Source organism: Oligoflexus sp. (assembly GCF_035712445.1).
In the GTDB taxonomy this organism is placed as follows: Bacteria; Bdellovibrionota_B; Oligoflexia; order Oligoflexales; family Oligoflexaceae; genus Oligoflexus.
Genome location: NZ_DASTAT010000010.1, coordinates 1 through 57,671, shown reverse-complemented (window position 1 = coordinate 57,671; position 57,671 = coordinate 1). Strand labels below are relative to the sequence as shown.

General features: G+C 54.6%; 47 protein-coding genes (1 of these 47 running past the window's edge). 27 read left to right on the top strand and 20 right to left on the bottom strand.

Features of this window, described 5'->3' with window-relative positions:
* The 3 genes from VFO10_RS01360 to VFO10_RS01350 all read left to right on the top strand — a co-directional run.
* On the top strand, nucleotides 1–13 hold the end of the coding sequence (locus VFO10_RS01360; protein ID WP_325136867.1) for a hypothetical protein. Its footprint begins 1,259 nt before the window's first position; 13 of the gene's 1,272 nt are visible here — the last part of the coding sequence; the start codon falls outside the window, past its left edge; the stop codon is at nucleotides 11–13.
* A gap of 84 nt (nucleotides 14–97) precedes the next feature.
* Nucleotides 98–979 (top strand): hypothetical protein, encoded by an 882-nt coding sequence (locus tag VFO10_RS01355; RefSeq protein WP_325136866.1) that lies wholly within the window; start codon nucleotides 98–100, stop codon nucleotides 977–979.
* A 239-nt stretch (nucleotides 980–1,218) separates the two neighbouring features.
* The gene (locus VFO10_RS01350) at nucleotides 1,219–1,737 is read left to right on the top strand and encodes a hypothetical protein (protein ID WP_325136865.1); all 519 of its coding nucleotides are present in this window, start codon (nucleotides 1,219–1,221) and stop codon (nucleotides 1,735–1,737) included.
* Nucleotides 1,738–1,754: 17 nt separating this feature from the next.
* Here the strand turns inward: VFO10_RS01350 and VFO10_RS01345 are convergent, their stop codons facing one another.
* The 3 genes from VFO10_RS01345 to VFO10_RS01335 are packed head-to-tail and all read right to left on the bottom strand — an operon-like array spanning nucleotide 1,755 to nucleotide 5,256.
* Nucleotides 1,755–2,939, bottom strand: a complete 1,185-nt coding sequence (locus VFO10_RS01345) for an ABC transporter permease (protein ID WP_325136864.1) — start codon at nucleotides 2,937–2,939, stop codon at nucleotides 1,755–1,757.
* A complete protein-coding gene (locus VFO10_RS01340; protein WP_325136863.1) occupies nucleotides 2,936–3,895 on the bottom strand; it encodes an HlyD family secretion protein in 960 nt (319 codons plus the stop codon). Before VFO10_RS01340 ends, VFO10_RS01345 begins: the two co-directional genes overlap by 4 nt.
* A gap of 8 nt (nucleotides 3,896–3,903) precedes the next feature.
* Nucleotides 3,904–5,256: a TolC family protein gene (locus VFO10_RS01335; protein ID WP_325136862.1), complete on the bottom strand. Its 1,353-nt coding sequence runs from the start codon at nucleotides 5,254–5,256 to the stop codon at nucleotides 3,904–3,906.
* 186 nt (nucleotides 5,257–5,442) lie between these two features.
* Between VFO10_RS01335 and VFO10_RS01330 the strand changes: the two genes are divergently transcribed.
* Complete coding sequence (locus tag VFO10_RS01330; RefSeq protein ID WP_325136861.1) at nucleotides 5,443–6,078, top strand: TetR/AcrR family transcriptional regulator; 636 nt, start codon at nucleotides 5,443–5,445, stop codon at nucleotides 6,076–6,078.
* 47 nt (nucleotides 6,079–6,125) lie between these two features.
* Here VFO10_RS01330 and VFO10_RS01325 read toward each other — a convergent pair whose 3' ends face one another.
* From VFO10_RS01325 to VFO10_RS01300, 6 genes are all read right to left on the bottom strand, one after another.
* Nucleotides 6,126–6,848 (bottom strand): leucine-rich repeat domain-containing protein, encoded by a 723-nt coding sequence (locus VFO10_RS01325; protein WP_325136860.1) that lies wholly within the window; start codon nucleotides 6,846–6,848, stop codon nucleotides 6,126–6,128.
* Nucleotides 6,849–6,913: 65 nt separating this feature from the next.
* Complete coding sequence (locus VFO10_RS01320; protein WP_325136859.1) at nucleotides 6,914–7,366, bottom strand: hypothetical protein; 453 nt, start codon at nucleotides 7,364–7,366, stop codon at nucleotides 6,914–6,916.
* 112 nt (nucleotides 7,367–7,478) lie between these two features.
* Nucleotides 7,479–8,267: a hypothetical protein gene (locus VFO10_RS01315; protein WP_325136858.1), complete on the bottom strand. Its 789-nt coding sequence runs from the start codon at nucleotides 8,265–8,267 to the stop codon at nucleotides 7,479–7,481.
* Entirely contained in the window at nucleotides 8,264–8,974 is a 711-nt protein-coding gene (locus VFO10_RS01310; protein WP_325136857.1) for a leucine-rich repeat domain-containing protein, read from the bottom strand. The genes VFO10_RS01315 and VFO10_RS01310 overlap by 4 nt, the downstream gene beginning before the upstream one ends.
* Before the next feature lie 23 nt (nucleotides 8,975–8,997).
* The gene (locus tag VFO10_RS01305) at nucleotides 8,998–9,486 is read right to left on the bottom strand and encodes a hypothetical protein (RefSeq protein WP_325136856.1); all 489 of its coding nucleotides are present in this window, start codon (nucleotides 9,484–9,486) and stop codon (nucleotides 8,998–9,000) included.
* 207 nt (nucleotides 9,487–9,693) lie between these two features.
* On the bottom strand, nucleotides 9,694–10,110 hold the full coding sequence (locus tag VFO10_RS01300) for a thioesterase family protein (RefSeq protein ID WP_325136855.1): 417 nt from the start codon (nucleotides 10,108–10,110) through the stop codon (nucleotides 9,694–9,696).
* 116 nt (nucleotides 10,111–10,226) lie between these two features.
* Between VFO10_RS01300 and VFO10_RS01295 the strand changes: the two genes are divergently transcribed.
* Together VFO10_RS01295 and VFO10_RS01290 are read left to right on the top strand one after the other, a co-directional pair.
* Complete coding sequence (locus tag VFO10_RS01295; protein WP_325136854.1) at nucleotides 10,227–12,353, top strand: hypothetical protein; 2,127 nt, start codon at nucleotides 10,227–10,229, stop codon at nucleotides 12,351–12,353.
* Between the two features lie 10 nt (nucleotides 12,354–12,363).
* Nucleotides 12,364–14,181, top strand: coding sequence for a hypothetical protein (locus VFO10_RS01290; RefSeq protein ID WP_325136853.1), 1,818 nt, complete (start codon nucleotides 12,364–12,366; stop codon nucleotides 14,179–14,181).
* Nucleotides 14,182–14,237: 56 nt separating this feature from the next.
* On the opposite strand, the gene VFO10_RS01285 is transcribed toward VFO10_RS01290, so the two are convergent.
* Entirely contained in the window at nucleotides 14,238–15,956 is a 1,719-nt protein-coding gene (locus VFO10_RS01285; protein ID WP_325136852.1) for a hypothetical protein, read from the bottom strand.
* 687 nt (nucleotides 15,957–16,643) lie between these two features.
* Between VFO10_RS01285 and azu the strand changes: the two genes are divergently transcribed.
* Nucleotides 16,644–17,168, top strand: coding sequence for an azurin (gene azu, locus VFO10_RS01280; protein WP_325136851.1), 525 nt, complete (start codon nucleotides 16,644–16,646; stop codon nucleotides 17,166–17,168).
* A gap of 24 nt (nucleotides 17,169–17,192) precedes the next feature.
* Nucleotides 17,193–17,735 carry a DJ-1 family glyoxalase III gene (locus VFO10_RS01275; RefSeq protein ID WP_325136850.1) on the top strand — a complete coding sequence of 181 codons (543 nt, stop codon included), beginning with the start codon at nucleotides 17,193–17,195 and terminating at the stop codon, nucleotides 17,733–17,735.
* 71 nt (nucleotides 17,736–17,806) lie between these two features.
* On the opposite strand, the gene VFO10_RS01270 is transcribed toward VFO10_RS01275, so the two are convergent.
* On the bottom strand, nucleotides 17,807–19,195 hold the full coding sequence (locus VFO10_RS01270; protein ID WP_325136849.1) for an ammonium transporter: 1,389 nt from the start codon (nucleotides 19,193–19,195) through the stop codon (nucleotides 17,807–17,809).
* A gap of 231 nt (nucleotides 19,196–19,426) precedes the next feature.
* Nucleotides 19,427–20,113 carry a DedA family protein gene (locus VFO10_RS01265; RefSeq protein WP_325136848.1) on the bottom strand — a complete coding sequence of 229 codons (687 nt, stop codon included), beginning with the start codon at nucleotides 20,111–20,113 and terminating at the stop codon, nucleotides 19,427–19,429.
* A gap of 181 nt (nucleotides 20,114–20,294) precedes the next feature.
* Here VFO10_RS01265 and VFO10_RS01260 point away from each other — a divergent pair, with 181 nt between their 5' ends.
* A complete protein-coding gene (locus VFO10_RS01260) occupies nucleotides 20,295–20,756 on the top strand; it encodes a hypothetical protein (RefSeq protein ID WP_325136847.1) in 462 nt (153 codons plus the stop codon).
* Between the two features lie 84 nt (nucleotides 20,757–20,840).
* Nucleotides 20,841–22,022: an aminotransferase class I/II-fold pyridoxal phosphate-dependent enzyme gene (locus VFO10_RS01255; RefSeq protein WP_325136846.1), complete on the top strand. Its 1,182-nt coding sequence runs from the start codon at nucleotides 20,841–20,843 to the stop codon at nucleotides 22,020–22,022.
* On the opposite strand, the gene lspA is transcribed toward VFO10_RS01255, so the two are convergent.
* Nucleotides 22,019–22,669 carry a signal peptidase II gene (lspA, locus tag VFO10_RS01250; protein WP_325136845.1) on the bottom strand — a complete coding sequence of 217 codons (651 nt, stop codon included), beginning with the start codon at nucleotides 22,667–22,669 and terminating at the stop codon, nucleotides 22,019–22,021. The genes VFO10_RS01255 and lspA overlap by 4 nt on opposite strands.
* 68 nt (nucleotides 22,670–22,737) lie before the next feature.
* Nucleotides 22,738–24,075: a histidine--tRNA ligase gene (gene hisS / locus VFO10_RS01245; RefSeq protein ID WP_325136844.1), complete on the bottom strand. Its 1,338-nt coding sequence runs from the start codon at nucleotides 24,073–24,075 to the stop codon at nucleotides 22,738–22,740.
* 131 nt (nucleotides 24,076–24,206) lie between these two features.
* On the opposite strand from hisS, the gene VFO10_RS01240 reads away from it, so the two are divergent.
* From VFO10_RS01240 to VFO10_RS01215, 6 genes are all read left to right on the top strand, one after another.
* Nucleotides 24,207–25,091: a hypothetical protein gene (locus VFO10_RS01240; protein ID WP_325136843.1), complete on the top strand. Its 885-nt coding sequence runs from the start codon at nucleotides 24,207–24,209 to the stop codon at nucleotides 25,089–25,091.
* A gap of 57 nt (nucleotides 25,092–25,148) precedes the next feature.
* On the top strand, nucleotides 25,149–25,445 hold the full coding sequence (gene yhbY / locus VFO10_RS01235) for a ribosome assembly RNA-binding protein YhbY (protein ID WP_325136842.1): 297 nt from the start codon (nucleotides 25,149–25,151) through the stop codon (nucleotides 25,443–25,445).
* Between the two features lie 9 nt (nucleotides 25,446–25,454).
* A complete protein-coding gene (locus VFO10_RS01230; protein ID WP_325136841.1) occupies nucleotides 25,455–25,772 on the top strand; it encodes a hypothetical protein in 318 nt (105 codons plus the stop codon).
* A 121-nt stretch (nucleotides 25,773–25,893) separates the two neighbouring features.
* Nucleotides 25,894–29,316, top strand: coding sequence for an ATP-binding protein (locus tag VFO10_RS01225; RefSeq protein WP_325136840.1), 3,423 nt, complete (start codon nucleotides 25,894–25,896; stop codon nucleotides 29,314–29,316).
* Nucleotides 29,317–29,469: 153 nt separating this feature from the next.
* Complete coding sequence (locus VFO10_RS01220) at nucleotides 29,470–30,168, top strand: hypothetical protein (RefSeq protein ID WP_325136839.1); 699 nt, start codon at nucleotides 29,470–29,472, stop codon at nucleotides 30,166–30,168.
* 118 nt (nucleotides 30,169–30,286) lie between these two features.
* Nucleotides 30,287–33,373 (top strand): FG-GAP-like repeat-containing protein, encoded by a 3,087-nt coding sequence (locus VFO10_RS01215; RefSeq protein ID WP_325136838.1) that lies wholly within the window; start codon nucleotides 30,287–30,289, stop codon nucleotides 33,371–33,373.
* A gap of 30 nt (nucleotides 33,374–33,403) precedes the next feature.
* On the opposite strand, the gene VFO10_RS01210 is transcribed toward VFO10_RS01215, so the two are convergent.
* The 3 genes from VFO10_RS01210 to VFO10_RS01200 form a co-directional block, all read right to left on the bottom strand.
* Entirely contained in the window at nucleotides 33,404–34,987 is a 1,584-nt protein-coding gene (locus VFO10_RS01210) for a DUF4105 domain-containing protein (protein ID WP_325136837.1), read from the bottom strand.
* Between the two features lie 208 nt (nucleotides 34,988–35,195).
* Nucleotides 35,196–35,678, bottom strand: a complete 483-nt coding sequence (locus VFO10_RS01205; RefSeq protein WP_325136836.1) for a DUF3015 family protein — start codon at nucleotides 35,676–35,678, stop codon at nucleotides 35,196–35,198.
* A 57-nt stretch (nucleotides 35,679–35,735) separates the two neighbouring features.
* Complete coding sequence (locus VFO10_RS01200) at nucleotides 35,736–36,356, bottom strand: exopolysaccharide biosynthesis protein (RefSeq protein WP_325136835.1); 621 nt, start codon at nucleotides 36,354–36,356, stop codon at nucleotides 35,736–35,738.
* A gap of 245 nt (nucleotides 36,357–36,601) precedes the next feature.
* Here VFO10_RS01200 and htpX point away from each other — a divergent pair, with 245 nt between their 5' ends.
* From htpX to VFO10_RS01175, 5 genes are all read left to right on the top strand, one after another.
* Nucleotides 36,602–37,516: a protease HtpX gene (htpX, locus tag VFO10_RS01195; RefSeq protein WP_325136834.1), complete on the top strand. Its 915-nt coding sequence runs from the start codon at nucleotides 36,602–36,604 to the stop codon at nucleotides 37,514–37,516.
* Nucleotides 37,517–37,536: 20 nt separating this feature from the next.
* Complete coding sequence (locus VFO10_RS01190; protein WP_325136833.1) at nucleotides 37,537–38,562, top strand: TerC family protein; 1,026 nt, start codon at nucleotides 37,537–37,539, stop codon at nucleotides 38,560–38,562.
* A gap of 250 nt (nucleotides 38,563–38,812) precedes the next feature.
* Complete coding sequence (locus tag VFO10_RS01185; RefSeq protein ID WP_325136832.1) at nucleotides 38,813–39,409, top strand: hypothetical protein; 597 nt, start codon at nucleotides 38,813–38,815, stop codon at nucleotides 39,407–39,409.
* Between the two features lie 105 nt (nucleotides 39,410–39,514).
* Nucleotides 39,515–39,883 carry a phage holin family protein gene (locus VFO10_RS01180; RefSeq protein WP_325136831.1) on the top strand — a complete coding sequence of 123 codons (369 nt, stop codon included), beginning with the start codon at nucleotides 39,515–39,517 and terminating at the stop codon, nucleotides 39,881–39,883.
* Between the two features lie 20 nt (nucleotides 39,884–39,903).
* Nucleotides 39,904–40,563: a Pr6Pr family membrane protein gene (locus tag VFO10_RS01175; RefSeq protein ID WP_325136830.1), complete on the top strand. Its 660-nt coding sequence runs from the start codon at nucleotides 39,904–39,906 to the stop codon at nucleotides 40,561–40,563.
* Here the strand turns inward: VFO10_RS01175 and VFO10_RS01170 are convergent.
* Nucleotides 40,508–41,374 (bottom strand): S1 family peptidase, encoded by an 867-nt coding sequence (locus VFO10_RS01170; protein WP_325136829.1) that lies wholly within the window; start codon nucleotides 41,372–41,374, stop codon nucleotides 40,508–40,510. The genes VFO10_RS01175 and VFO10_RS01170 overlap by 56 nt on opposite strands.
* 55 nt (nucleotides 41,375–41,429) lie before the next feature.
* On the opposite strand from VFO10_RS01170, the gene VFO10_RS01165 reads away from it, so the two are divergent.
* Nucleotides 41,430–41,759: a DUF962 domain-containing protein gene (locus VFO10_RS01165; protein ID WP_325136828.1), complete on the top strand. Its 330-nt coding sequence runs from the start codon at nucleotides 41,430–41,432 to the stop codon at nucleotides 41,757–41,759.
* Here the strand turns inward: VFO10_RS01165 and VFO10_RS01160 are convergent.
* Nucleotides 41,679–43,202 (bottom strand): serine protease, encoded by a 1,524-nt coding sequence (locus tag VFO10_RS01160; protein ID WP_325136827.1) that lies wholly within the window; start codon nucleotides 43,200–43,202, stop codon nucleotides 41,679–41,681. The genes VFO10_RS01165 and VFO10_RS01160 overlap by 81 nt on opposite strands.
* 157 nt (nucleotides 43,203–43,359) lie before the next feature.
* On the opposite strand from VFO10_RS01160, the gene acs reads away from it, so the two are divergent.
* From acs to VFO10_RS01135, 5 genes are all read left to right on the top strand, one after another.
* Nucleotides 43,360–45,339, top strand: a complete 1,980-nt coding sequence (acs, locus tag VFO10_RS01155) for an acetate--CoA ligase (protein WP_325136826.1) — start codon at nucleotides 43,360–43,362, stop codon at nucleotides 45,337–45,339.
* A gap of 117 nt (nucleotides 45,340–45,456) precedes the next feature.
* The gene (locus tag VFO10_RS01150) at nucleotides 45,457–47,079 is read left to right on the top strand and encodes a GMC oxidoreductase (protein ID WP_325136825.1); all 1,623 of its coding nucleotides are present in this window, start codon (nucleotides 45,457–45,459) and stop codon (nucleotides 47,077–47,079) included.
* Between the two features lie 256 nt (nucleotides 47,080–47,335).
* Nucleotides 47,336–51,664 (top strand): hypothetical protein, encoded by a 4,329-nt coding sequence (locus tag VFO10_RS01145; RefSeq protein WP_325136824.1) that lies wholly within the window; start codon nucleotides 47,336–47,338, stop codon nucleotides 51,662–51,664.
* Entirely contained in the window at nucleotides 51,658–55,518 is a 3,861-nt protein-coding gene (locus VFO10_RS01140) for a hypothetical protein (protein ID WP_325136823.1), read from the top strand. Before VFO10_RS01145 ends, VFO10_RS01140 begins: the two co-directional genes overlap by 7 nt.
* Nucleotides 55,519–55,592: 74 nt before the next feature.
* On the top strand, nucleotides 55,593–56,768 hold the full coding sequence (locus tag VFO10_RS01135) for a type IV pilus twitching motility protein PilT (protein WP_325136822.1): 1,176 nt from the start codon (nucleotides 55,593–55,595) through the stop codon (nucleotides 56,766–56,768).
* Nucleotides 56,769–56,772: 4 nt separating this feature from the next.
* Here VFO10_RS01135 and VFO10_RS01130 read toward each other — a convergent pair.
* Nucleotides 56,773–57,671: hypothetical protein (locus VFO10_RS01130; RefSeq protein WP_325136821.1), on the bottom strand; the 899-nt coding region annotated here is incomplete at its 5' end.

The window sequence follows — 57,671 nt, the reverse complement described above, 5'->3', positions numbered from 1 at the left end:
GCAAACCCAGTAACCGAACGATAGATCCTGCCGTCACAGGGCAGGATCTCACCTAAGGTGGCTTAGCTTGTCAATGTATAAGGGATCAAAACGAACAATGGGAAGCGCAAGGTGCAACCTGAGTTGTGCCCTTCTGCTTTTCTTTCTATTTTGCTCCCTCACTCCTCGATCAGTCCTGGCCGCCACCTACAGTGAGGCGCTGGCCGCCTATTCCGACCAAAAGTTCGCGAAATGTTACCGCATAGCCATGGACCTTGCCGACCGTCATGCAGGTGAAAATGATAAGCGGGAGGCGAAGTCACTCATACTGGCTGCCGCCTCAGCGTTGGAACTGAACAAAGAGCAGAAGGCCATTAAACTCTATCATCTCGCCAGGGAATCGGATTCCAGAGTGGATCTACCCAAGGTTGTGAAGAGCAAAAGGGTCATCAGCTTCTTCGAAGACGTCAGGCATGGGAAGACCAGCCACGCGAAAGGCAAAGGCACCATTGTCGAAGTCGTCAGCAAAAGCGCCTTCGATCACACCGATGTGGAAACGTATTATCCGCTGGGAATCAACCAGTTCCAGCAAGGCAAAACCCTATCCGGCCTTGCGTTTGGTGGTCTTCAGGTCTTTGGCCTTTACTACGCCTACCAGCAAAGCGATAAAGCGAGGCGTACCGATCGCGCCTTGATGGCGAAGACCGCGCAGGTCATCCAAACGGGAGACTACGAGACCAGTGCCTTCAGGGATTTCCGCGACGCGAGTAAAAAAGCTTCCGCAAGGTTTCGAACAGAAAGCAACCTGGCGCTTGCGACTACGCTTCTGGCCTATGGAGCCAGCATAGTGGAGATTCTCTCGAATCCCCCGACAAGGCTCAAGGTTGTTGACAATGTGGGATCGTCCGCAATGTCTCCACGCCAGCTCTTCAGCCATATCAGCCTTGGCGCGCGAGCCGACGGTCAGATGCTTCTCGGCTTGAATCTCACACTGCCTTGAATGATTCCATGTCCTGGCTTAAACAGGAAATTTAGCTCTCCATCCCGCGCATCTCCATGAACGACAGTTTTTGTCCAGGGCGCTGACACGACTCGTGCTGACCCATCCAGATATCATTTCAACTGCATGATATTACAGAACAATATTCCACAAACGAACGAGAGCACTCATGGACCATTCCCTGCAAACTTCATCACTGTCCCGACCAATCAAGGCTCACACGGAAAGGAATATAGTCGATGCACAGCATGAAATTGAGCATGATATCTCTTCTGACTTTGGCTCTGATCTCCTGTCAGGAAAGTGGAAAATCAAGCCTGGCCATGGAAAGCGCGGCAGGAAGTTTTGAATTCGTCTGTGGCAAAACCGATGTGGCTGCGCGAAGCGATGGATTCTTCGTGCGGATGGTGGCTTACACGCCGACTCCCAGCAGCAACGAAGATGATGCCGTCAGCAGCGACGTCTGTACAATCAGGGCAAATTCATCCCTTCAGGGGCTCCGCTTCACGAAGATCAACTACGGAGGCGGCATGCTGCTTCCGACCCAGGACCCCGTTCTTGAGGTGAAGCTTGATTCTCAGGAATTTCGTGAGATCCTGCCCAAGTCCATTCTCGAAATCGATAGACGGATCTATATCCAGCCTCTTGAACTTGGCTGTCCAGGACAGGCTCGCTCGGCGCAATTTTCCTTCACGTTGAAAGGCAGCGCCTCGCTCGATGAGATTGCCATCATGGGTGATGTCGTGCCCTGCAGCTGAGGGTTTGAAACCCAGCCTCACGCCCTTGAGGCTGGTTCAGCTCGCATCATACGCCTCACGGTCCACCAGGACGCGAGAATGTGCAGTACAACGAAAGCCCCAAGGATCGTCAATTCCCGAGGAAACGCTGTAATCTCCAGCCCCAGCCCATAAATCTTCCGAATCATCACAGCCGAGTGAGTCAGGGGCAGGATCTGGCTGATCACCTGCAAAGGCAGCGGCAGCGACGCAGAAGGCCATGTATATCCCGACAGTATGAAACTGGGAACCGAGAGAAACATGAGCGCCTGCGTAGCACCCAGACGATCACCGATCGCAAGGCTCACCCATGTGCCCCAGCCCAGCATCACCAGCACAAACAGCATGGAGAATAGAACAAGACTTCCAAACTGGGCCTCACTGGACACTGAACTTAAAGGAAGCACGACGCTTAAGAAAATGAAGAGCCAGAAAGAATGAATCACAAAATGCGGCAGATTCTTGCCAAGCAGGATCACCCAGAAGCGCTGGGAAAGCGACCGAAGTTCGGCCAAGGTCATCGACTCCCGCTCACCGGCCCAGCTCAGAGCCAAAGCCAAAAGAATCACCTGCTGCAAAACTGTCAAAAGCATCCCAGGCAGCATAAAATCCGCATAACTAAAACTCGGATTCCCCAAAGGCCTTATCTCCGCGCGAATAGGGCTGGCAAGAGCCTGCGCCTGCTCTTTAAACGCTCCGAGTTTACGGGCCTTATTCATCGAAAGGCCTGCGCTGAACGTCTGAACCACGCCCTGCGTCGCAGCGCTGATGGTATTGGCCACCACCATGTTGGTGGCATCACAGAAGAGAAGAACCCGGGCATCCTCGTTCCGTTTCAGGCGCTGCGAAAAATCCTTCTCAAAGACGACATAAGCGGCAATCGCTCCCGCCTTTAAAAGGGCATCAGCCTCCGACACATCGGAAAGGGTCTGCGTCACACGAACCTTTTGATGCTGATCCAGCCAGCGAATCATCCGCTGGGACAAAGCCGACTGGTCCTGCTGCACGACCGCGATCGGAACGTCCGTGACATAAGAAGGCGCATAGACTCCGCACACGATCAAGGCGTTTAAAAGAGGCGCAAGCAACATCAGGCTGCGCAGCTTTCTATTCCCAAGAATCAACCGCCACTCGCGCTGAGCGAGCGCCGCGATTTCTGTAAAAATTTCCCGCAGAGCCTTCATTTCCGCTCTCCCGGAACAAGGACCGCAGACATTCCCGGTTGAAGGGGTACCGCTGCATCCAAAGGCTTGAACGTCAGCTCAAAACTGCGAATATCCCGCGCCGCCCGATCCTCGGTCACGACTTGCGTCAGCACAGCCGGCAAAACCTGGATCCGAACCAGCTCGACTTTCAAAGCCATATCCTGAAGCGCCGGGATCACAGCCGTATAGGTCTCACCCTGGCGAAAAAGGGCGAGCCTGTCCTCGGTCACGTAAAAACTCAGGCGCGGATGCTTCTGATCCAAAAGAGTAACAAGAGGGAAACCCTGAGGCACAAGCTCCCCCGGCCTTGCGTGGATGGCATGCACTGTCCCTTCTGCCGCCGCCGACAGCTGAAGATCCTTATGATAAGCCGAAACCTCAGCCAGCCCGGTCTCCGCCTGCACGAGATTCGCTGCGGCAATCGCCTTCTGCTCGTCACGCGCTCCATTACGTCCGGCTTCCCATCGCGCCTTCGCCATTTCATACTGGGCGCGGGCGCCTTTTTCCTTGGCTATGATCTCTTCCCACTGCTGACGGGCAATGGCATCTTTTTCAAAAAGAATACCGGCCCGCTTCAGACTCTGCCTGGCGAAGTCCCACTGACTCCGGGCCATCGCTTCAGCTGCTGCGAGCTGCGATAACTCTTCTTTGCGCGTGGCATCATCAGTCATCTTCTTCTGCAGGGATGCCTGCTCCAAAGTCGCCTGGGCTCGTTCATTCCGAATCGCAATCAGATCATCATCCAGAATAACCAGGACCTGATCCGCGCTCACCCTGTCACCCAGCTCAACCTTGACCTCCTTCACGCGACTCGACAGCCGCGATGCCAGGTCGATTTCATCAAACTCCACCTGACCCTGGAGGGGTTTTTCCCTGGATTCAGGACATCCTGTCAAAAGCAAACTGACAAAGAGGGTAAGCGAAAAATATTTCATAGCGAACCTCATAAGGACGATTGATAGTGCTGGATATACAGCGCCGCGTTGCCGGTCGCCGCAAACAAACTGATAAGATAGCGGTTATAGCTTTCCAAAAGTTCAAGCCGTCTGAGCGAAAGCTTTTCCACATCGCTATAAGCATTCAGGACATCAAGCTGCGAACCATCCCCCGCACCATAACGCAGCTCGCTGATCTCCAGGGTTTCCTGCGCCGCGAGCAGGGCTTTTTCAGTCGCCTGCAGCGCGGCACGCTCGCCAGCGGCCTGGGCCCAGTATTGCTGAATCTGCAGGGGAATATCCCGCTCCGCCTGCCCTCGAATTATCTCGGCCTTCTGTTTCAAAGCCTCGGCTTTATGCCTTTCGGGAAAACCTTTCAATCCAGCGGTCAGCGTCCATTCCACGCCCACACCAATCACCCATTTGGGTTCCAGCAGAGTCAGCTGCTCCTGCAAAAGTTCATAACGACCAAAAGCATAAATGCTCGGCAAAAGACTGCCCGTCGCGGCCTGATGCAGGGCCTCGGCTTTTTCCTTCTGATGCTGAATGATTTTCCACTCGGGCCTTTGATCCCGTGCGAGGCTTTGCAGCGCTCCCGCAGCGGCCGGCATGGGCAAAAGCCTGAGCGCGTTCGTGAACTGACAGTCACCCGTGGCCTGAATCATGCCCTGCACCGCCTGACACAGGACAGCTTTCTGAGCCTCGGCCCGCACCTGCATGGCCAGAAGTTCAGCCAGGGCCGTTTCGGTTTTACGGCGCACGGACCTTGGAAGGGCCCCGCTTTCAATCAGGTTCTGTGTCAGCTGATCAATCCGTTCCAGATGACTTTTGAATTTTTGCAGGACATTCAAAAGCTCCGCAGCATACTGACTTTGAAAATAGCGCTGCAGCACAAGACTGAGCTGCACGGACTTTTCCTGAGCATACTCTGCAGCCTTGATCCCCACCTCGGCATCCCGCGCATCCTCCTGCGCCGTGATCCGACCGCCCATATAAAGAGGTTGAATCAGCTGCACCTGCGCCTTCGTCACATCCCGGTCCTGAATTGTGAAGGCTGGCGGATCAATATCAAGACGAAAGGGAGCACCATTGGGCAGCGTTCTTTGAATCGACTGGTTCGGAACATCGAGGGTGATGGCCTCGTCCGTTCGCGTATGAGTTCCTTTGAGCGTGACGCTGGGCAGATAATCCGCCCGCGCCGCGGCCTGTTCCCAGACGGCCACGGTTTCATCAGCAGCCGCGCGCTGCACGCTGCTGCTCCGCCTTTCAATCAGGCTCGGCAAATCGTCCAGGGCCAGGGGCTCACCCATGGCCGCAGTCATGCAAAAGAAAAGAGAAAATCCCAAAACGATTCTGTCCATAACTTCCTGCTCAAGACTTGGGTTCTCATGTCCGAAAAGGTAACCGATGGTCACCTTCCCTCATGGAGCAAGAAGAGGACCTGACTTTCTTTGAATCCAATCCATGGATTTCTTTAAGAAAGGCGCAGCGGGGGTCCGTAAGCGGGCTGACCACTGTCAAGGAATCTGACAGAAAGAAAGAAACTCATGACTCCGGGTTACGTTTCTGAAACCAAAAAACAAAAGCGTGGCGTCCTCAGGCAGGAAAATCTTTTGGATGCATTCCTGAGCCTCGCTGCCCAGCACGGCATTTACAATGTGAGCCTGGAGCAGATCGCCCGGCATATCGGAGTTGCCAAGGCCACCGTCTATAAGCACTTCACAAGCAAGGATGAGATCCTCGCTTTGGTTTATTTACGCTTTTATGAGCCGCTGAATCAGGCGCTTCTCGCATTTCCCGCTGATCTTGCCGTTGTCCCCCGACTCAGACGCATGACCCAGCTCTATCTGCATCATCATCTGGACGATCCTGCGGTGGGGTCCTTGATTATGGTCATCAAGCACTTCGTGGACGTCAGAAAACTGCCGCCTCCCCTGGCCGAACGCTGGACGAGCTTTCAGAAGGCCCGCATTGAACTGGCGGATGTGGTGATCAAAAGGGGTATTGAAGAACAGGTTTTCCGGCCGATAGATCCGCGCTGGATGTCCGAGGTTGGCGTCAGGATGCTCGATGGTGTCCTGACCTGCTTTTTCGAAATGTCGGCGGCGGAGAGAAAAGCCAGGCACGAGGCCCTGTCGCTGGAGGCCGAGGATATGCTGATCAAGAGTTTTATGCGGAATTAACCGGGGATGAGGGGAGGTCCCCCCATCCTATCGGTCACAAATAGGACTTAGCGTGCGCATTCCTGAGTGTCTTTCCCAATCACGGTCACACCTTTTTTCTCAGCTTCAAGGACAAAGCCGCTTTCGCAGACCTTGTTGAAACCAAAGTTGAGAACGCGAAGCTTAGGCAGACTTTCGAGGCCTTCCAAAGATTCCAAAGCATTTCCCGAAAGATTCAGATACTCCAGTGTTTCCACCTTCGCCAGGGCTTTGACATCCGTAATCTTGTTGGAACCTGCGGACAGATCGCTCAGCGCTTTGAGTTCGCTCAACGCTGTGAGGTCCGTGATCTCGTTGCCCTGCAGACGCAGAACGCGCAGAGAATTCAGACCTTTCAGAGCGTCAATCGACTCGATGGCATTGCCGCCCAGATCGAGGGTCTCGAGTTTGGTCAGACCTTCCAGGCCAGCCAGACTCTTGATCTGATTGTTACTCGCCACCAGCTCGGTGGTCTGGGGCAGATAAGCGAAGGCTTTCAGCGAAACCAGATCCTTGCCGCGGAACGAGTAGCGTGTGCGCGTGGCCAGGGCTTCTTCCAGATATTCGCAGGCGTCGGCTTCCACCGGAGTTTTCACAGAGACCAAACGAGCCAGAGCATCCAGCGTCTGACGTTCGGTTTCCACGTTCACCGCTTTTTGGCAGAATCCTGCAAAAGTCTTGGGACGCGCCTGGGCCGACGCCATCGAACATAGACTTAAACCGACCAGTGCGGAGACAAGCTTCAGTTTCATATCCTATGCTCCATAAAAGAAAAGGCCGACCAGCCGCGTGAGCGACCGATCGGAACCCAGGTGAATCAACCGCAGTTCGCGTCAACGCGAGCGGTGTCGATGTCGAATTTCACATCTTCGAACTCGATCGAGTAAGGCTTGAAGATGTTCGCGTCAACCGACTTGATTTTGGCGGTACCGAGTTTCAGAGCAGCGCGGGCGGTTGCAAGGCAACCAGCGCGGAAAGCGCGGCGACCGTTGAAGTCACTAGCGTTCACGTCGAGCAGATCAGCGGCTTCGCTGAAGTTCTGCTCGCTCTGGAGCAGGCGGTCTTCGATTTCTGGAATCAGAACGTCAAGGATGAAAAGGTCATTGGCGTTTTCTCTGACCAGAGGAGCGCACTTGGCTTTGATGCCGCCGACAGTGGCCTGTGCAGTTTGAGCGGCCTGGCTCATCAGCTTGGCTGCCGAAGGGGTGTTGGCCATCGAAGGAGCCGACATAGCGATCAGACCGAGAGCGAGAGTTACCTTCTTGAACATGCGTGTGTACCTTCTTTCAAAAGTGAACTTTAAAAAAACCATCCATCTTCTGGATGCTGAGTGAGACGTGTGAACTTCAAAAAAATTGCAACAGCTTGCTTTATTTTTCGACTTAAAGCTGGCCCTTCCACGAGCCCTTCTGCAGCTGACCGATACTGGTGCCATCGCCCCAGTTGCCATGGAACGAGCGGCCATCTGCATTCAGCGTGAACGAGAACCAGCCTGTTCCACCGTTGCTGAAGCGCCAGTATCCTTCCGCGATCGAACCGTTGTCACGATAGGTGACGGAATAAAAAGAACCGCTTTGACCCGAGGATGTCTGGTAGGACCCATTATCCCCATTGAGTTCCGTGGATCCCTTCACCCATTGTCCGTTCGGAGTCGAATACTCCGAACGAAACTTTTTTCCATGCCAAGGGCTACCTCCACCGAAAATTCTTTTGCGGCAGCCGACATCCTGGATCGCATCCTTGATATCGTCCTTGATTTCTTCCAGAAGGTCCGAATAAACGGTCAGCTCCGCGTTGCGACGGACGAGGCGCTTGCCATCCTTCACAAAATCCAGAGCCTCACGCAATTTCTTGCAGCCCTGGCGCAGACAGTCCTGGCCGAATTCCCCGGGCAGGTTCTCAGCGGCCTTGCCGAAAAGATCGCCTGCATCCAAAAGCAGTCGTTCCACCTTGGGCAGTATTTCGTTCAGGAGCTTATTTTCCTGAGGGGAAAGGACCGAGGCATTCAAAGAAGCCATTCCCACCTTGGTCTGCTGAAGTTTGGCTGCGATGCTGAATGTTCTTTCTTTCAGCTGGTTGGCCATTTCCGGCGTCAGATCCTGTGCCATGGCGCTTGCCGATAAGCCGGCCAGACTTAGAAGTACGAAGAGAAGGCGAAAGAGGCGTTTCATGATGAACGATCCTTACAGTTTTGGTTATCACGACCGATAATTTTGATGTCCTTGCTCGCAAATCCGTCGAAGGACTTGGGCGAGCAGACCACATTGAACGAAAGGTTCAGCACCTGAAGATTCTTCAGACTCTTCAAAGCTTCGGAGCTTTCGATCCTGTTGCTGGCCAGGGACAGATAGTTTAGTTTTTGCAGGGACCCGAGGCCCTCGATATCCCGCAGCTTGTTATAGGCCAGGGAAAGCTTTTCAAGCTGCGGCATGCCTAACAGCGGCTTGATGTCCTTGACTTCATTCTTGGCAAGGCGCAGCTGGTTCAGTTTTTTCAGCGCCGGGAGTGCGCTAACGTCCTCGATGAGGTTGTTTCCCAGGTCCAAAAGCTCAAGATTCTTCAATCGTTCGATGCCCGCGATGGACTTGATCTGATTGTTGCTGGCCAGAAGCTGAGTCACACTTTCCAAGGCGAAAACGGGCGTCAGATCCTGGACCGATTCGTTGCGAAGGTCGATGACCTGGGCTTTTTTCAAAGCGGTTTCAAGCTTTTGGCAATGCTCCAGGTCATTCTTCCATTCCAGGTCCACAAGAGTGGCCAGAGCCTTGTAAGTGTTCCAGCTGGCGGCAGCGGCTTCGGTTTTTTTACAGCTTTCAACCCAGGCTGACGACGGTTGCGCCGCGGCAGCCGCGAGCAGGATCGAGGTAACAAGACCCATGGTGGACCCCTCTTCAAGGTGAATTAACGGCAGTTGCTCACAGCCAGAGCGTCTTCGATGTCGGCAAGGACTGAGCTGAAGTCATCGGTGGTGAAGTTCAGGCTATACTTGGCTTTGCCCTGGGCGACTGCGACCTGGCGTTGCGCACGCAAAGTCTCGGCGCAGCCCTGATAGAAAATCGTCACGCCTTCATTCGAGGGCAGCTTCAGAGCCGCGTCACCCAGCTTCAGACCAGCGTTGACCAGGTAGTTTTCGATGCGAGGAAGTTGTTTTTCGAGAATCTCTTTGTCATAAGCATTGGCGGTTGTACCCAAGTCAACAACTACGGCCTGGCCCTGGTAGCTGATACCGGGAACGCCTTGGAATTTGAATTTCAAAGCCGACAGGGTGTCTTTGGCGCCCGTGACAACACCCTGAAGTTGTTCTGCATCCGTGCTTTCAGGACCCGCAGCCAGTGCGCTCGTCGATGCCAGAACTGCAGTGAGCGACAAAGCAAGTACTCGTTTGAACATAGGTTTACTCCGTTTCCATTTCATAAATTTATATTTTTGGAATCACCGAACGCGAAGGTAGACGAAGATGAAAAAGTTTTATTGCAAGTCGCAGCAAAATTTTCTCAATAATCTCAAATATGTACGTAATATGTGCGCTAGTCGAATTATGGTAAGGCGGGGTATCGGATGTGAATACCCATGTCGGTATTCACATTGTGAAGGGAACTATTCAGCGGGCATGTACTCGCGCATCAGCACCCTTTTATCTTCAGGAATAGGCACACTCTGATTCCTGTCAAAGTCAAACCAGACGAGAACAGCTTTGGCGACGGCTACGGTGTGCTGCTGCGTTTTGATTTCATAGCGCTGATGAAAACTTTTCTCGCCGATATGCGAGATGAAGCCTTCCACATAAATGCGATCATGCAGGTGAGCCTGTTTCAGATAATCCATCTCTGTGCGCGCGAGGATAATGGGAACTCTCTGTCCCTTGGCAAAGACGCCACACCCGAGACCATCGTCCAGCCATTGGGTGCGGCACATCTCGATATAGGAATGATAGACAGCATTGTTGATATGCCCAAGCCCATCTATATCCCGAAAACGAACCTGGATATCACAGCGGTAGCGTTTAAAGTCCATAACGTCTCCGTAACCACCTAAAATTGCTTACAAATAAAACTAAGCCATATATGCATATTTAGCTTGCTAACTGGAATCAACTAGTCTAAATTCCCGTATCCATTGAGGAGAGCCTCATGCGTGTTCGGACCGTCTTGAAATACCTAAGCACCTTGATCTTCAGCCAAATTTTGACATCGGGGTGCACCCTTTCCAATCGGGTGGAGGATATCAAAGTCCTCTGTGGCCTCAAAGATGTGAATCCAGAGATCGAATACGTCCGCCTGCTCAGCCCAGGTCTGGCGCCGCTTTCCGAGCAGGATCGCGCCAGTACAACCGCCGAGTTTATTCATAGAGATGGACGCGTCGAGGCCTTAACGCTGACCTATGCGGGCTGCCTTGCCTTGCCCAAGGCGGATGGACGGCTGTCCGTGCGGGTGATCTCGGTGCGTGAATGGGTGGCTTTTGAAGACGGATTGAAAGCTGAAGGCGAGGCGACTGTCCGGGATCTGACGTTGAGTGAACGCGGTCTCATCAAACTGGAATGGCCCTGTCCCGAACAGGGATTTTTGGCCAATGACGAGCTGGCGCCAAGACTCGATATCAAAGAGGCCGTCGGCAATCTGCAGAATCTTCAGCTGCAGCTGACCGTGACCGATAAAAACGGCCGCGATTTGGGCAGCCTCTTTTCCAAGGATTTTGGCCAGAAGGCTCTTGATCTTCCCGGCCGGCTCTCTTTGGAAGCCCTGCAGGAAGGTGAATACACGCTGAATCTGAATATTCAGGACAGCTTCTTCGGCAACAGCGCCAAAGCCAAACTCGTGGCTTCGCAGTGTCCGCTTCAGGTCAAGCGCAGCTGCGCGAGTGCCGGTGAAAGCTTCGACCCCGAAACGGTGAGCTGCAAACCGATTCTTTGCGAGAATAAATATCGCGTCGGTGAATTCTGGAACGATACTCTCTCCAATAAAAAAGGCAGCGCTCTTTTCACCTGCCAATTGCAGGCCGGTGCTCCTGTCAAAGTCGCAACGGATGCCAGCTGCGATGCCGGTTATTTTGAATCCCGCGCCTCCTGCATCGGCGCCACTCAAGTGGCCGCTGGTCTGAATCATAGCTGTGCCGTCCTGGAAAATGGTGACGTCAGCTGCTGGGGTTACAATGTCTTCGATACCCTGGGACCGAGTGAAGCCGTGGGCAGCTCAGGTAAAGCACTGGGTCCTCAGCCGCCGCTCGCCCTGTCTGAAGCGGCCGTCTCCGTCGCTGTCAGCAGCGTCTCCTCCTGTGCGCTTCTCAGTTCCGGCCGCGTGCAGTGCTGGGGCTATCTGCCGAAGACCGTCGATGCCGATGGTTTTGTTCAGTATGAAGTCCAGGGTCAACCGCAATTTGTTCGGAACGCGGATGGCACGGATCTGCATAGCGTGAAGTTCCTTACTGTTGGTGGTGGTCCTGATCACGACACCTACTGCGTTGTGAATGATCAGAAAGAGGCCCTGTGCTGGGGCAAGGATCTTTTGAGCCGCCGTCAAACTCTGCAGTTTGGCAACTGGCTTTATCCCAATCGCATATTCGCAGACAAGAAAATCGAGCAGCTCGCCGTTTCGGATCGTGAGATCTGTGGACTTGATATCAATGGTTCGGTCTTCTGTCAGGGTTCGGCTCTGGGTTCTGACCTTGCCGCCATCACAGCGGAAAATGTGGCTGAAGTGATCCCGGTGGTACTGCCCGCACCGGCCCGTTCCATCAGCTCGCAGTCGATAGGCAAGTGTGCGCTGCTGGTCGATGACCGACTTTACTGCTGGGGTTTGAAAACCGATCGCATGCAGAATCTCGAATGGAACTTCGCTCATGGCGTACCGGACATACCGCGGGTGATGACGATCGCCGAAGAGAATAAAAAATTCTTTGAAGTGACCCAGGAAGTGGGTTTGAACGGTGAAATTCAGTGCGTGCTGAAGAAAGATGGTCAGCCCATCTGTCAGCTCGGCCCGAACGCCTATGAAAATGAGCGCGTGAACAACGTGTTCATCAACACCCGCCCCCCGCGCCTTCAGGTGAAAGATATTCAGAATGCGGACGGCGGCGTCCTTCGTGATATTAAGTCCATGGGCGTTGGTTTTTGGCACGGCTGTGGCGTGCATAGCAATGGCCAGGTTTCCTGCTGGGGTAATAATCAGTTCGGCCGCCTGGGTAATGGCACAGTCGGTGGTTCGGGTCTTGGTGAAGGGATTCCGGATGAAATCAACGCCACTCTTATTCAAGCACCCTGAGGAGTTGAACATGCTTAAGACTTCCACTCTATTTGTAAGTATGCTGCTTCTCGCGGGCTGCTATTCCCTGAACAACCGGCATGATACGCTGGCTGTTCAGTGTGATATCAATGGCCGGACGCAGGATAAGGTTCTTGTGAAATTCACCAACCCTGGCGGGGTTGAACTGAGCCGTGAGCAGCTGGCTCAGCTGCAGGTTCAGTATCAGGGGACCAGCAACAATCAAGCTTTGACTCTAACCGCGCGAGCTTGTGTGGCTTTGCCAGTGGGCGCCGCGCGGGTGAAAGCGAAGATTTCCGGTGATACGCCGCTGTCGGCTGATCTTGTTTTGGATGCGTCGGCTGCGACCGATACCATTCACAAAGTGGAACTGGAAGCGCCTGGCGTTTTAATCATGGGACTGAAGTGCCCGAAGAATGGGCTGCTGGCGGCGGATAGCCTTGATAATCTGGTCGAGGTGAAGAAGTCGCTTGGGAAGCTGAATGGGTACAAGGTGGATCTTGCGCTTTATAATGCTCAGAATGAGAAAGTGCGGAGCCTTTTTGCGAAGGATATTCTGGATGAGTCTCTGGTTTTACCTTCGTCGTTCAATATCAAGAATGTGGATGAAGGAACTTACAAAGTCGAGTTGTCCGTTTTGGATTCGTACCACGACAAGTCCGGAGCCGAGGCGAAGAGCCAGTGTAATCTGACTGTGCGTCGCAGCTGTGCGAAGGATGAGGATTTTGATCCGGCGACCGTTTCCTGCGTGCCGAAGCTTTGTGATAATGCCTATCGCGTGGGTGCGAAGTGGACGGATAATCTGGCTTTGCAGCGTGGCGAAGGGCGTTATGAGTGTCGTTTGGAGAAGGGGCAGGCGGAGAAGGTTTTGTTGAGTCATACCTGCCAGGGTGGGTATTTTAAGTCCAAGGATTCGTGTTTGGCAGCGAAGGAAATTGCTGGCAGCTGTGCATTACTGGAGTCCGACGAAGTCGCCTGCTGGGGTACTGTCATCGGCAAGGATAATTATCCTTCGCGTAGAGATATCAATCTGCAAACGGCAATGAAGTTCCCCGAAAAAGTTAAAAGATTCGGCAGTAGCTGTGTTGAATTGGAATCCAAAAAGATCCATTGCTGGTCGATCGTTTATGATGAGAATGCAAGTTATCGCTTCATGCCGGAAGAGTCGACGCCCAAAACCTGGCGTGAAGCCCAACTTAAGGAATTTGTCGATCGAGCAGACCCCTGTAGCGGAATCACCTTCAGCGGAGGTAAATGCGAATTTAGGCTTACCCAAGCCGAAGGTGTTAATTCAATCCAACCTGCCCCCAATGGATCAGCAAGCTGCCTGCTTGATGTCACAGGCAGCGTTTGGTGCAACAAATCTGTTATGCCGAAATCTAAAGTGCTGGATTCGAGTGTCGAGGCTGCACCTTATTTCCGCGTAGCTGATTTGCCTAAGGGTGCTCTTCAAGTCAGATCACAATCGTTTACGACCTGTGTCATCCTTATAGATGGTTCTGTGATGTGCTGGGGTGATAACACAACGGGTGGGGTCGGTTCAAACAGCTCCGCTCTAAATGCTGACAAACCATCCCAGACTGTTGACTCCAAGGGAGCAAAGTTAACCAATATTACGCAAATCACCTCCACCCTTGATTTTAGCGGCCAACCCACAAATTATGCACTGTCGAAAGATGGAAGAGTTTTTGCTTGGGGTTCCAACCTGGACGGTGCTGTTGCTAATGGAACCCCTGGTGAAGATGATGAGGGAAACGCATTGTTCAGCCGATTTGCTGTCCCCATCCTAGTGGAAACGATCAAGTCCATCACACCCCTTGCCCAATAAAAAAACCCCTCCCGGATGGGAGGGGCTGTGGGTTCAATCGAGATTCAATTCAAGCCTTAGGGCTTCTTTTGGCTTTCGAGATACTTAACCAAAGTGTCGATCTGAGCATCAGTCAGACTCTTGAAGCGACGTGGTGGCATCGTCAGAAGGTGCTCACCTTTGTGCATCGCAACCTGAGAACCGTCAGCAGCAAGAATCTTGATGCCATCAGCCTTCAGACGCTCAGGAGTATAACCAAGCTTCAAGCGAGCGATCGCAATATCCAGCTCAGCATTCAGGTTCGCCATCTTCGTGAAGTCAACAGCGTTGAACTTCGCACGGCTCAAACTCTGATCCAGACCCGAGTGGTGACACTGAGCACAAGCCAGGGCCAGGATGTTCTGTGGCGTCTCTGTAGGAGCCACTGCGAAACCAACATCTGCCAACATTTGCTGGTCAGCTGGGAAGATGTCACGAGTATCCTTGAACTGAGCAACTGTCAAAGTACCAGCTTTGAAATCCTGAATCTGCTTAGTGAATGTTGCCTGCAGAGTAGGATCAGCCACTTTCAAACCAAAGAACGGGATCGGAATATAGTTCTTGGGCGCAGCTGTATCTGCGTTGAGTGGTGTCGTTGAAGCAGCATTCTGGAATGTAAGAGCCTTACGAGCCAGGAAGCGCAATCTCAATTGCTCAGCAGTCGGGCTCCGGCCATTATTAGCAGCGTTAGCCAACTCCGTACGAATCGTATTAGTCAAGAACTCGTTCGGCTGCTGAGCGCGTGGGTTACCCACGGGTTGAGCTTCCTGGAACAGCATATTGTTCCCACGCAGGAAGTTCTCCAGCTGCTGGGGATCCGAACCGGAAATCAGGTTACCCGGTACACCACCCACACCATCCGTACCCCAAGCTGCGGTATAATCCGCGATCAGCTGCTGACCGTCGGTGTTATCACGGAACCAGTGGGTCCATGGGTTACGAAGTTCCTGCATGCGCAGAATCTTCTGGCTCTGTGGGCCATCAGGCTGGTGACAGTGCATACAGTCGACGATCGTGTTCTTCAGATCGACGTCTTGATAAAGAGTAAACTCAGTCCAGTTCGATTCCACAGCGGCGGTCAGAAGCTCGCCCGCGCTGCAATGCTCAGGCTTGGAGTTACACGCCTGCTTGAAACCAACCAGGAAGAAATCGAAGGTGTTGTCAGGGTTTCTGACAGCGATTTCCGAGAACTGCTCACCGCGAACGAAACCAAGGGCGATATCGTTGGTGGTACGGTCCATCAGAATCACGCGTGGGTTGATCGCCGAAACGAACTTACCAACGAGCGACGAGGAATGACCCTGGATCGCGAAGGCTGGACCGTTACCGGCCGCACCGTTGTTACCGCGACCGCCCTGGGCGTTGGCTGGGAAAGCCAAACCGAGTGCAGCCTGGAGTTCCGCAAGGCTCTTGGGACGAACGTTATTCACGCAGAATGCGGTGATCACTTTGTTGGTCTTGCCCACGTTACGATCGCAAACGATCTTGGTCTGGGTATCGCCTTCTTTCAAACCATGAAGAGCTTCCTCATCCGTCAAGACAAGGAAGGTCTTGTTATCTTTTTGAGCTTCGCCGGGATTATTGGCTTTGCCAGGCATACCGGGCGTAGGATTTGCGTTGTCAGTTCCGGGTGCTGGTGTTTCATTTTCAGTGGCACCTGTCTGCTCGCCACCGGAATACCCAGACTTCTTGTATGGACTACAGCTGATCAGTACGATCGTCGCTGCCGTCAAACTCCAGCGCTTCAAATGTAACATCCCAAAACCTCCAACTTATGCCCTAAATCCCTGAATTCGTTGACCCACTATCAATCGAATTCTCGACGTTTGACGACGCACGCACCACTGCGAAGCAGCGACTCTTTACGCACAAATGCCGATGGGGGTTACAGAGCAAACCCCGAGCCACTTGTCGTGGTACGTGAATTCCAGAACTTATCGGTTGATACTTGCTGCGATTGATAGAAGCCTGGTCAGAAGCGTCCAGAGCTTGCACAATGGAAGGCCTAGTGCGCTGATTTTTATAGGAATTTAACGTCGTAAAATACCGCGTGCGGCCCATTTATTTTCAGTCTGGGCAGAATGAGAAGATCCTAAGACGGACTAAAGGCTCGAAACGACTAAGGTCCACAGCCCCTCGTCGTACTTCTGGACATTTTTGTTCTGTAGAAAAGCCTGGTCATCCCATAAAAGGACGAATATACGGCAAGTTCCAAAAGGCTTTAGACGGTTAAATGCCGCGAAGGGCGCCCGCCTGGATGCCTTGCACGCCGTAAATTTTCCAAACCAAGGCCATGCGGGCCCTCAGACTCTGCGCTGTGTCTTCTTGAACACAATCCGCCATCAAAACTCTCTTGCGTTGCAGGTCGGAGCACGATAAGCCTTTCAAAGTCGCTAAGATTTGCTGCTTACGACTCTATGTATTTCTCTTGAAAGGAAATCGTTATGAAGACGTCCCTCTTGGCTCTCGCTTTTGCTGGTCTCATGGCTCAGGCAGCTTACGCTGTGGACTGTACCGTTACCATCTCCGGTAACGACCAAATGCAGTACGATAAAAAAGAAGTCAAACTCCCCGCAGAATGCGCCACCCAGGAAATCAAAATCGAGTTCAAACATATTGGCAAGCTCCCTGCGGCCGCTATGGGCCACAACGTTGTTCTGGTTGAGAACGGCAAACTTTCCGCCATCCAGCCACGCTATGCAGCAGCAGGCGCTGATCCTGCGAAAATCGATGCCAACAGCGAGCAGCTGAAAACCAGCGGTGACGTGATCGCCTACACGAAAATCGTCGGCGGCGGCGCTTCGGACTCGACCAGCGTGGCCAAAGGCAAGCTGAAAGCTGGCGAGAAATACCAATACTTCTGCTCCTTCCCTGGACATTTCGCGTTGATGACCGGTACTCTCGAAATCGAAAAAGGCGGCGCCAGCACAGCCGCTGCTGCTGACAAAAAGGCAGACAAAAAGAAATAAGGATGTCTTTCCAGGAGGTACGTGATGTCTCAAGTCGCTGTTCTTTTGGCGGATGGTTTTGAAGAAATCGAAGCGATCACGATCGTCGATGTTTTGCGACGGGCGGATGTGCAGGTTCGAACCCTCGCTTTGAAGAATAAAACGGTGCAAGGGGCTCACGGCATCGCCGTCGAGGCTGATGCTCTTTTCGACCAGGAGCACAGCAAGGAATGGGATCTCGTGGTTTTGCCGGGCGGACAGCCCGGTGCCAACACTTTGCGCGATGACCCGCGCGTGGCCTCTCTGATCGAGCGTCAGCTGGGACAGAGCCGCAAAGTCGCCGCGATCTGTGCCGCACCCATTGCCCTGGGTGCGCACGGTATGCTTAAAGGTCGTCGCGCGACCTGTTATCCGGGTTTTGAAGATCAGCTGCGGGATGCCAAACTCTCGCTGGAACCCGTCGTGGTGGATAATGATATCACGACCAGTCGTGGCCCGGGCACCGCCATGACCTTTGCCCTGAACCTTGTCGAGCAACTCAAAGGCAAGGCCAAGGCCGACTCCGTACGTAAGGGCATGCTGCTCTAAAAAACTTCGGACTGCGAAAACAACACAACCCGACGGCCTTGCAGCCATCGGGTTGCTTACTTTGTACTGACTTAAGCAGGAGCACCGGGGGAATTCAGGCTCACGACAGGAAAGCCTTTTCTACCAGCAGCGGCATGGACTTCGCTGTGTCCTTGCAGAATGGCATCGCCATCCAGCATGCTTTCGCCGTGCTGACTCAGATCCAGACCTATCTCTTCATCCTCAGCCGAAACTCGCATCGGCAGTATCCAATCGGTGATCTTGTAAAGAATGTAAGAACCGAAGAAGGAGAAGCCGCTGACCAGAACCAGCGCGAGGCAGTGCATCAGGAAGGTTTTGGTGGGACCGAAAGCAAGGCCCACATCCTTGGCAAAAACACCGGTCAAAAGCATACCCATCAGGCCGCCTACGCCGTGGCAGGGGAACACATCGAGCGTGTCATCAATCGCGGTTTTCGATTTCAGCGAAACCATGAACGAGGATACGAGCGAGGAGAAGGCACCGATGAAGATCGAAGCGCCGACGCTGACAAAACCGGCAGCCGGCGTGATGGCAACCAAACCAACGACCGCACCGATACAGGCGCCAACAGCAGAAGGCTTACGGCCCTTCAGCATATCAAAGAAAACCCAGGCGAGAGCCGCGGAAGCGGAAGCCGTGTTGGTCGTTGCGAAAGCCTGAGCCGCTGTTTCATTGGCAGCCAAAGCCGAACCGGCGTTGAAACCGAACCAGCCGAACCACAGCATGCCGGTTCCGAGGATGATGAAGGGAATGTTCGCAGGCGTATGCGCTTCACCCGTGTGATCCTTGCGGCGACCGAGCATCAGAGCACCGGCCAAAGCCGCGAAGCCAGCTGACATGTGAACGACCGTTCCACCAGCAAAGTCCAGAACGCCCATAGTCCGCAGAAGCCCGTTGGGATGCCAGGTCATGTGCGCGAGCGGCGAATAGATGAAGACGATGAAGAGAGTGATAAAGAGCATGTAGCTCGTAAAACGCACGCGTTCCGCAAATGATCCCGTGATCAGAGCCGGGGTGATGACAGCGAATTTCAGCTGGAACATGGCGAAGAGAAGCAGGGGCACAGTCGGGGAAAGATCAGGATGCGTTGCGCCGGTCACGCCTTTGAACATGAAGAAGGTCGAAGGATTGCCGATAAAGCCGCCGATCGAATCACCGAAGGCGAGGCTGAAACCCACCGCAATCCAGATCAGACTCACAAGGCCCATGCTGATGAAACTCTGGAGCATGGTCGAGATCACGTTGCGCGTGCGGACCATGCCGCCATAGAAAAAGGAAAGACCAGGCGTCATGAAGAGAACCAGCGCCGAGCTGCACAGCATCCAGGCCACATCTCCCGGAACGATGGCGCCTCCTGTTTTCAAAGGTTCGGTTGCGGGCACAAAGGCCGCAAAGAGGCTTAACGCCACTAAAATTATGAGGGGGACCGATGTCTTCATGCAGGCTCTCCTTCTTGCTCATGCGAGTCGTGTGGTGGTTGTCCAAGCTGCCTCTTTAAAGCACAAGACATACCAGGTTTCTGGAATCCCGGATTACGCTGCGAGAACATCATGTTAAGGAAAATACGGAGGCCAGAAGGACCCCTGGAAAAGTACCGAATGGTAGGAATGGGGGAAGTGGGCCCGCGCTTTGGTAGGATGGTGCGCGGGAAACCCTTATACGTCCTGCTTTCAGCGTTCGTTCAGTGCTGCGCCGCGGGTCTGTTTTTCTTTCCAACCGCGCCATGTTTCGATGGCAACGGGCAGAAGTGAGAGAAAAATGATGGCAAAGATCACGATGTGAAAGTTGTCTTTCACTGTCGGCATATTCCCGAACATGAAGCCAGCTATGAGAAAGCTCCAAACCCAAAGAAGGCCGCCGACGATATTGTAGGCCAGAAAGCGGCTGTAGCGCATATGCCCAATGCCGGCCACAAACGGCGCGAAGGTTCTGATGATCGGCGCGAAGCGGGCGATGATGATGGCCTTGCCCCCATGTTTTTCATAGAAGGCCTGGGCAGCGAACAGGTGCTTCTTATTCAAAAGCACGCCCGTGTCTTTGGAAAAGACGCGGGGGCCTAGATACTTCCCTATATGATAATTTACGGCATCTCCCAGGATCGCCGCAACGGACAGGAGCACGATCAGCATGGGAAGACTGAGGTATGCGTTCTCCACAGCGGCCATCGCGCCCAATGCGAAAAGGAAGGAATCACCGGGAAGAAAAGGGGCCACGACCAGACCTGTCTCACTGAAGATAACCATAAACACCAGAACATAGATCCATGGTCCCATGAACGTGATCCAGTTGTTCAGGTGCAGGTCCATGTGCAGGATGATGTCAATAAACTGCCTGATCCATTCGATTAAGATATCCATAGGCCTCGCTTTCCGTAGGGGCAAATAAACCGAAAGCTTATCATGGGTTCTTCCCACCAAGCGATGGTTCAGTCTGGCACGAATGGCCTGGCATAAATAATTTTCGGTTTAGGCAGCCTTCTCGCTTTTGGTTATACCAGGAGCGAGAAAGCTTTCACATTTTGAACAAAGGATGAAACCCATGAAACACTTCCTCCTCCTCACCGCTTTCCTTATGGCATCGGTCGCAAGCGCGAAGCCCGTGGCCTTTTTGAAGCAATCGGGCGGATTCTGCCCCGGCACCTGCCCGTCCTCGTCCATCACGATCGAACAGAATGGGACTGTGATCGTGGAAATACAAAAGTATGTGCCCACGCCCTCGGTCGAGCGTCGGGTGCTCCTGCGCATGGGCAAGGAACTGACTGCCGCCATGCTGAAGGACATTCAGTCGATCAGCAGCGCGGAGCTGGTGGACACGGATGAAGGTCAGCCCTTCTGTGCGGACATCCCTGAGCTGCTCTTCACGGTCGTTCAGGGCAACCAAAAGATTGATATCGGCTATGATCGTGACTGCCACAAATTCCGTATGGCGAATTTTCACGGTTCGCAGATCGTCGATATGCTGAAAGACTTCCTGCAGCTCCATTACTACTCCCTGCGTTGAGTCTCTTGCGCCGCCGCTTGTTTTTCGGGACACTGAGGGGCGGGTCCGGTCACCCGCTCGCTCAACCCTTGCCCAGGACGTCTCATGCTCGCATCGCGTTGGCAGGCTTTTTCCAGTTCGATCTTCTCCAAAATGTCCCAGATGGCTGCCGCGCATCAGGCTGTAAACCTGGCTCAAGGCTTTCCCGATTTTGATGGACCCGCGGCTATCAAGGAAGCAGCCATTCAGGCAATCCGGGGGAACTTCAATCAGTACGCCCCCAGCACGGGGCTCGGAGAATTAAGGCGACAGCTCGCCAAAAGACAGGCCGAGCAGTACGGGCTCACCTACGACTTCGCCGGCGAGGTCACCGTTTTCTCAGGAGCCACGGAAGCCATCTTCTGCTGCATTATGGGCCTATGCGGACCCGGGGATGAAGTCCTGACCTTTGAACCCTTCTTTGATTGCTATCCCGCTGCCACTGCCATGGCTGGTGCTGTTTTGAAAACAGTTCCCCTGCGCGCCCCGGACTGGTCGTTTTCCGTCGATGAACTGCGCGCAGCCGTGACGAGCCGAACCAGGGTTCTGCTGCTCAACAGTCCGCATAATCCGAGCGGCAAGGTCTTCAATCGTCAGGAACTGCAAAGTCTCGCCGACCTGGCCCAGGAAAAAAATCTTATCGTGATCACCGATGAAGTCTATGAAGAGCTGTTTTTCACGCCGGCGCGGCATCTGCCGATCGCGCGTTTGAACGGCATGCGGGACCGCACGATCACCATTTCCTCGACGGCCAAGACCTTTAGCCTGACCGGCTGGAAGGTGGGTTTCACCTTCGCCGATAAAAAATTAACGGAACTCATCCGCATCCCGCATCAGTACACCGTCTTCTGTTCCGCCACACCGCTGCAGGCTGGCATGATCGCGGCCTATCAGCTGGGGCAGGACTATTATCTGGATTTCCGCGAGCAGTATACGCGGCGTCGCGATACGCTCCTCGGCATCCTTCGAAAACATGGCTTCACCTGCAAAGCGCCGGAAGGCACCTACTTCATCACCGCGGACTACAGTCAGATCCAGGATATTCCAGATATGGAATTCGCGGCCTGGCTGACGGAAAAAGTGGGTGTGGCCTGCCTGCCGATTTCGAGTTTTTATTTGGATGCGGAGAACGCGCGGAAGAATCTGCGACTCGTGCGCTTTGCGTTTTGCAAGGAAGTGGAGACTCTGGAGGAAGCTGGCCGTCGACTCGCGGAACGACTGCCGCGAGCCCTGGCCGAACGCACTTAACTTTTCACGATCACGGTTTCAGGCGGACTGTCAAAGTCCGCAATCAAAGGCTTGCGACGCAGGATCATTTCCAGGATGAAGGCGATGATGCCGACGTTGATGGCGATATCCGCGACGTTGAAGACCGCGAAGTCATGCCGCCAGCCGAAAATATTCCAGCCCACGGAAACAAAGTCGATGACGTAACCCTGAATGATGCGGTCGATGAAGTTACCGATGGCACCCGCCAGGATCATGACCAGACCGAAACGGGTCAGGTGAAAGTTGATCGGCAGGGTGCGCAGGTAAAAGGAAATGTAGACCACGCAGATCAAGGTCACGAGATAAAAGAATGGCACCCGAATGTTGTCGGGAAGGTTCGACAGCATGCTGAAGGCAGCGCCGCGGTTCCGCTCATACTGAAAATTCATGCGAATGAAAAAGGCGTTCTCTTCATAGGGCGCTTCAGGACGCCCCACAGACGCCACAGGAACGGTTCGGCTTTTGTGGATATCGAGGTTCGTGGGATGGGAGTAAGTCATCAGGCTGTTCTGAGCATGACGCTTGGTGACCTGATCGATGGCGATGGTCGACAAAAATATAAGCACCAGAGCGGCCGCGATCTGTTTGCCACGGACCGTTTTCAGAAAAGACATCGTCATAGCCATCTGAGAGAATTCCTTGTGTTGAGAACCCGATATTTCAAGTTATCCTATCATCACCCGGCGGCGCAAGCTCAGCTGAGCTGCGAAAGCTCTGTAAAGGCGTCGACCCAAGGCACGGACTTTCTTTCCTGACCGCTGGCGAGATCCTTGATGCTGACTGTTTTACTGGCCACCTCATCCCCGCCCAGAGTCAGAACGTACTGGTACTGGCGCTTGTCAGCAAACTTGAACTGATTGCCGAGTTTGCCTTCCTTCAGAGCAATGTCGGCCAGGACTCCCGCCGCGCGCAGTTCCGCGAGCAACTGAAATCCGTAGCTCCGACCCTCTTCACCGGCCAGTGCGATGAATACACCACGGCGGGTTTTATCATCAGCCAGGCCAAGCTGCTCCAGAGCGGCCAGCAGGCGATCGACGCCGATGGATCCGCCCACTCCTGCCAGTTCCTGGGTGGAAAAACGCGAGACGAGGCCGTTGTAACGTCCACCTGACGAGATGGAACCGAAACCATCCAGCCCATCAATCGTGGTTTCAAAGACAATCCCCGTATAGTAACCAAGGCCGCGGGCAATGCTGAGGTCCACCCGAACTTTGGCCTTGGTGTTTTGATAAAGCTTTTGCAAAAGTCCGGCGGTCTCTTCGAGTCGCTTGATCTCCTGCAGGGCGGGTGTTCCCGCAAGCAGTTCCTTCACCGGATTCAAATCGGTTTGACCCGAGGCATCACGTCCCTGCAAAACTTTCAGAAGGCGATCGGCGCCTGAAGCCTCCGAGCCTTCGATCTGCAGAATAAGGTCTTTGACCGCGGGCTCGCCGATTTTCGCGAGCTTATCGAGGGCGATCAACGTTCGATTTTCACCGCCGGCCACCAGCTGGGGCAGACAGGCTTTGATAAGAGCGGACAGAATAATGCGATGACCGATGGCCATCGTGAACGCACCGGGCACCAGCTCGACGAGGTTGCTCATGATGCACGACAGCACTTCCACATCCGCCGCCAGCGAATCGACGCCAATGATATCCAGATCCGCCTGGCAGAATTCGCGGTAACGGCCCTTCTGAGGTTTCTCGCCGCGCCACGAATTGCCGATCTGCACTTTTTTAAAGGGGAACACGAGTTCGGAATAATTTTCCGCCACGAAGCGCGCGAAGGGAACGGTCAAATCAAAGCGCAAAGCCACCATACGTTCACCGTGGTCTTCAAAGCGATAGACCTCTTTATCCGTATCGGTGCCGCCGGTTCCAAGCAGAGTTTCCGCATACTCAAGGACGGGGGTATCAATCGGCAAAAAGCCGGCCTGAAAGGCTTTCTGATAGATGCGATCCTGGATGCGCTTGCGGAGGCTGGCTTGCTGCGGCAGATAGTCACGGAAGCCTTTCAATTTACGCGGCGTGATTCGTTCTTGCGTGCTCAAACTGCTTGCTCCCTTTGGCTCTCTCAAGTAATAAGGCAAATGTGCGCGAACAACCGAGCAGGCGGACCGCAATGAAGAGAATCGCAACCTTACCCTCAGCTGTCTTCCCCCAGTCGTTTTTGAAGGGGCCGATGACGGCGCTTATCATAAGCTATTGTTTGGGATTTGCAACCGCTTCCCTGGCTCAAAATGAACCTGTGGCGCCGCTTTCAAGTTTGCTGAGCAAAACGACCAGCGGTTACGTTCCCGATGGTGTTTGGAAGATCGGACCCGAGACGGAATACGGGCTCACGCCCCGCATGGGAATCGGCGTGGATCTGCCGGCGTTCGTTGCGGGTGCCACCAATCTTTTCGCACGCGGTGAAGTGTGGCAGAACGGGCGGCAAAGTCTTTCGCTCGGCCTTGATCTGGTGCGCATGAACCGCGACTCGCTTTTTTGGGGCTCGCAGAAGGATAATTTCGCCAAACTCAATGTGACCGGTGTACGGCCCCGCCTTGTCTTCAGTCATGCAGTATCGGAGCGCCTGATCGTTCACAGTTCCTGGGAAGCTGGTTCAGGCAAGGGCGATGTCGAACTCAGTGACGATGGCAAACGCCGTCTTTGGAAGAAAAAGTATCCCGACGCCGACTATGATACGCGCGACGAGAACGGTCATCCCAGGCGTGAAGACGGCAGCCGTATGCATGAGAATTACAATATCACGCACCGCTCGCTTCTTCTGCAGTCCCTCCTGGGGCTCGCGCAGGAGCGTTTTGAACTGACTGGCGAAATTCAAAGGACCCCCACGGAAACCCTGGTGCTGGCCGCTCATGTGGCTCGCTTTGATCTGGCCGATCTGCGCGCCGATCGCTTTGGCTGCAGCCTCTCGCAGCAGTGGCGTGGCCCGAAAGTTGGCTTCCGCGTTGGGATTGGCGTTCTTTATCAGGTCGTGAGTGGCCGCGATCTGGATGACGAAAAGATTGATGATGGCCGTTTCCTGCCCACCGCGGATTTGGATTTTTTCGTGCTGCTTTAATCTTGCATTCTTGACGGGTTCGAGCTAAACCAAGGGTCCTTATCGAGGAACAAAGCGATGAAAAAACTTACAAGCAAGCAGATCAAATATCTTCGTGGACAGGCCCATCACCTGAATCCCGTGGTTATTATCGGCCAGTACGGCGTAACAGAAGCGGTTCTGCGTGAAGTGGAAACCACCCTGAATTACCACGAGCTGATCAAGGTGCAGATTCGCTGTGACGATCAGTTGGAACTGCATGATATGATGGGCCGCCTGACGGATGGCGTGAAGGCCACCCTGGTCCAGGTCATCGGTCACAAGGCCGTTCTTTACCGTCAAAGCGCGGAAAAGAAGATCAAGATTCCAGTCTAAGGAAATGCCATGGCGGACAAGCTGGTTTATGTGACAGGCAAAGGTTCGACTCGCAAGGACGAGAAAACCAAATCCTTTCAGCCGGCCGCTGGTCCGACCAAAATGCGTCTGGAAATGAAGGGTCGCGGCGGCAAAACCGTGACCGTCCTCTGGAATTTCCCCTTCACCGAAGACGAAGTCAAAGCCATCATCAAAACCATACAGCAGCGCTCAGCCTGTGGGGCCACCTTCAAGGACGGGCGCGCGGAATTTCAGGGCGATGTCAAAGACAAAGCTCTGGCTTATTTCCAGGAGCAGGGCTGGAAGCTCCAGCTGGCGGGCGGTTGATCGTCGAAGTCCCTGATTTTTCTGGCATAATCTTTCAAAATTACCTTCTTTTTTCGAAATCTCTTTATTATTTCATGAGGTTGCCGATCACCCAGGGAAGCTTTTTTACCCTGGATGTGGCATGCGCATTCTGCTCCTCATACTCTTTTTTATCCTGCCGCAGTCTCTGACGGCCGCGATCATTCGTGAGGCAGTGCAGGGTGAAGTGGACCTGCGTGACTGGAACGGCCGGGACGCGCTGCGAATCTATGGAGATTGGCGCTTTTTCCCGAACGAGCTGCTCGGGCCGGCCGCAGCGCGGGAGCGCTTTCATCAGCAAGGCGGAGGCTTTCTTAAACCAGGCCAGCCCTTCCGCGCTTTTACCGAAAGCAAAATATCCAATCTCGGCTTTGGATCCTATATGGTTCGGGTGCAAAGCCCCTGTCAGCGCTGTCGCGTATCCTTTGCTTTGCCGCAGGTTTATGTCGCGGGTCAATTGTTTGCGTTTGATGAAAACGCGGTGGATGACCTGCCCCTCCTGGAATTGGGCAAGGTGGCAACGGTACCGCTTCAGGAAAAACCTCAGATCAGCAGCATCCTGACTCCGGGTTTCGCCATTCATGATCAGGCATATTTTTATATCCTCATCCAGGTCAGTAACTTTCATTATTACTGGGGTGGACTCTGGCAGCCGCCCGCCCTTTATATCCAAGACGAAGGTTTTCCCCGCGGCGAACTCATGAATGCCATGGTCCTGCTCGGCATCATGCTCTTCTGCTTCGTGCACAGCGTCAGCCTTTTTCTGCGGCGCCCTGAAGACAAGGCTTCCCGCGAGCTGGCGATTTTTTCGAGCATCATGCTCGTGCGCAGCCTGACCTTTGCCGTGGGCGGACGCCTCGTTCTCTTCGATTCGCTATGGGGCTGGGAACTGATCTGGGATATCGTATACGTTACACTGGGCCTTTCCTCGGCCCGATTCTATCGCTTCACGGCCGCCTGTTTCCCTGAGCATGCCTCGGCCCGCTTCGCACGTATCAGCTGGATTTCAGCTCTGGCTCTGACCGGCATCTTCATCATCACAAGCACGCTGCAGATGGAATATCTGGTGATGCTGCTCTATGCCCATAGCCTCATCTGCGGCCTCGCCTGTCTTTGGATCGTGCTTCGCGCCGCCTTTCATAGAAAAGAAGGCGCTTACATCGCGCTCCTGGGCAACTGCGCGCTTTCCTTGAGCGGGATCACCAGCCTCTTCTGGTACCTTGGCAACACCACCTTTTCCGCCATGGGCATTGAAATAGGCACAGCCATCTTTATGATCTGTCAGACACAGATCGTGGCCAAGCGTTCCGCGACAGCCTTTCGCAGAGCCGAGGAATTGTCGCGGGAGCTTGAGGAAAAAGATCGGGCCCGCACGCTCTTCTTTCACAACACCTCGCATGAACTGCGGACGCCTGTGCACGGCATCCTGGGCTTTTTGAATCTGATCAGCAAGGGCCAGTACGGTCCCATCAGCGACCGGCTGCGGCTGCAGGTGCTGAAGATCACGCGTCTGACGGAATCGCTTCGGGATCAGGTCAACACCATCCTCGATCTTGCAAAATCCAAAAGGGGTGAGCTGCAGCTGCACGTTCAAAAATTCACTCTGGGCGAAGGGGTGCGGCGCATTCATGATATCGTGGATGGCCTGCGGCTCAAGCATCCCCAGGTGCAGTTCATCCTGCATAACCAGATCAATCTGGATCAGGTTTTCATGCATGATGCGGAAAAGATCGTCACCATCGTTCGCAACCTTCTGAGCAACGCCTTCAAGTTCGCGCGCAGCGATGCTGTGAATCAGGTGAAACTTCTGATGCAGACCGATGCCGAGGGTCTTTACTTCGAAGTGCATGACACGGGCATCGGCATTCCGACCGATAAGACCGCGCAGATCTTCGATGAATTCTCTCAGCTTCAGAATGATGCGCGCCGTTCCTATGAAGGCACCGGGCTTGGACTCAGCATCGTCCGGGATCTTCTGGAGCTCATGCATGGACGCATCGAGGTCAAATCCGCATTAGGCGAAGGCTCCACCTTCAAGATCTGGATACCGGAGCAGCGGGCGGCCGATCATCCCGCCCAGGAAACTCCGGTTTTGACGGCCCTTCCTGGGGCCGCTGCGGCTGAATCCATGGAGACGGAGAGCGGTGGGGCAGGCGGCATCACGCTTCTTGCGAATCCCGCGCGCTTCACCATACTCGTGATCGACGACAACGAGCTGAACTGTGAAGTGGTTCAGGATCTTTTGCAGAGCGATGGCTATCGGGTGATGATCGCGACCGGCGGCAAGGACGGGATCCATCAGATTGAAGTCCTGCATCCGCATCTGGTTCTCCTCGATCTTATGATGCCCGACGTGTCCGGCGAAGATGTGATGAAATATGTGAAAAGCCAGGACAGGCTGCGCGAGATTCCGATCATTCTGATCACCGCGCGCGCCAATGAAGAGGACAGGCTGCTCGGCCTCGGGCTCGGTGCTGATGATTACCTGGCCAAGCCTCTGGTGCCGGATGAATTGCGCCTGCGCGTCCGGAACATCCTCGTGCGCTATGACGACAATCATCGACTCGCCATGCAGGAGTATCAGGATCGCATGTCCCAGCTGGGCGAGGTTGTCGGCGATCTGGCCCGGGAATGGCACAGCATTCATCAACGCGTGGCCGAGGATCTGCGACAGCCTGAAGAAAGAGTGCAGAAGGTCGGTCGTCTTCTGCCGCTGCCGCCCATGCAGCGGGATCTTCTGGTGAAGCAGCTTTGTCAGAAAAACGAGGGGCGCCCCACCCAGGAGCTTTTGGATATCCTGATGCCGCCCAACCCTGATCATCCCGGAAGCCAGGAACTGCTTTATCTCCGAACATTGATCAGCAAGCTCCCCTTATCTCATGAACAGGCCAAAGGCCTCTGGCGCAGCATGGGTCAGCTGTCCGTCCCGGAAATGCAGGAGGTCAGTGAAATGCTGCACCTCTGCCAAAGCTATCTGCATCTCGCCGAAGCCGCGGGGCATAGCCGGGAGCTTATGGAAAGCATACTGGCTTTCAGTCGCCAGGAAATGGATGAGCACATCATTGATCTGAAGCAAACAGTGGACCGCACCTGGAGCCTCCTTCGCAATCGCGCGGGGCGCCTGGGCATTGACATGCGGATGGATCTGAGGCCGATGACAGTCTTCTCGGTCAGTTCCCACATCCAGCATATTCTGCTGTGCCTCATCAATAACGCCATGGACGCTGTCGCGGATCTGCCGATTGATGAACGCTGGATCCAAATCTCATTGAACGTGGACCCGCATACGAGGCAGGTCGGAATTCATGTCAGCAATGGGGGCCAGCCTCTGAGCGCTCACGTGTGCGAGCATCTTTTCGAGCGCGGCTTCACAACCAAAGGTGAGACGGCCAAAGGCATAGGCCTTTTCATTTCCCAGCGTCTCGCCCGCCAACTGCAGGGTGATCTTTCCTATCGGAATGAATCCGGCCACACCACTTTCGTTCTGATTCTGCCGCCCGGTCATCGGGTTTCGCTCGCCGGCTGACCAGTTTCCCAACACACTGTCGAACAGAGTTTGGACAGAGCGCAGCCCTTGCGAGGCCAAGTCCTTGTCTTCCGGAACGTCGTAAGGTGGCCCATTTCTTGCAAAATATTACAGCATATAAAGATTCAAGAGCTGCACACTGGGAGAAACAACATGCTTCATCGTAACCTTGTCCTTGGTCTGGTTCTCGCACTGGCTGTATCCTGCGCTAAGAAAAGCAGCTCTTCCGAAGAATCAACTCCCGAGCAGGCGACGGCCGATCAAGCCACGGATAAGGGCGCAGCGCCAGCGGAAGAAACCGCGGTGGATGGTCCCACCACCGATCCCGCGTTTCTCGTCGGCAAATGGGTCAGCGATTGTGTCAACCAGCCTGGCTTTCTGCAGGCCAGCGTTGTCGTGCAATATGATTTCACCGCCGATGGCAACGCCAGCTCCAAGGTGATCTCCTATGCCGGTGCCAACTGCACCAAGCGTTTCACCAAGGCCGATGTGGATGCTATCAAGACCCAGATCAATGCCGATCGCGCGATTCAATCGCCTCCCGCCGCACCTTTGAATGCCGCGGAACTTGCTGAACTGGATGCTCTTTGGTTTCCACCCCTGAATGCATTCACCTTCAAACTCGGCAAGACGCTGATCGACCAGACCGTGGAGATGAACTACTCGCAGAAAATCGGCGATCAAACGATCAATACCTATGTCACCATCTTTGTCGAAGAAAATAACCTCTACTTTGCCGAAGTTTGCCGGAAAGACGATCTTGACAACGGCCGCTGCAATCAAATCGTCGGCGACAGCGTGAAGAACCGGGCCCGCGACATGACCAACGCGATTCCCTTCCACAAAATGTGATTTTTAGCAATTCAATCCAGAACGCGGGATTCCACTCCACCCTTTCAGGGGGCGGGGTGCGGATCCCTGCGTTCTTTGCTACAATTGGGGGACCATAAAAAGCTTAGGAGATGGAACCGTGCTGACTCACAGGATACGCTTCATCCTGGCCACGCTCGCGGTGGTCACACTCGTCGTCACCTTTGGGTATTTCTCGCGCTACCCGGACCTCAATAGGAAGGCCATGGTCGCCGAGAATCATAGCGTGGCCGATACCATTGCCATGTGGCCCATTTTAAAAGTCACGGCCAATGATCCTTTATGGAAAAAAATCGCCTATACGACAGTGAACTGGACCAATGATAATAAAAAAGGGATGGCGTTCGGCATAGCCCTGGCCGCGCTTTTGTCCTGCTGGCTCAGTTATCTTCAGTTCAATCCGGGTGGGCGCTTTCGGAGTGCCTTCTACGGAATGATTCTGGGTTCCCCGCTCGGTGTCTGCGTAAACTGCGCGGCGCCCGTCTTCAAAGGAGTTCTGCGTTCCAGGCGCATTGAAATGGCTTTGGCTCTGATGTTCGCATCACCGACTTTGAACGTCGTGGTGCTGACGATGGCTTTCTCGCTCCTACCCTTTTATATGGCCGTCACCAAAGTCCTCTTTAATTTGGCTGTCATCATGATCGGAGTTCCCCTGCTCGCACGCTGGCTGCAGGATGCTCCGGTCAAGGATCTTCAGCAGCTCGAAAGCCGACTCGCGGCGGAATCCTGCGCTGTGCCCGTCAAGGAATCTTTCGTCTCAGGCTTCGTCGGACTTTTGAAAGACTTCTGGCGCCAGCTGAGCACCATCTTCATCCGCACCGCTCCCCTCATGCTGGTCGCGGGTTTTCTCGGCGCTTCCTTGAGTCACCTCGTGCCCTTGGATGCTCTCCAGGGCCAGAGCGGGATCGGTCCCATTTTGATCGCGGCGACCGTGGGTCTTATCCTTCCCGTGCCCATGGCCTTCGATGTGGTGCTGACCAACGCGCTTTTCTCGGCTGGCCTTCCTCAGAACGTTTCGATGGTCCTGCTCCTCAGCCTCGGGATCTACAGCTTCTATTCCTTCATGATCACCTGGCAAAGTGCCTCGCGCCGCTGGGCTCTTTACATCGCCGCCGGTCTTTGGATCGCGATCATTCCGATTGGTTTGCTGGCGCCGACCCTGCATGAAAAATTCTATATGAACCCCAATATCGAAAACTATCGGGCCATGACCGCGGGCGGCTCCACAGCCCCTGCGGCTCCCGTCGTGAATGCCCTGGCAGCCAAGGCGGATGTCGTCACAAGTCTGCCGGCCGCGGAAACCATCACAGCCGGGTCCACAAGCCTGACACGCGTGCCTTTCTTTCCCAAACAAAACGGCAACGGCAAGTTCGTTCAGCACGAAGGCCCGGATCTTGGGATCAAGCGCGGCTTCATGTATACCCTGCGGGACTATCCGGATCCTTTCTGGGTCGGCCGCGGCACCACAGCCGGTGACTTCGACAAGGATGGTTGGGTGGATGTGGCTCTCGGCAGTGATCAGGGTCCGCTCGTCTATCGCAATATCGGTGGCCGCTTTGTGGAAGTGCCTTTGACGCTCGAAGCTTTGCAGGGCGCACGCGTCTTCGCAGTGGCCTTTGTGGATCTTGACAGTGATACCTGGCCGGACCTTTTCTTCACCACCTTTAAACGCGGAAATTACTGGATCCGGAATAATCAGGGCCGCTTCGATACCAAAGCGGTCTCTGTTCCGAATGGTGATGGCGTCCTGACTGTCGCTCCTGCCTTTGCCGATATGAACGGCGACGGCCGCATTGATATCTTCAACGGCAACATGGTCCTGGGCATAGCAACCGGTTTCCGGGCCTTCGGTGACGGCCGCAAGAACGGGATCACCTGGAACAAGCCCGAGGGCTTTGTTTTCGAAGCCATGCAGGATGAAGATGATGGCGAAACCATGGCTTCGATCGTCAGTGATATCAACGGTGATGGTTTCCTCGACCTTTATGAAAATAATGACTTCGTGGTACCGGATTATCTTTATTTCGGTCAGAAGGATCGCAGCTTCCGTCGTCTGAAGGCTCCTGGCATCACAGGCTTCCCGACCCCCTATTTCTCGATGTCGGTCGATACCGCCGATATCAATAACGATCTGCGCATGGATCTTCTCATTACAGGAACCATCGCAGCCAAGCAGGACCTCGGCAATCAGGTCATAGATGGCGTTCAGGCCGTGGAATACAAGAAGGCCAAGGATAAGGTCGAATACTGCGACCGCATCAAAGACCCAGATTATCGCGTGAACTGCCAGCGCAACCGTCGCGCGGATCATCTGATTCCCTTCCATCGCATTAAAAACCTGGATGTGCGCGACTGTCAGAAGATCGGGGATGCGGACCAGCGTGACTCCTGCCTTCTGAGTATGATGTGGATGATCGTGACGAACAACGATGAGCAGGCGGACTGCAAGGCCCGTTACGGCTTTGATCCACGCATTCTGGAAGTCTGTCAGCTGATGCGTTCCGCAGGCGCCTTCCATAAGCGCGAGAAATATGCCCAGGAAGCGCCGCAGACCGATCGCGCGATTCTTTATATGGGCCAGGCGGATGGTGGTCTTGGTCAGGTGGGCAAGGATCGCTTTGATCATCCCGGTGGCTGGACCTGGTCCTCGCGCTTTGTCGATCTCGACAATGACGGCTGGGTCGATATTTTCAATGCGGAAGGTGCCGTGCGCATGGGTGAGTTCGGCTGGAACGTCTTCATGCGGAATGAGCAGGGTCGTTTCGTGCAGAAGCAGTTCAGCTCGGGCCTGACCAACGACTTCAACCTTTTCTCCTTCGTGCTGATCGACTACGACCATGATGGCGATTTGGATATCATTGGCAACGGTTCGGAAGGTCCTCCCCAGATCTATGAAAACCAAAGCGCCAATGCCCAGCACAGCATAGCCTTTGCTTTGAACAGCAAAGCTGGCAATACCGCGAACCTGAATGCAAGGCTGATCATTCATCCGAAATCCGGTCCGGCCCAGATTCGTGAGATCAAAGCCGGCGGCGGCTATCAGAGTGTGGATGCCCCGCTGCTCTATTTTGGTTTGGGTCAGGAAACGGAAGTGAGTCGGGTGGAAGTTCAGTGGCCGAATGGCTCCAAACAGGAGATCCAGGGTCCTCTGACGGCCGATGCTCTCTACCGTATCGAAGGTCCCTAATTGAAAAGGCCGCGGCTTCGGCTGCGGCCTTTAAAAAAACTGTCCAAGCCCCAGCAAGGTCTGTAGCCTTTCCTCACGCGCCAGACGCCATTCCACCTGCCAGGATCGATTCAAACTCACACGCTGTTCCCAGCTCCAATCCCAACGAAGCCTGCTGTCCCGCTCCAGGGTCTTTTTCGGCACCAACTCGATCAGCTGACGCCAATGATCCGTCCAGGCGTGATACCAGCCCGCGCGAATCTCGGCAGTAAAACTGGTTATGGTAAGATTCGTCCCCGGCAAAAAATAAAAAAGCGAACGGTTCGCCATCAGCTCCCCAGCGATCCCATAAGCACCCTGACAGTGGGGCCGCGGCCCCTCCTCCTCGCAATGCACGCCACAGATAACCGCCCAGCTTCCCGCTGGATCCACGCGTTCAAACGGCTGCAGCGACATCAGCTCCACAATATTCAGCCGATAATCAGGAGCCTTCTCATCCGAACGCTGCCAAAGACTCAAATCAAAAAAGTTAATGTGATAGTAGGGATTGAAACCCTGCGGCGCATCCAAAAGATCATGAAGACCCCAGCGCAAACGCATCGAAAAAAGCGCCCCCTGCTCCTCCCGGCCGCCCAGAACGCTCAGCTTATGCAGGCCATGCGCTGCCAAAGGATTATTCCCCGCCTGCGAGCGATCCGGCAAAGCCAGGGTGCTTCCAGGAAGTCGCGCGCGAGCCAAAAGAATCTGATCCTCCTGGGCCCGCAGCGCCTTCTGCTCATCGGCCTCGTACCCCGCCTTGCGCAGGTTCAGCTGATGCAGCATGGTATCAAGGAGCAAAGGATCATCAAGAGCCGCCACCGTATGCGCCTGCGCGCGCCAGTCCAAAAACTTTTCCTGCTGCTCTTTTTTCAGATGCTGCCAATGTTTCTGAAATATTCTTTTCTGGGAAGGCCAGAAACTTTCATGACCATGCCCCACCACCGCGGCCACAGTCTGCATCACGGCCTGGGGCAGAACGAGGCCTTGGATGCGCTCACGAAAATTCCAATCCGGCCGCACCGCTTCCAAAACTTCCAGCAGCATGGTCGAGCAGTTCACATGCGTGAAATAATAAGGCGCTGACGCCTGATGAATGAGTTCCCACACATGAGCCAGAAAAAGTTCGCGCTCAGTCGGGGCCATGGACAGCTCCACTTCCCAAAGATCGCGATTCTCGGCATAGGCGTATGTGTTCACCAGCTCATAGTAAGGCTGGAGCGTGAAAAAACCAGGATAGCCCCCAAAGAGCCCATTGAGCACATAGGAAACGCCACCATCCGTCGGATCATTTCGGGCCAGAAAACCCAGGCCATAATCCAAAAGCGGGAGGCCGGACTCGGGATCATCTGCGTCCGCTGGATCGAAGCGATTGAACTTCAGGATATTATGCCCAAGGATCGAAGCCGGGTTTCCTGCGTAGGCTGTGGAATAGACAAGGCTGATCGAATGAAACTCAAGGCGTTCCTTCCATTCCACATAGTCGGGACACAGGGAAGCGGGCCAGGATTTTTGCAGGAATCTTTCATAGAGAAGAACCCGCGCCGGAAAACGGCAGGCGACTGCGGATGCGTTCGAGGTTTCCGCAGCACGAAGCAAAGCCTCCCATTCATGCTCGGGATTCTTTTCGCCATCAGGGCTTAAAAAAAATTCTGATGAGCGGATACTGCTCTGCCAATGGCCCAACAATGTGGATTGATAATGTAGAAGGCGCAACCAGGACGGATGCGTGGAAGGCGCAGAAGTCTGCGCCCTTGCCGGGAAGCTGATCAAAAAAAGTAGGCCAAGGATCCGAAGTCCAGGCATATCAGGAGCAGGACGACTGCAGCGCAGGCGAAGCCTGGATCATGACGGCGGTGGATTCCACAAGGGCCTCAGGCTGGATCGTCAGATAAAGTTCATGTTCAAACGCAGCCTGCATCTGACCGGCAAGATTTTGCCTGGCAAGCCCATTGCAGCCGAAGGTTGCAAGGTAGGCATCCAGGTGACGACCCTGACCGCGGGCCATGTCCTGGCGCAGGATATCGTAGCTGCGGGTGGCAAAGTGCAGACTGCGCTTATGCTCCTCCACCAGCGAGTGCTTGGCGCAGTTGGATGTTCCAAAGGTCATCCCGAGCGTTGTGATGGGGAAGAGAAAACCGTTGGTGATCGCCCGGCCCACCGAGGACAGCATGGTGTTTTGTTTCAGGATGTACCAGCCCGGTCCGCAGCCGCTGCTGCCGTCGGCCGCACTCGCCGATCCACCCATCGCCAGTAAAAACAGGCCCAAGAAAGCTGCTGAAAAGCGCATGGCATCTCCTTCCATCACGGGAGTCTTTGCGTTGATTGTAACAGATGCCACGAAAGCTTAGAAGCCGGACCTCAGTATGGACATGATCGCTTCATAGCCCAGGATGGGAAGCAGGGTAAAAAATGCCAGGTTGAAAGCAAAAAGAAAGTAGCCGAGGACCAGCAAAAGCCCGTCTCCTTCCAGCAAAGCCACGGACAGACACACGATCGCTGCAGCCGGCGGCGCATTGGTTCCGGGCGGCAAAGGCAGCGCGAGAAGCACACCGCACGCTGTGATCATCCCGCCAGCCGCGCCTTTGAACATACGATTGCGATGCATCCAATGATAACGAGGCCGGATATAGCGCTCGACTTTGTGCAGGAATTTCCGCGCGGCCTGGCAGAAGCGCCGCAGCAGGTCCTCGGGGATGCGATGGTGCACCCATTTTTCCGGCAGCCAGGGTTTCCAGCCCGTGCTCAGGCTCAGTCCGAAGATCACAATGAGAATGCCGAAGGGAATGGAAAGTCCAGGCAGCGGAATCGGCAGAAGGAAAGGCCCTGCCAGCACTAAAGTCAGCATGGCCTCGCCACGGCCGTGGATATGGTCCAGTATGCGCCGTAAAGTAATACTGCCATGACCGCAGAGGCCTTCGATTTCCTGAAACTCGCGCGAGAGACTGTGTTCGTCATGTTCGTTCAAGCAAAAGCTCCGGTCCAGGGTGGTCGCAGGCTAATCAGCCCCGCAAGGCCTCATGATAAAAACTGTGCGGATGATGACAATCTAAGAAGTCTATCTTTTTGAATTTATTTGATATTTTTACCAAACAATCTTCACTTAAAGCGATAAAGTATCTCGATTTTATCCATTTTTGGAATAACCCCCGTCTGCCGTAAAGATGGAGACTGCGCTGTTTCATGTGCAGCTGCAACCAACGGGAGATGTCTATGCAATGGTTTAAACGAATCGGTCTCTTCTTTCTCTTAAACATGTTGATCATAGTCACGCTATCGGTGATTGCCAATGTGTTTGGTCTGAACCGTTACCTCACACCCTACGGCCTTGACATGAAAGCCCTGGCTGTCTTCTGCCTCGTCTGGGGTATGGGTGGTGCCTTTATCTCGCTCGCGCTGTCGCGGGTGATGGCCAAGTGGATGATGGGCGTCAAAGTCATTCCTGATAATACATATGACCAGCGCTTGATTGAGCTGAAGCAGACGGTTCACAGCATCGCTCGCCAGGCGGGCCTGACCACCATGCCTGAAGTCGGCATCTATGAATCGCCTGATATGAACGCTTTCGCCACCGGCCCGACCAGGTCGCGCTCCCTGGTGGCTGTCTCGACCGGACTGCTGCACAGCATGAATCCACGCGAAGTGCGCGGCGTGCTCGCCCATGAGGTGGCGCACATCGCCAACGGTGATATGGTGACGATGACCCTGCTCCAGGGTGTGGTCAACGCCTTCGTCATGTTCCTGGCGCGTATCATCGCTTATGGTGCCTCGCAGTTCTTCCGCAGTGATGAAGACGAAGCGCCGTCGATGGGAATTTTCTATGCCACCCAGATCGTGCTTGAGATTCTCTTCATGATCCTTGGTTCGATGCTGGTTGCCGCCTTCTCGCGCTGGCGTGAATACCGCGCGGATGCCGGTGCCGCCCGCCTCGGTGGTCGCGAGAACATGATCGCAGCCCTGGAAGCTTTGAAGCGTAACATGATGCTGCCTCCGGGTCAGCCAGCTTCGGCTGCCGTGCAAACCATGCAGATCGAAGGCGGTCGCGCCTCGGGTCTTATGCGCTTCTTCGCAAGTCACCCTTCTCTTGATGATCGTATCGCTCGTCTGCGGGACTTGCGCGCCGCTTAAGACCTGGAAAGGAATTCTTCATGCAACTCTTCCCGATCGCTGAATACTGGTGGCTGTATCTGATCTTTCTGGGTTTTGTCGGTTTTATGATCGTGCTTGACCTGGGCGTTTTTCACCGCAAAGCCCATAAAATATCGATGCGCGAAGCCGGTATCTGGTCGGTCGTGTGGGTTTCGCTCGCGCTCCTCTTCAACTGGGGGCTGATGCATTACGCAGCCCACAGTTTTGCAGGCAATCCGCGGCTCATGGCCATTCCTGGCTTTGATCCCCTGCTGGCCTCACGACAGGTGGGGCTTGAATTCCTGACCGGCTATGTCGTGGAAAAAGCGCTGGCGGTCGATAACATATTCGTGTTTATCGTGATCTTCAGTTACTTCAATATTCCAACGCAGTATCAGCATCGCATCCTTTTCTACGGGATCCTCGGCGCTCTATTCTTCCGCGGCGTCTTCATCGCGATCGGCTCGGTGCTCATGACCTGGCATGCGGTGGTGGTGATCTTCGGTGTGCTGCTCCTCTTCACGGGTCTGAAGATGCTCTTCACCAGTGACAAGGAAATGGACCCGGAAAAAAATCCCATGCTGCGGCTTGTCCGCAAGTTCCTGCCGGTCACCACGAAGATCGAAGGTCCCGAATTCTTCGTTCGGAAAAACGGCGTTCTGATGGCGACTCCGCTCTTTCTCTGCCTCGCGTTCCTGGAATTCTCGGATGTGATCTTCGCCGTCGATTCGATTCCGGCCATCTTCGCGATCACCAAGGAACCGTTCATCGTCTTCACATCGAACATCTTCGCGATCCTTGGCCTTCGTTCGATGTACTTTTTGCTCGCGAACGTGATGCATAAGTTCCATTACCTGAAACACGGCCTGGCTTTCGTTCTGATGTTCGTCGGTCTGAAAATGGTCTGGCTCAATGAAGCCTTCGACGGGAAATTCCCGATTTCCTGGTCGCTCATGATCATCAGCGGCATCCTGATCGTTTCCATCATCGCTTCCCTGCTCTTCAAGCCGAACAGCTCGAAGAGCACTCAAGTACCATCCGCCTGAACCCTTACAACAAAGGCAGGCATCTTCCAAACTTCCGCCCCCCGGCGTCCACGGACTTCGGGGGGCGTTTTTTTTGACAGAAGCCGCCTAAAGTTCAGACGAAGCCTCACTAACGCGCGGAAAGATTTAGGCAAGAATTCCTAAGGCCGGATCATCAAAAGCTTTTTTCATCCTCTTTAAGCCACTGTTTTCAAGGGAAAAAGGCCTGAAAATTGCATTTAATCCCGCATAAAGCGTTTGGAGGCACACAATGCGCATCACCGTTTCGTTCGTCGTGCTGGCGGCAGGGCTTTTGTCCGGCTGTGGCAGCGCAGGCTTTCTTGGACTGAGTGGTTCCAAAGGTTCTGGTCAATCCTCCCTCATCGGGAATTCAGGTGATGCCATGGATCCCGCGGTTGTGGGTCCAGGTTCCGTCGATGGTGGCAAAGCGGTTTTGGAACCGCCCACCGAAAAGGAAAAGGATGCCATTGGCAAATGCGCCAAGGCCTGGGGGCAGGAGCCGCCCGTCAGTTTTGAAAAGGTTCGGAAGATTTATGCGAGCGTGAGCGTCGGCAGCACCGGCACGACTCTGCTCGACAAGGCCCAGACCACAGGTCCGTCCCTGACGCTCCTTTATGCGGGCGTCAATGTCGGTGGGACACCGACCTGGGAACTGACCAACTCGAATGGCTGGTACTGTATCGTTGTGACAGTTAACGTGAAGACGGAGCTGACGGTTAAGCTGGCCCAGGCTGCCCGACTTGCGGACAGCATGGTGGCCGTCAACGTCGGTTCCCAGACCGAAGGCGAGGCTGTAAGCGCCATCGGCGTCAATGTCAGCAGTAATGTTAAGGTGGAACGCCAGTAAGTCTTCGTACCGAAAAGGCCGAGGAAACTCGGCCTAAAAGGCATCTTTACAAATGTCGCGGAACGCAGGAATGTCAGCGCTGGTATCCCTTTCAGGAGATTCAGCATGCGCGTGTCCGAAACAACCATGATCCATAGCCTCATCATCTGGCTTTTGAATGCCGCCGCCCTCATGGTGACGTCTCATGTCATCAAAGGCATGCAGGTCAACGGCTTTGTGTCGGCTCTGCTGGCGGCGCTGGTGCTGGCCGTGGCCAATCATTTCCTTCTGCCTATCCTTACGATCCTGACACTGCCTTTGACTGTCGTGACCCTCGGAATCTTCTGGTTCATCCTTTACGGTGCCATGCTCAAGATATCCGCGGCTGTGATTCCAGGTTTTACTATCAACGGCTGGTTGCCGGCGATTATCGGTTCGATCGTCCTCACGATTATCCAATGGGTCTTTCGCGCGGCGTTTGAAACCTTTGCGTGACGAATGAAGGGAGAGAACGTTTGAACATCCTTCGTGCTCTGCGTCTTGCGCTCAGCGTTTTGATCTTCACGGCGGTGGGGATTATGCTGTCTCACCTGCTGGAAACGCGAGCCGACTTTTCGGCGTTCAACTTTTTTTCCTACTTCACCAATCAGAGCAATCTGCTCGTCGCCGTCTTTTTCATCGTGGATGCCGTCTTGCGCTGGCGGGGTCGCCCGCTGTCACGCAGCGTCTATGATCGCACCCGCGGGGCCTTGATCCTTTATATGTCGATGACCACCAGCATCTACTGGCTCTTTCTGCATCATCTCATTCATTTCTCGTCGCCGGCGGCGAGCGTGGCCAATATTTTCCTGCATTCCGGCGCGTTTTCGTTCCTGGTCATCGACTGGCTCTGGGATCGTCCCGAGACACGGATGTGCAAACGCTTTTTTGTGATCTGGCTGCTTTATCCTTTGGCCTATATCTTCGTCATCATGGGACTCGGCGCCCTGCGCTCCTGGTATCCTTATCCCTTCCTCAACATTGCCCAGCTCGGTCTTCAGAAATGGGCTGTGTGGAATGGAATCATGGCTCTGGGAATTGGCAGCTTCGCGGTCATAATTATTATGTTGAACAATAGGCTCAGAATTCCGTCAGCGTATAGCTCGCTCCCCGGCGACCGGACCGCACCGCGCTGATCGCCTGATCGATCCAGCCTTTGTAAGGTTCAATCAAAGTGTCCACTGAGAGTCCGGCTTCACAGGCATCCGGTCCGGTGGATACCAGCGCGAAAACCCTTAAAATGCCACCCTCGTCTATGAAATCAGGCCCACCGCTGTCGCCCGAGCAGGAACCCGAACGCTGCCCGCTGGTCAGAGCCACCATGCTGGCTTCGGGAAAAGTCTTCACGTAGCGCATCGAAACTTTCCGCAGAATATTGGTCTTGCCGCGGCAGATCGTAGTCGTGCAGCCAAAGCCTGCTGTCGTGATCTCTCCGTTGATCAGATCCACCGCGCCGCCGGCCAGAGGCGTGGGCTGATACGTATCGGGAATACGCTCATCGAGATAGGCCAGCGCGATATCATAAAGCGGCCGCCCTGGACTCACCAGATCCTCAGGACGCGCGGCATCCGCAATTTTACTGTCGTAATTATCACCCTTCTCCTGACTGTACTGAGTATGCACCGCGATTCGGCGAACCTTGATCAGCGGCTGCTGCTTCATACTCAGCTTCGGATTGTAAGCCGTACCGAAGAAAGCATAGGCGCGGCGGGATTTATCATTGAAGCAGTGCGCGGCTGTTAAAAGCACATCACGGGCCAGAAGCACGGCACTACAGTATTGACCAATCTCGGGATCCGGATCCATAATCGAAACCGTGTGCGCGGCAATGGGATCTTCGGGATCCACTTTCTGGCCTTTGACCATTTTCTCGCTGGAATCTTCACCGAGATGTTTGCAGGACGAGGCCAATCCCAGAAGGAAGAGAGACAGGAAAAGTCTCTGCATGCGTCTTACTCCGCGATGGATCATGTTGATCTTTATGTTTTACCATGGAGCATCAATGAAAGAGAAACGAATTACCAGCTTCGCCGAATTTTGGCCTTTTTACATGAGCCAGCATCAGGACCGCCACTGCCGGGCCCTGCACTACGGCGGGAGCCTTGCTTCACTGGGCTTTCTGCTCGGTGGGATTGCCAGCGGCCAAGGGCTTTGGTGCCTGGCGGCCATCCCCGCCGGCTATGGGCCGGCCTGGATTGGCCATTTCCTTGTCGAAAAAAATCGTCCGGCCACCTTTCAGTATCCGCTCTATTCACTGCTTGCGGATTACGTCATGCTCTTTCGGTTTCTGACCGGGCGACTCGGACCGCATCTTGCGCGTAAGATTTCGTGAGGCGTCGTCGCCGCTGACATCGTAGGCAAAGATCGGGCCGGGATTGCCGGCGTGATCTTCACCCTGGACGCAGATCCGCGCGGGCAAATCTTTTTGGGAGATGCGAATGGGAATGCGGCGGTAGGGCACCAACTTCAGCTGATCACAGCTGGTCGTGTCCCGGGGACCAAAACCCACCCGGAAAAAAGAGAGTTCGGGAACCTGAAAAATGGGTTCAAAGCTCAGATCCTGATCGAAGGCTCTAAGAGAAAGTTCCGGCTTCAGAGTCGGTGCGCGCGTATCCACGCTCAAAACCACCACAGTCGGAAAGCGTTCATCAAAACCCTTTTTTTGCAGGCACAAAAGATGAAGGCCGTTTTCCTGCGGCAGCGCGCCCGACGGCAATGCTTCGTTTCGATAGCCTGCATCATCCCGGCAGTTGATTTCACCGGCGGGCCCCATTTTCCACAGTGCGCCTTCGGCTTTGACCTTCCATAAAAGCGGCTGGCCCTGCCGATCGAAAGGCCGCGTGGGAATGGGCGGCGCATCGCTATAGGCAATGGTTTCAGGCGACGGCAAGGGACAGTCTGATCCGAACGTCAAAGTCTGATTCGGAAAACATTCCTGCAGGGAAACGATAGCAGCCGCATAGTTTTTATTCGCAACCATGACCGCGCCGGGTCGCTCCAGTTCACAAGGATTGCCCAGGTAGCAGCTGTCGCTGATGCCTGTGGCGCTGGTGGTATTCAGCAGGGCATAGACCTCGCCTTCCGCATTCAAAACCGGCGAGCCGCTGCTGCCCTCGCGAATATCCGCACAGGAATTCCTATGCGCATCAAACCACGTCCAGTACCATTCCACGACTGATACCGTTTTTTCTTCGATGCAGCGGGCCTCGCGCAGGAACTGTTCTGCCAAAGGAAAGGAGCCCTGAGGTATCCCCACCGTGCGGATCGCGTGACCGGATTCAGCAGCTTTTGCAGCCTGGGGCAAGGGCCAAAGACTCTCGCGCTCCAGCTCCGACCAGCTGGCATTCAGTTCCAGCACGGCAAGGTCAGAAGTCTTCATGCTGGCATAAATAACGGATGCGACAGCGACAGATTTTTGAGCCGCAGGGGTATCCACGAAATAATGGAATTTAATATTCCATCCGGCCGAGGCGGGTCTTTTCACCCAAACATCGTAGCTGCTGCTGCGTTCGCTATAGGGCATGACACAGTGGCCATTGGTCAGAGCCCAGGCTTTGCTTTCAGGCAAGGCTCCATCCGGTTTCCAAAGAAAAGCCGTGCAGGTCATCTCGCCTTGAAACCGCCCGACACCGGCGACAGCCTGGGCAGCTCCATGAGCATTTTTCAGCAGAACGGAAGGCTCAGGAAAACCGCCTTCTTCATTTTGAAATTTTGAATTGTAGGGACTTTGGCAGGCGCACAGGGCCATCAGGAGAAGCAGGGAAAGGCGATGCATGGCAGACCCCCAGCCGGGTTTAAGGTTCGCGAATGTTCTAGCATAGAGCGTCGCGCCCGTCGCATGGCAAGTTGACCCGATGCATGCTGTTCGACAAGCCCGCGGTTTTCCGATAAAGTCCCGACCAATCATCCAATGTTTCTGGCAAGGGGGTCTCATGACGGACAAACGCCCACAAACGATTACCAGTGTTTTGCATGAAGAACGCAGCTTTTTGCCCAGCAAGGAATTCCAGGCCCAGGCCCGCATATCATCTCTTGAGCAGTATCAAAAGATTCGTGAAGAAGCCGCCCGCGACCCCGAAGCTTTCTGGGGAAAAAAAGCCAGGGAGTACCTGAAGTGGCAGAAGGATTTTACCCGCATCCTCGATTGGAAGGAGCCGCACGCCGAATGGTTTGCGGATGGCAAGATCAACGCTTCCGTCAACTGTCTGGATCGTCATGTCGCGGCCGGCCTGGGCGAGAAGACCGCCATCATCTGGGAAGGTGAACCCGGTGATACCCGGAAGATCAGCTATGCCGAGCTTTTGAAAGATGTCTGCCGCTGCGCGAATGCTCTGAAGCAGCTTGGCATCAAAAAGGGCGATCGCGTGACCATCTACATGCCGATGGTTCCTGAAATCGCCGTGGCGCTCCTGGCCTGCGCGCGAATCGGAGCCACGCATAGCGTCGTCTTCGGTGGTTTCAGTGCGGAAGCCCTGGCCAGCCGGAACAATGATGCCAAGGCCAGACTCGTGATCACAGCGGACGGCAGCTATCGCCGCGGCAGCGTCGTGCCTTTGAAAAATAATGTCGATGCGGCTCTCGCGCATTCACCGACCGTGGAAAAAGTCCTGGTTCTGCAGCGGACGAAACATGATCAGCAGTCCCCATGGATCGCGGGCCGGGATTATGATTGGCACGAGCTGATGCAAAAGCAGAGCGATGTCTGCCCCGCCGAGGAGCTGGATAGCGAGCACCCGCTTTTCCTCCTTTACACATCAGGCAGCACCGGACAGCCGAAAGGCATTCTGCACACGACAGGGGGTTTCCTGCTGGGTGTGGCCATGACCTTTACGGAAGTCTTTGATCATCGACCCGATGATGTTTACTGGTGCACCGCCGATGTCGGCTGGGTCACGGGGCATTCCTATGTGGTTTATGGTCCGCTTGCCAATGCTGCGACCGTCGTGATGTACGAAGGCGCTCCCAATCATCCGGATGCGTCGCGCTTCTGGCAGATCATTGAAAAATACAAGGTCTCCATTTTCTATACCGCCCCGACCGCGATTCGTTCCTTTATCAAATGGGGCGATGAAAACGTCGATAAGCACGATCTTTCCTCGCTGCGTCTGCTCGGAACTGTGGGCGAGCCCATCAACCCCGAAGCGTGGATGTGGTATCGCAATAAAATCGGCGGCGGACGCTGCCCGATCGTCGATACCTGGTGGCAAACGGAAACCGGCGCGATCATGATTGCGCCGCTGCCTGGCGCGACACCGACCTTGCCCGGCACAGCCACGAGGCCTTTCTTTGGCATCGACGTCGATGTCGTGGATCACGATGGCAATCCGGTGCCCGATAATACCGGCGGTTTTTTAGTCGTCAAAAAACCCTGGCCCAGCATGCTGCGCACGATCTATGGCGATGACGAACGCTATCGCAAGCAGTACTGGTCGCATATCAAAGGCATGTACTTCACCGGGGATGGCGCGCGTCGCGACGAGCACGGAAACTTCTGGATCATGGGCCGCATTGATGATGTGCTGAATGTGTCCGGGCATCGCCTCTCGACCATGGAAATCGAAAGCGCGCTGGTCAGTCACGATGCAGTCGCCGAAGCCGCTGTGGTAGGCCGCCCCGATGCTATCAAAGGTGAAAGCATTTCCTGCTTTGTCACGCTGGAAGGCAAGCGTCAGCCGACACCGGACCTTAAAGATGAACTCATCCAGCATGTGGTGAAACAAATCGGGGCTTTGGCCCGGCCGGATGATATCCGCTTTACCGAGTCTTTGCCGAAAACCCGCTCGGGCAAGATCATGCGGCGCTTTCTGCGGGATATCGCCGCGGGTCGCAGTGCAGCCGGTGATATGACAACGCTCGAAGACTTTAGCGTTTTGGAACGCCTGCGGCAGGTCGAAGAGCAGGACTCAGTCTAAGCACGCGAGGGAGAGTTTTGGCTCTCCCTTTCTGCCTCATGTGAACATCAGGCGGGGCTTGATCTTTAGCGGAATCACGCTAGACTCGAATCCCAATGTACACACATGAGGATGTCGATGACTTCAGAAATTTCACCCACGAACGCTTCGATCAACCGCCGTAAGTTCCTGCAATTCTCGGCTTTGGCTGGCTCCTTGGCCGCTCTGCAAGGGCCTGAGGCTCTGGCCTTTCAGGCTCCCCCGAAAAAATTTCCTGATGAAACCCGTGAGATCGTCGTGATCGGTTCCGGCTTTGGCGGAGCCATTTCTGCCTTGCGCCTTGTTCAAAGCGGAAAAGCGGTCACCATTATCGAACAGGGTCGGCGCTGGGATCAGCCGCTGGCCAGGGGCACGCAGCGTTTTTCGAAGAATCTTTATCCCGATGGGCGTTCGACCTGGCTGAGCCCCGTCACGGTCATTCCCTTGGGACCTCCGCTGCCTATTCGCAAAACGACCGGCGTCCTGCAGGGCCGAAAACTTGCGGGCAAAATGGTTCTGAATGGTGCGGCCTGGGGCGGTGGTTCAATCACCTGGGGCGGCGTCATGGTCAAGCCCGAGAAAAGAATTTTCGAACGCGTGTTTCCGAAGGAAATCACCTTCGAGGAACTGCAGCCCTATTATGATGAAGTGGGTCGTCGTCTGAATCGCAGCACGCTGCCGGATGACGTGCGCGATGCCGATTGCTATCAGCACGTGCGCGTGGCCGAGGCTCATAATGAAAAGGCCGGCGTTCGTTCTGAAGATGTGGCCACCTCCACCGATTGGGATATCGTGCGGCAGGAACTTCGCGGTGAAATCCCTGCGTCGCTGACGGCGGGCGAGGCGGTTTATGGCGTGAATAGCGGAGCCAAAGGCTCGGTCGATCGCAGCTATTTGAAAGAGGCCGAGGACAGCGGGCTTTTGGAAATCAGAACGCTGCATCGCGTGAGCTCGATTGGTCAGACTGCCGAGGGACTTTATCGGGTTGCTCTTGAAGAGCTGAATGAAGACGGCGATGTCATCGCTTTGCGCGGCATCCTTTGTCGGAAACTTTTTCTGACCGCGGGATCTGTCAGCACCACGAGCCTTTTGGTGAAGGCCAAAGCCCAGGGAACCTTGCCGGCTTTGAATGATGAAGTTGGTCAAGGCTGGGGCAATAACGGCAATGCCTATGCCCTGCGTCTCGGCATTCCCGAATCCACAGGCCGCGTGCAGGGTGGACCTCCGGCGCTGGGTCTGAATGTTCTGGATCATCCCCTGACGCCGGTTTTCATCGAACATCCGCAATTTCCGGTCGGCATTGATCTGCATGCTCTGATGTATTTCAGCATAGGTCTGACACCGACGCGCGGCAGCTTCCGCTATGTACCGGAAAGGGACGAAGTGGTGATCGACTGGCCGAAGAATGATGCGGGCCAGGACGTTGTGAACGAAGTTCTTTTGGATACGCTGAAGAAACTGAATCAAGCCAACGGCGGCTGGACGAGTTCGGTGCTGACCTATCTGCGCGAAAAGGTGAAGGATGATATCTGCTATCATCCGCTGGGAGGCTGCGTGATCGGCAAAGCCTGCGATTTTTATGGTCGCGTGAAAGGTTATGAAGGTCTTTATGTGAATGACGGCGCTTTGATGCCAGGGGCCTCAGGCTGCTGCAATCCTTCCTTTACTATCTCCGCTTTGGCCGAGCGAAATATCGCGGAGATCGTGGCTCAGGACTTTTAAGTCTTTTTGACGTATTCAATCAAACCCATAAGCCAGGCTTCTTTCCTGGCTTTCGCATTTTTTCACCGCCTTTTTATCCAGCCTACAAAAGTTCACCAGCAAGCCTTTGAAGCGACGTGGAATTTACTGAAATTGCGCTCCATCTTATGAACTCAGCGCATCTTATGGCTTTGGAGCCGCCACATAGAAATAGACTCACCCCATTATTCTTGTTAATAGGATTAGCCAGATTAATATCAAGGGATAAGCGGTGATCATGAGCAAGGCTCGAACATGGCTGGTTGGTATCCTTCTGACCCTGAGTGGAATCAGTGCCTGTCATAAGGCTCGACTGAATCAGGCTCCGGAGCCTGAAAATAAAAGCGATGCGGCACGGGCGGCCTGCGCCGAACTCAATCTGGCTCGCGATGCGGCGTGGACTGCTCAGTTTCTGCATGAGTTTGTTCGCTGCGCTGCGATTCAGGATGAACGGAACGAGGAAACTTTCGCGCACAGTCTGCGTCTGATCGAAAGCATCGGCCTGGATCGACTGCAGACCGCGATGGATTTGCTGCTGATCGAACCCCGTAAAAATCTGAGCGATGCGCGTGTGTATCCTAACCTCAGCGCGCTTATCACTCTTATGGACCGCGGAATTCATGATGAACGCGGGCTGGCCCTTGCGGGAACAGAGAGCCGCTGGGACACTCTGCAGAATACTTTGAGTGCTATGCGTCCGCGGCCACTTTTTCAGTTTCTCATGGCGCTTGAAGACGCCGACGCTTTGGATGGATTTCTTCAGGAACTGATGGCCTGGAGTGATGCGCTGCCTCCTGCTGCGCTTGCCGGGCTTACGCATAAGGTGCTGACGGATGCGACCGTGAGGGATGATCTTCAGAGCCTGCAAAAGGAAACTCTGGATGATCCGCTGTTTGCCGCGGGACTGAAAAAATTGTGGGAACCGCGTTTTTATCCCTGGAAAGGGGAAAGCCAGGGGCATGCCGAACCCCAGTCTTTTTTTGGACATGCGCTGCAATATTGGAAGGCGTCCACGGACGAGGAACAGAAACGCTGGGCGCATAGCGCGGCTGCTTTTTTGCGCATGGGTCTTGAAACACAAAGAGACGAACTTTTACGCAGGACGCATGACCTTTATCATCTTTTTCGATCGTATGCTCTGCGGCAGGAGAATTTTCTTACCGATCTGCGCGAGCTTATGAATCAGGCTTTGCACACAAGCCTCAAGGATCTTGAGCCGGCCATGAAAGGTCTGGCTCAGATCCGCGATAATCCGAGTTATCGTGATGCCTTCGAGGAAAAAGCCGGCTCCACCTATCTGCACGAACTGGTCGAGGATTTTCTTTGGGACGGCGGCCGCCTGCAAAGCTGCACGATGGATTTCGCTGGGCTGAAATCCGATCCCGAACTGGATGATCCTCGGGCTATTCTGAGGCCTCTTCTGACCCCACAAGCGACCTGTCAGGGCCGGGTTCCGCTTCTCCTTTATCTGGATGAAACGCTGGGACTCAACTGCCGCACGGGTGTGTGTGGACGCTCCTGGCTGCCGGACGAGGCCCGGGTGTCTGCGGCGGATATGAAAAAACTCGGACAATTCGCCTGGAATTGGCTGGAAAAAGAGCTGCGGGCCGATCCTTATCGCCTGAAGAATCGTCAGCTGGCCTATGGCCCCCTGGACGGGGAGCGGCTCGATCAACTCAAAATATTCTGGCAGGAACATCTGCCGGAGACAGCCGCGGACCTTGTCGCAGCGGATGAGGCTTTGCAGGCTGACCCGCGTTTTGCGGCGCTTCTGAAGAAGGATTTTTTGGAATCCTGGTATGGCCTTGTTCTGCAAAAGCTGAATACTTTGCCGGATGAATTCCGCGATGTCTGGCCCGATGCGCGGAATCCGGAAGGCTGGTACCAGAAAAATAGCGATATCAAACTGCAGCGCATCGGTCTTGGGCTTTACGCCTTTGGCGCTGTGGACGCGGCGGCACGCGGGGCCTTGCCACTCGATGTGGCCTGGAAACAACTGGATCAGGAGCTGCCGGGCATTTTGAAGCCTGCTGATTTCAGTCAGATCATCAGCCCCCTGCGGGAGACGGCGGGGATTATCAAAAACCCGACGGTCTCCATCAAACCCGAGACGGAGAAAATAACTCCCGACTGGCCGGGCAGCATCACAACGCATCTTGCCTTTTTACCGAGTGGAGAGATCGCGCGGCAAACTGCGCCTTATGCAATAGCCCAGCTAACCCAGGAGACGGCTGATGGCTGGATGATGCTCACGCGTTTTCGGGATCAGCTGCCTCTTCTCACGGCCTCTTCCGATCCCTCGCGTGCGAAAAAACTGGAGAGCTGGATCAACGATTCCTATCTTCCGAGCTGGACACATGCCCTGCAGAAGGAACTGGGATACCTGGGGGAAACTCTTCCCTGGGATCTCTTCGAAGGGGACGCACTCTCGGCTGAAGACGCGCGCATGTTCGCACTCTTTGCGGCTCAGAACTGGCTCGCTGTGACGCCGAAACTTCCGGAAGGCAGCACCATTGCGAGTCTGCCTCTGACACCGGCCTTTACCAAAGAGCGCGCGCCTCAGGCGTTTTTAGGCCTGCCTGTCCTGACCGGTTCACAGCAGACCTGGGCCGGATTCTGGGCCTTTGATAGTGGATTTTTCACAGGGGCCCCAGGTTTGCAGGACCTTTTGCAAAAATTGCCTCAGGACGCGAATGCCGTCCGCACGGAATTTTTGGAAGCGGCCCGTAATCGCAAGGTTCTGACTCAGGGTCGTCTGAATGTCATCGATCGTGAAAAACTTTCCACTCAGCATAAACTCCTTCTGCAGCTGCAGGCTGTCAGCTCTGTCTATCAATCGCGCGGTCAGCAGCTGATTGTTCCCGCCGTGGGATTTGATGCCTTCTGTCCCGCAGGCCAGGGCGTGGGAGCCTGCCCCTTTACAGTGAAAAGCTTTGCCAGTTGGCGCCGCTTTATGGAAGACCGCGTCCTCGATCATTTCTGTCCTTTTGTCAGCGGCACGGATTTCAGTGCTGACTTTCAAAAGGAGTGGCGGGATGCTCTCGGGTTTCAGGATAGTCCGGCTCAGCTCGCCCAACTCTGTGCCGGACGCAAACTTCCTGCGGGGAGCATTCCCGCCTCTCTTTGGGAAAACAATTGGCGGAATGTCCTTCATATGGGACGCAATCCCCAGTTGAAGCCCGCGCTTTTACAGCTGCCCGAGGCGATCCGGCGTTTGAAGGTCCAATCCGTTCCCGGTGATTATCAAAAGTTCGTGCGTTTTCACGAGCTGGCTCCCCTTTGGATGCCGGTGGCCAATGCCAGACTGCAGCATCGGGAGGCTGTTTATTCCGCTTTTCGCTGGCATGCGCCTGGACTGATTGATCATGTGATCGCGGCTTATAATCACGAGATGGGCGATAAGGTCTTTACGGATGCTCTGAAAAAACTCGGCCGCCTTTCGAGCGAAGGCAATAATCCCGTTTTTGATCTGATTCATGCGGTGACAACGTCTTATGAAAGCAGCGTTCAGGCGCAGGAGTCGACGCTGACTTTCCTTCTGCGGCTGGCGGATTGCATCAGTCAGGACCCAAAGTTGATTCAAACCACCAGTCGCCTTTTGGAAAAACCGGAGGATCCTTTTGCGGGCATACTCCTGGCCTACACCTTCCCCCAGGCTATGAAAGTCGGGGTTTTTGAGGACTTTGCCTGGGATCATCCCAGCTATAAATTGATGCGGCTCGCCTTTCAATCCGAGAATCGACGCCTGATGCTGGGTCTGGTCGCGGCCTTTGATCGGCTGTCACCCAAGCTCTGGAAAATATATCAGGATGCCGCCTCGGGTTTTCCCGATCGCACGGTGATGGCTCATGATCTGGATAAGCTGCTGCGTTTTACAGTTGATGCCGTTGCGAGTGCGGATGATGAGGGGTCGCTGTCCCATCTGTGGCAGGATCTTTTCAAAAAGGGTTTGAGCGATAAGGCGCTGTTATCGGTGATTCGACTCACGCATCAGCTGCGGGAGCCCTTGGTTGATCTGCAGAATAACTGGCAGCCGTCCCTGCGGAGCGAGCTGGATGCGGTGCTGCAAGCCACACTTGAAGGCGGGCTTCACATCATACAATGGCTGGAAAAAATGCCTCGGGATCAAAGCTTTGATCGGATGCAGAAAGCCCTGCGGGGTATGACGGCCGGACTTTATGAGCGGGATGGAACCGAGCTTTGGCATCTGCTGCAGGATAGGCGCCTGGGGCTTGGACCGGATGGCATCATCATGCAGCAGCTCCGGGACCCGAAGCTTCGTGCTGATTTAAGGCTTGTTTTTAAGGCTTTCCGGGCCCTCGAAACGGAATGGGTGCTGGCCGCTTTGGATGAATGGGAGGAACTCGCCCGTTCGACTCAAAAGGTTTTGCATTATTTTGAAAAGAACGTCGCATGGCGCGGAACCGGCGCGATCAGCTATCAGTATTTCATCAAGACCCTCGATCAACAGATGCAGGATGGGCAGAAGCGTCTGCGGGATCAGTTGAATCTTATCCGCATCTGGCTTCGACGCGAGGACTGTGAAAAGGGGAACGCCGCATGTTAAGGACTGGTATTCTCATTCTAATGTTCTCGCTTCTCGCGGCCTGCAGCCCTGGAAAAAAGCTGCCGAAGGTGTCGGCGCATCAGAATCCCGAAACGGGGGCAGCCACGGAATTAACCAGCCCATTGCCCCCGGCACTGGGCGATCGTCCGTCCACGCCTCCTCCATCCACGGCGCCTGATCTTCTGCCGGTGCCCAAACCCGCGCCATCAGCTCCGAATCCGCTGCCACCGATCGATGATGATGTACCGGCTCGCGATCGCGTTCTTGCGGCCACGGGTCGCCTTTGCAGTGATGCGGATTTTGGCAAGACGGGCTTGGAAGTTTGCTGGAAATCCGGTGCCGCGCGCAGCATATCCCGCTTTGATACGATCACCCTGAATTTTTCTTTGCAGCGCGGCGGCGGTGGACTGGTCGAGCAGCTGGCGCAGGAGCAGGTGAATAATAATTTTCAGATGCTCGATAGCCGTGGACAGAAGGTGAACGGCACCTTGATTTGGAAAGATAATCGAACGCTGCTCTTTGATCCCTATCAGGAACTTTTGCCCGAGGAAACGTATCGAATTCAAATCCTTTCAGATGCCGGTTCATCCACCAGGCCCATCTCCAACCAGGGTCGTCCGCTGACGCCTTTCTCTTTGGAGCTGACGACCGGTGCCGCCTTTCGCATGAACCATCGGCTGGATGGTCTTCCGCTTTCGCTGACGCAGGGCACTCAATTCAACAAAGGAACGCATCCTGAGCCCCTGCTCGAAAGTCAGCTGGATGACAGGGATAACGCGAAACGGATAAACCTGCGGCGTCTTGGTTCGAAAGAGAGCTGGCAGGCCTGTGACAATGATTGTTCAAAGGCTTCGCTGAGCGTGAAGCTGGTCGGTGCCTTGGCACCGATACCGGGTGTAAATGCCTATGAGTGGGCCATCACGAGTGAGCGCGGTGAAACCTATTATCGGCAGCTCGCCTTTCTGTGGGGTGATCTTACCGAAGCACGCACGAACACCATGGTTCACGCGGCCCTTGATGCCAATAACGGTCTGCCAGCTTTTGCGCGTTTGATCGGTGATTTCGCGGCGGGACGCTTTACCATGGATTATGTGGACGAGCAGGGTCGGGGTGTTCCGCGGCTTAATTTTAATGGCATCATGGAAGTGAAGAAGGGTGCGTATCCCAGGACGGTGCCAGGAGCCTGTGACGGTCGCGCGCCCTCTGAATTTATTTACCTGCAGAACCTGGGGCCTTTCTGCAATTTACCAGTGTCAGGCCAGACGCCTCTTCTCGGCGGGCTCATCGGTAAGGTGAATTACAAGGCCATCACCGACATCTATGTGTCCGAAATGAAGATTGCGGAAACGCCAGGCAATGTGAGTGCACGCCTCGTTCCTGAAGCGGATAATCTCGCGGTTCATATGGGCGTGAAGCATTTTTATGGACGTCTGAAGATCATTGTGCGCATTGATGAAGCGAAGTACCTCGGCATATCTGTACCAGGGGCCACAGGCTATTTTGAATTTGATACTGCGTTCACTATGGATGGCCCCCTTCTGGAGTCGCATGCGAAGACGGATATGGATGCCAGAGGTGGCCGTATTTCCCTTAAAATCAGGGGAATTGAAGGCTTTGATCTGCGTCAGCCTCGCAATGGCGATGCCAATGGATCGACTTATTTTGACACCAAGGACTGGCATGATCATGTGGTGGTGAACGATCCTGAGCAAATAGATCCGAACTCAGGACTGTGGGCCAGCATCGTGAATTTTATCGTGAACCAGGCGGTTCGCGAGAAAGTGGATTCGTTTAAACCGCAGATCGTGAATGGCATCGCTCGCGATATTATACAAATTGTGGCACCCAATAGTTTAAGCACCATAGCCCATCAGCTGGGTGAGGGTCTAACCTTGCCGCTGCCTTATTATCTCCCCGAACCGATTGCATCGTTTCAGGCCAAAATCAAGGGTCAGATCTTTGATGGCCTCGGATTGAAATCCACCGCCGAGAATCGCTTTATCACGGCAAAAATCGGCGTGAACATCGAAGGCATTCCCACGCCTGGACAGGAAGCTCCTCCCGCTCTGCTTGGGGACAGTGGCGTTCTGAAGTTAAGCCAGAGGGCCTTGCCCACACCGCAGGACCTTGGAGTCTCGACACCGTCCGGCACGCTCCTTTCACTGCCAGTCGATGCACTGAATCAAACGCTGCAGGATGTCTGGCGTAAGGGCATGTTTCACCTGAGTCTGAATCAGAAGGTGATTCGTACGATTGAACGCTTCGCCGTCTTTGATCCCAATCAGCTGAAAAATGGGAAGGAAATTCTGCTGGCCGAATTCATTCCCAAACTGATGAGCAGTGATCTGAGTCGCGTGCAGGCGATCGGTGCGGATGGCAAACCGATCACGATAGGCCGCGAGGATGTCATCAACCTGAGCATCAAACCGCTCCTGCCACCTGTGCTGCAGCTCCTGCCCGGCAAGCCGTCGGGGGATGGGCGGGCGCTGCCCCAGTTTGAATTGGCGTTTGGGGATATGCTGATGGAAGTGAAGGGGCAGCATGAAGGGAAGCCCTATAAGCTGGCCACCATTCGGATGGCCATGCGTTCGAAGAGTACTTTGGGCTTTAAACCCTACAGCAATCCGAAAAAGTTAAAGACCTTTGAGAAGGTGGGGGCTTTGAGTCTTGTCATTGATCGCAGCGCGGATTCGCTGGATTTCATGGTCGAGGTGCTCGAAGGGCCTGAAGCCAATCCCTTTGGTTTTGATACCGAAAAGTTGCGCTCTGCTGTGAATAGCATGGTCGATGAACTCTTTCTTCCTCTTGTGAATGATACGCTGCGCGAGCTGCCTTTGACCGGACTGAAAACCTGCGGGCTGGAGCTCGATGCCGGTAGCATGGCTTTCATGCCTGTTCCAGAGCAGCATGCGGCCACGACCCTGGTTTTGAAAGCACCGATTACGTCCTATCCCTATAGCGGTCACTGCGATCTGAAGCCTGATATTCCGGCGAACCCGGAGCCTTTGCCTGACCCTGAGCCCGAACCCAATCCCACACCGACGCCGACGCCCGGTCCTGGCGGAAATCCCGGGGATGCGGATGGTGAACCTATTCCCTATAATTTGAGTATGGACTTCAGCCAGATACCGTGGCAGCTCGGCAGCAGTGGTGATCTGCCTCCGGTGGAAGAGGAGTGCCGAACACAGGTCTTTTACGATGTGTCCTGCGCCAGCGCGCGGGTTGTCTATCGCATGAAAAATGGTGTGGTGGAAAAGGATGAGCGCGGCCGGCCCATTTATGATTATACCTTGATTCGTCTTTTCACTCTGGTCAGCAAGGATCAGTATCAACTGAGGCGCGGCGATGAGCCTTCGGTCGAAGGTCAGTTCTTTGATTTCGATCGCTGGCCGGATTATGCGCAGGGTTTTGAAGAAAATTTGATCTTCCACGAATCGATCCGCATGCGGCCTGTGAAAACTCAGTACGGTGTTTTCCTGAGGCACTATGTGGATTACGAATCCAATTCACCGAAGGCCTCGGGCTTTATTCCGATTCGCAATGTGACCATGCACCGACTGCTGGATCGACCGTTTACGGGCGCGGAAGTCTCGACCGAATTTTTCGTGGATCTCAGCGCCGAGGTTCCGATACCGGACGGCCGCCGACCTTTGCGCAAAGCCGAAGGCCTTGATTATCACATCGGCAATATGCATATCGTCGACTGCGGAAAGCAGGCCTGGTGTAACGATTCGAGTCAGTGGCTGATGATCTATGACTCCAAATTACGCCCCGAGGACAAGAGCATACCCGAGGACGTGGTGCCTTATCTGAAGGCGGCTTTGAATTCAATTGTGGCGGGCATGTTTCCCTAGGACCGGGTCCTTATGATACTCTCAGGCAGGCGACGCTAAGAAGAAAGTCGATGTTTTTGGGAGCAGGATGGGACATGAATAGCCTTACGGAATTAGTCCAGCTGGCGAGACGGATGCAAGCCAGCGATATCCACATGGAATCGGGTGGAAACGTTTATTTTCGCTGTGATGGGAAGATCAAAAATCAGGGTGGGCCGATCAGTTACGATAAGCTGCGGCAGTGGACCAAGGATCTTTTGGGACCTCGTTATGACACTTTGAAAGCCGAACGGTCCTTCGATCTTTCCGAACAGATAGGTGGAGCCCGCTGCCGGGTGCACATTTTTTATAGCGCGCGCGGCCTCTCCTATTCCATTCGCCTCCTGGCGCAATCCCAGCCTACCCTTGCCGGATTGAATCTGCATCCCAACTTTGAAAAGATTCTGCAGCTGCAGCATGGGCTCGTGCTTATTTCCGGCCCAACCCGCTCGGGGAAATCCACGACGCTGGCGGCGCTTATTCATGAACTCAATGTCAGGAAATCTCTGAATATCGTGACTCTGGAGCAGCCCATCGAATATTTTCACGCCAATCAAAACTCTTTGATTCGGCAGCGGGAAGTGGGACGGGATACGCCGAGCTTTGGCCAGGGGTTGAAGGACGCCCTGCGCGAAGATCCTGATGTGATTCTGGTGGGTGAGCTGCGCGATCGTGAGGCCATCCAGCTGACTCTGAATGCGGCCGAGACGGGTCACCTTGTTTTTGCCACGCTGCATGCGTCGAGTGTTTCGGAAGCGATTCAACGCATCCTGAGCGCTTTTCCCGCGGAGATTCGTGAGCACACCGCCGATCAGCTGGCGCAGGTTCTGCAGGTGGTTGTCTGTCAGACTCTGACGCTGATTCCCAAGTTTAATGAGCAGGCTCCGATCTGTGAGCTCTTCTTCACCTCGACAGCCGCCCGCAGTAAAATTCGTCTGTGTGATATAACCAGCCTCGGTGATACCTATTATGGTGGGACGGATTTAGGATGTCTGCATCGTGAAAAATACCGGCAGTGGCTGGAAGCAAAACCCAAGCTCATCAAGCCGGTTCGCTATGGGCCTTCGGCTCCCGCTCCGTCTCCCGCAGACGCTGTGATTCCGGAGCGCTATGAGACGCCGGCGGCGGCGCCGAAGAAATCAGGCAGTCCTGCGTCCGGTGACACGGTCTATACCATCGACGATCCCGATGATGATGACCTTTGGACCGCGATTCGGGATCTTGAGAAATAAATCCTCAGCCGCCCTGCGCCGCGAGCAGGGCTTCCCCGTAACGCCGGGCCTGGAATTCACTCTGCCGCCCGAGCCACTCTTCCAAAAGCGTATTGCCGGTCAGCGTTTTTTTGTGCAGCTGAGCCAGTTGATAGACCTGCTCGGTGAGTATGGCTTTTTTCTGCTCGGGACTTAGATTGTCCAAAGGAAGATCTGCATTCAAGCGGCTGCGCATGAGGAAAGGCTGGGATTCAAAGGAAACGAAGGCAAAGGACGTGGGCCACCGGATGCCCCATAGGTCTTTCAGAATATCGGCGCGGGAGAACTTTTGCTTCCGGGCCCATTTTCCCCTTTGGCTTGCTGGTTCCGTGAGTTCCTTGAATTCAATGATGTCCTGCTTTTGAGGCGCCGCTTCCACAAGGACCCAATAGCGTTCCAGTCCCGCGCTGCCGCCGGAGCTGACCTCGTATTCAGCGGCGTCCAGGAACTGACAGCCGGGGCAGTGGGGTTTGATAAGGGCGAAGAGAGCCTGAGCTTTCGGTGCAGGCAAAGCCTTGAGTGGGCCTTCTATTCTGATTTTGCCCTTTTTCGTTTTATTCAGCATTTTATTGACTGTGGCGCTGACGTCGGGGCGTAAGCTTGCCGAAAGTTTATCCTGCGATTCCCCGCCGTTCAGAAAATGCACATAAGCGCGGCGCAGATCTGCCTCCAGTTTGCTGTCCTTCACCATGATTTTCAGGGTTGTGAAATAACGGAGTGCATCGAATGCCACGGGGCAGGCGCCGCTGTCGTCGACATCGTTGTAGCTATATTCCAGGGCTTCTTCCTGACTGCTGTCGTCTCCTGGCTTGCTGCTGTCTACTTGCTTGCTGCTGTCTACTTGCTTGCTGCTGTCTACTTGCCTGCCGCCGTCTCCGAATAGGA

Bases quoted from the DNA above. Each gene is read 5' to 3' on its own strand.
- VFO10_RS01355 (WP_325136866.1), top strand. From the start codon at position 98: ATGGGAAGCGCAAGGTGCAACCTGAGTTGTGCCCTTCTGCTTTTCTTT.
- VFO10_RS01350 (WP_325136865.1), top strand. From the start codon at position 1,219: ATGCACAGCATGAAATTGAGCATGATATCTCTTCTGACTTTGGCTCTG.
- VFO10_RS01345 (WP_325136864.1), bottom strand. From the start codon at position 2,939: ATGAAGGCTCTGCGGGAAATTTTTACAGAAATCGCGGCGCTCGCTCAG.
- VFO10_RS01340 (WP_325136863.1), bottom strand. From the start codon at position 3,895: ATGAAATATTTTTCGCTTACCCTCTTTGTCAGTTTGCTTTTGACAGGA.
- VFO10_RS01335 (WP_325136862.1), bottom strand. From the start codon at position 5,256: ATGGACAGAATCGTTTTGGGATTTTCTCTTTTCTTTTGCATGACTGCG.
- VFO10_RS01330 (WP_325136861.1), top strand. From the start codon at position 5,443: ATGACTCCGGGTTACGTTTCTGAAACCAAAAAACAAAAGCGTGGCGTC.
- VFO10_RS01325 (WP_325136860.1), bottom strand. From the start codon at position 6,848: ATGAAACTGAAGCTTGTCTCCGCACTGGTCGGTTTAAGTCTATGTTCG.
- VFO10_RS01320 (WP_325136859.1), bottom strand. From the start codon at position 7,366: ATGTTCAAGAAGGTAACTCTCGCTCTCGGTCTGATCGCTATGTCGGCT.
- VFO10_RS01315 (WP_325136858.1), bottom strand. From the start codon at position 8,267: ATGAAACGCCTCTTTCGCCTTCTCTTCGTACTTCTAAGTCTGGCCGGC.
- VFO10_RS01310 (WP_325136857.1), bottom strand. From the start codon at position 8,974: ATGGGTCTTGTTACCTCGATCCTGCTCGCGGCTGCCGCGGCGCAACCG.
- VFO10_RS01305 (WP_325136856.1), bottom strand. From the start codon at position 9,486: ATGTTCAAACGAGTACTTGCTTTGTCGCTCACTGCAGTTCTGGCATCG.
- VFO10_RS01300 (WP_325136855.1), bottom strand. From the start codon at position 10,110: ATGGACTTTAAACGCTACCGCTGTGATATCCAGGTTCGTTTTCGGGAT.
- VFO10_RS01295 (WP_325136854.1), top strand. From the start codon at position 10,227: ATGCGTGTTCGGACCGTCTTGAAATACCTAAGCACCTTGATCTTCAGC.
- VFO10_RS01290 (WP_325136853.1), top strand. From the start codon at position 12,364: ATGCTTAAGACTTCCACTCTATTTGTAAGTATGCTGCTTCTCGCGGGC.
- VFO10_RS01285 (WP_325136852.1), bottom strand. From the start codon at position 15,956: ATGTTACATTTGAAGCGCTGGAGTTTGACGGCAGCGACGATCGTACTG.
- azu (WP_325136851.1), top strand. From the start codon at position 16,644: ATGAAGACGTCCCTCTTGGCTCTCGCTTTTGCTGGTCTCATGGCTCAG.
- VFO10_RS01275 (WP_325136850.1), top strand. From the start codon at position 17,193: ATGTCTCAAGTCGCTGTTCTTTTGGCGGATGGTTTTGAAGAAATCGAA.
- VFO10_RS01270 (WP_325136849.1), bottom strand. From the start codon at position 19,195: ATGAAGACATCGGTCCCCCTCATAATTTTAGTGGCGTTAAGCCTCTTT.
- VFO10_RS01265 (WP_325136848.1), bottom strand. From the start codon at position 20,113: ATGGATATCTTAATCGAATGGATCAGGCAGTTTATTGACATCATCCTG.
- VFO10_RS01260 (WP_325136847.1), top strand. From the start codon at position 20,295: ATGAAACACTTCCTCCTCCTCACCGCTTTCCTTATGGCATCGGTCGCA.
- VFO10_RS01255 (WP_325136846.1), top strand. From the start codon at position 20,841: ATGCTCGCATCGCGTTGGCAGGCTTTTTCCAGTTCGATCTTCTCCAAA.
- lspA (WP_325136845.1), bottom strand. From the start codon at position 22,669: ATGGCTATGACGATGTCTTTTCTGAAAACGGTCCGTGGCAAACAGATC.
- VFO10_RS01240 (WP_325136843.1), top strand. From the start codon at position 24,207: ATGACGGCGCTTATCATAAGCTATTGTTTGGGATTTGCAACCGCTTCC.
- yhbY (WP_325136842.1), top strand. From the start codon at position 25,149: ATGAAAAAACTTACAAGCAAGCAGATCAAATATCTTCGTGGACAGGCC.
- VFO10_RS01230 (WP_325136841.1), top strand. From the start codon at position 25,455: ATGGCGGACAAGCTGGTTTATGTGACAGGCAAAGGTTCGACTCGCAAG.
- VFO10_RS01225 (WP_325136840.1), top strand. From the start codon at position 25,894: ATGCGCATTCTGCTCCTCATACTCTTTTTTATCCTGCCGCAGTCTCTG.
- VFO10_RS01220 (WP_325136839.1), top strand. From the start codon at position 29,470: ATGCTTCATCGTAACCTTGTCCTTGGTCTGGTTCTCGCACTGGCTGTA.
- VFO10_RS01205 (WP_325136836.1), bottom strand. From the start codon at position 35,678: ATGCGCTTTTCAGCAGCTTTCTTGGGCCTGTTTTTACTGGCGATGGGT.
- htpX (WP_325136834.1), top strand. From the start codon at position 36,602: ATGCAATGGTTTAAACGAATCGGTCTCTTCTTTCTCTTAAACATGTTG.
- VFO10_RS01190 (WP_325136833.1), top strand. From the start codon at position 37,537: ATGCAACTCTTCCCGATCGCTGAATACTGGTGGCTGTATCTGATCTTT.
- VFO10_RS01185 (WP_325136832.1), top strand. From the start codon at position 38,813: ATGCGCATCACCGTTTCGTTCGTCGTGCTGGCGGCAGGGCTTTTGTCC.
- VFO10_RS01180 (WP_325136831.1), top strand. From the start codon at position 39,515: ATGCGCGTGTCCGAAACAACCATGATCCATAGCCTCATCATCTGGCTT.
- VFO10_RS01170 (WP_325136829.1), bottom strand. From the start codon at position 41,374: ATGCAGAGACTTTTCCTGTCTCTCTTCCTTCTGGGATTGGCCTCGTCC.
- VFO10_RS01165 (WP_325136828.1), top strand. From the start codon at position 41,430: ATGAAAGAGAAACGAATTACCAGCTTCGCCGAATTTTGGCCTTTTTAC.
- VFO10_RS01160 (WP_325136827.1), bottom strand. From the start codon at position 43,202: ATGCATCGCCTTTCCCTGCTTCTCCTGATGGCCCTGTGCGCCTGCCAA.
- acs (WP_325136826.1), top strand. From the start codon at position 43,360: ATGACGGACAAACGCCCACAAACGATTACCAGTGTTTTGCATGAAGAA.
- VFO10_RS01150 (WP_325136825.1), top strand. From the start codon at position 45,457: ATGACTTCAGAAATTTCACCCACGAACGCTTCGATCAACCGCCGTAAG.
- VFO10_RS01145 (WP_325136824.1), top strand. From the start codon at position 47,336: ATGAGCAAGGCTCGAACATGGCTGGTTGGTATCCTTCTGACCCTGAGT.
- VFO10_RS01140 (WP_325136823.1), top strand. From the start codon at position 51,658: ATGTTAAGGACTGGTATTCTCATTCTAATGTTCTCGCTTCTCGCGGCC.
- VFO10_RS01135 (WP_325136822.1), top strand. From the start codon at position 55,593: ATGAATAGCCTTACGGAATTAGTCCAGCTGGCGAGACGGATGCAAGCC.